Raw genomic sequence first — 42,621 nt, forward strand, 5'->3', positions numbered from 1 at the left:
GCTTCACGTCGACACCATCCTTGGTCAACGTCAACGCACCCACCCGACCCACCGGCACACCCTGATACGTCACCTCGGCATTGGTGAAGATCCCCCCGGAATCCTTCATCGACGCGGTGACGGTGTACTGGCCGACACCGGCGAGCCGGTCGAGCCGTGCGTACTTGGCGCCGACGTAGACGAGTGCGACCAGGCCGACGACGGTGAAGACGATGAGCTGGATCTTGGCCAGCTTCGACAACATCAGTTCGCTCCGATCATGCTGAGCGGGCCGTCGATGAACCGCTGGCCGGGCTGCGCCGGCGGCATCAGTGTGTACTGGCCGTCGGAGTCACGCTGCGTCCTCGGCTTCGGCTTCGCCGACGACGACGCAGGTGCGCGCGCCGACCCGGACGCCGGGTTCATCGGGTAGGTGCCACCCGACGGCGGGGTGTTCGGTCCCGGCCGCCAGTTGGGCCCCGGCGGCAGCAGTGTGATGGTCGGCCAGCCGTAGCGCGGACCGTTGCCACCCACATACGGGTTCTGCGGATTGACCGGGACCTTCACCCGTGCCGGCGGCGAGTACTTCGGCGTCGGCTGTCCGACACCGAGCGCTTCGAGCTGGTTCAGCAGCCGCAGGTCGAGCGTCATGAAGAGGTTGGTCGAGTCGCCGTGCACACCGGGCAGCAGCCAGTCCGGGAACGGGTGGGTGAGCATCAGGGGCGCGGCGGTGATCAGATCCGGGGCGGCCTTCGAGAGCTGGGTGAGGACCGGACGCAACGCCTTCAGGTCGTTGATCAGCGCCGTGCGCGACTTGCCGAGGACGTCGGTTCCGACCTGACCCAGGACGTCGAGCTTCTTGAGCAGGTCGACGAACTGCGGGCGCTGCTCCTCCAGCACTGCGACGCCCGCCGGCAGCTCCTTGAGGATGCGATCGATCTGCGTCTTCTGGTCGGCGGCCCGAGTCGACAACCGGGCGAGGCCGTCGATGGCGGTGGTGATGTCGTCGCGCTGCCGGTTGAGGTTGGTGATCAGGCCCTCGGTCTGCTCGAGCAGGCTCCGGAACACCGGGCACGAGTTGCCCTTCGGGGCGACCTCGCACGGCTGACTCGTCGAACCGGCGAGGGCCTTGTTCAGCTCCGTGACGATCGGCTCGAGCTGGTTGATGCCACCCCCGTTGAGCAACATCGACAACGCACCGAGCACCTGCTCGATGTCGGTCGCGGTGCGCGTGCGGGCGAGGGGGATCGGCTGTGCCGGGTTCTGTCGCGGCAGCGACTCGCTGTCCTTGGGCTCGCTGAGGGCGATGAACTTCTCGCCGAGCAGCGAGGTCTGCTGGACCGCCGCGGTGGACTTGTCGGACAGGTCGATCTCGTTCTTCACCGAGATCTTGACCTGGGCGTACCACTGGTCGCCGGGTACCTCGACCGACTCCACGCGCCCGACCGGGATGCCGTCCTTCTTCACCATCGACTGGGGAACCAGGTCGAGGATGTCGTCGAACTGGATCTGGTAGGTGCGGGCGTTGTCGCCGGTGTCCACACCGCCGGGCAGCGGGATCGACTGGATGCCGTTGCTGCCACACCCGGCCAGGACCAGCACCGTCGAGGCCAACACCAGCCCGACGACTGCCCGGACCGAGCGTCGTGCACGAACCGATTTGCGGGACACGGTTTCTCGCTTCATCAGTTGCCACCCGTCCCAGGTCGGGCCGACGGCCGCGTGGTCGAGGGCTTGCTGGACGGACGCTGCTGCGACGAGTTCGGCGGCGACTGCAGCTGCGGATCCGGGTTGCCCTGGCTGGTTCCCGGCGACGGGTACCGCTGCAGCTTGTTGTTGCTCATGATGCCGAAGGGCAGAACCGGCAGCAGCGGTTCGAGGACGCCGCGCTGGATCTCGCCGCCGATCCGCTCGCACTGCGAGATGAGCGGACTCAGCGTGGTGCTGAACTGCTTCGCCGCGGGGTTGCCCGGCAGCAGCTGGCCCAGGTCGAGCAGGCGGCACTGCGCACCGATCAGATCCTGCAGGTCCGGAATGGTCAGCCGCATGGCGAGCGTGCCCGACTCGGCGTCGTAGGCGTTGATCAGGTTGCTGATCGTGATCGGGAGGACGGTGAGGATCTCCTTGAGGTGATCCTTCGTGTCGAACAGGGCCTGCGTGGTCGGTTGCAGGTCCTTGACGGTCTGCCCGAGCTGATCACGGTTGTCCTCGACGAACGTGGCGACGTCACCGAGCGCGATCGACAGCTTGTTCAGCGCGGCGGAGAGCTGGGTCCGTTCGCCGGCGAGGAACTGGTTGAACGACGCCATCTGCGTGTTGAACTGGCGCACCTGGGTGTCGTTCTCGCGGAGGGCACCGACGAAGACATCGAGGTTCTTGACGGTGTCGACGATGTTGCCGCGCGAATCGCTGAGGGTGGTCGTTGCCTTCGAGAGCTGCTCGATGGCCTCCCCCAGCTTGGCACCGTTGCCCCGCAGGTTGTCGGCGCCGGTCGTCACGAGGTCACTGACCGCGCCGTTCTTGTTGGCGCCCTCGGGGCCGAGGGCCTCCGACAGCTTCTGCACGCTCGAGTAGATCTCGTCGACCTCGACGGGGACCATCGTCTGCTTCTCGGTCAGCGTGATGTCGCGGGGCGCCTTCTCGCCACCGGTGTAGGCCGGGGTGAGCTGCACGTAGCGGTCAGCCACGACGGACGGGATGATCTGCACCGCACGGACATCCGCGGGCAGGTCGATACCCCGGTCCACCGTCATGGTGACCCGCACCGAGTTGCCCTCGGGCGTCACGTCGTCGACCTTGCCGACGGCGACACCGAGGACCCGGACATCCGAGCCCGGGTAGATGCCGACGCTGCGGGAGAACGTCGCGGTGATCTTGGTGGTGCCGATCAGCGAGAACGCCCACCACAGGACGCCTGCGGCGATCAGCGCCACAATCACACCGAGCACCAGCATCACGATGTGACGCGGCGTGAACCACCGACCCGGACCTGAGGTGCGGGTGAGGTCGGGAGCTGTCGTCATCAGCCGGCCTCCGTTCCACCGTTGTTCTGGAGCGTCTGCTTGTTGGGCGGACGCGTGGTGTTCTGCTGCGGCAGCGCGGGCGGCAGCAGGTTGGTCACCACGGACTCGAACCAGCGGCCGTTGCCCAGCACGTTGGCGTAGAGCCGATAGAACGGCGCCATGTAGGTGATGGTCTGGCGCAGGTTCTGGTTCTGCTCGGTCAGCAGCTGCTCGACCTGCTGCAGAGAACTCAGCGCCGGCCCGATCTGCGCCTGGTTGTCGCGGACGATGCCGGAGAGCGAGTCCGACAGCGACGTGGTGCTGGCGAGCAGGGTCGAGATCGCCTGCTGACGGTTGTTGAGCTCGTCGAGCAGCTGTCCGGCACCGGCGATCAGCCGCACGAACTCCTGGTTGCGGTCGGCGAGGATCTTCGATGTCGACTTGGTCGCCGACAGCAGCCGCTGCACCTCCTGGTCGCGGCTGGCGATCGTCGCCGAGAGCCGCGACAGTCCGTCGAGGGACGGTCCGATGTCACCGGCGGTGCCGGAGAAGGCGTTCGACAGCGTCTCCATCGACGACGCGAGCTGCGTGGTGTCGAGGTCCTCGATCTGATCGGCTGCATCGGAGAACGCCTCGACGACGTCGTACGGCGACACCGTGTCGGTGAGCGGGATGTTCGGGTCGGCCGGTTCGCTGCCGCGCGGGTTCAGCGCGAGGTACTTCTGGCCGAGGATCGTCTTGATCTGAATCGAGGCCTGCGTCTGGTTGCCGACCCACGTGTTGGTCACCCGGAACTTCACGTCGACGCGGTCCCCGGCGAGGGTGATGCCGTCGACCTCACCGACCTTCACACCCGCGACGCGGACCTCGGCACCGGGCTTGAGACCGGCCGCCTCGGTGAACTTCGCGGTGTAGCGGGCGCCCGCCCCGACCAGCGGCAGCGAGTTCAGATAGAACGCCGACACGGCCATCATCAGCAGCACCAGGATGCCGATGGCACCGATGCTGACCGGGCTGCGACGACCGCCGAATCGGCGGTGCGCGTGCTGCTTCGGCGCCTCGGTGGCCTCGTCGGACGAGTCCTTCGCGGCGGCGGCCCGCACCTGGTCGGTGGGGATCTCCTCGGTCCGGGCGTCGTCGGGCTCGCCCGGCGTCCGGTTCTGGTTCGTGTTCTCGTCAGCCACCGTCAGCCACCGGGCCTCTCGTCCTTCCAGCAGCGGGTGGCCGCACTGGTGTAGAGCACATGGTTGATGTCGGGCAACGGGATCAACGGCTGCGTCAGCAGCGTCGACTTACCGTTGCCGGCGACGACGTCGATACCGCACAGATAGAACTGGAACCACGAGCCGAAGGTCGCGGCCCGGCCGATCTTCTGCAGCTTCACCGGCAGATTCGTCAGGATCTGCTCGACGTCCTCGTCGCGGGCGTTGATCTGGTCCGACAACGACTTCAGGCCGGCGATGTCGCCCTGGATCGCCGGACGTGTCGGGCCGAGGATCGACGCCGTGACCGCGGTCAGGTTGGAGACCGAGCTGATCGCCGACCCGACCGAACCGCGCTGCGCGGCCAGACCGGTCACGAGCTTCTCGGTGTTGTCGAGCAAGGCGGTGAACTGATCGTCGTTGCGGTTGACCGTGTCGAGCACGGTGGTCAGGTTGGTGATCAGCTCGCCGATCACCTTGTCCTTGTCGGCGACGGCGTTGGTCAGTTCCGACGTGCTGCTGATGAGCTGGGAGATGGTCCCGCTCTCGCCCTGGAAGATCTTGATGATCTGCTCGGACAGCTTGTTGACGTCGGACGCCGACAACTCCCGGAACAGCGGCTTGAAGCCGTTGAACAGCTCGGTCAGGTTGACCGCGGGATGCGTGTCCGGGTTGGCCGGATCGGTGCCGAAGGTGTGGCCGGTGCCGACCGTCTGCTCCGGATCGCCCGCGCCCTTCTCCAGCGCCACATAGCGCAGACCGGTGAGGTTGCGGTAGCGGATGTAGATCTGGGTGCCCTCGGGCAGGCGGTCGCGGTTGACGTTGAACGAGACCATCGCCTTGTTGCGGTCGTACACGGCGACGTCGGTGACCTGCCCGACCCGGACGCCCGCGATCCGCACGTCGTCGCCCTTGTTGAGCAGCGCGGCGTCGGAGAAGACGGCCTTGAAATCGCTGTCGCCGTCGCCGCCGGCGTTGGCGATCGTCAGCGCCAGCAGGCTGGTCGCGATCACGGTGACCACCGCGAAGACGATCAACTTGATCAGTGGTCCGGTGAGAGACTTCATCGGATGGTGACCTGCGCTCCCTGAAGCGATGCGCCGCCGATCGTGGTGACCCAGGTCGGGACCTGCTCGGGGTCGGTGCCGTTGGCACCGCCGTAGATGACCTTCAGCTGCTTCACGTAGTCCGGATCGTCGAAGGGATTGGCCCGGATGGTTCCCACCGGGGTGGCGGAGAACTGGGGCTGCGGAAGTGAGGGCATGGTGCGCGGTCCCGGGTTACGCGACGGCGGCTGGTACGAGCCGTCGGCGAGTCCGCCACCCGGGTACTGCGGGAACGGGCGTCCGTTCTTGGCCGGCTCGTAGCAGACGGCCGGCGGATCGGTGTCGAGCAGACGCGGTTCGTCCTGGTTCGGCAGGTACCGGCCACGCGGGTTCACGAACTGCAGGTTCACGCGCACACCGGGATTGGCGGTGCCCTGCCCGACGATCTTGCGTGACTCCGGGATCAGGCCGGCGAAATTGCGGAACGTGCACACGAAGGTCGGCGACTGCTTGGCCAGCCCCACCAGGAACGGCTCCGAGTCGACGGCGAGGTCGATCAGGTCGGCGCGGTTCTGCTGCAGGAACTTCGTCGTGTCGGTCGCGGCCACGCCGACGGTCGCGATCAACGTCCGCAGGTCGCCCTGCCGCTCGACGATGGTCTTGTTCGTCGTCCGCAGGTTGTCGAGGGCGTCGATGACGTCGGGCAGCGCCTCGGAGTAGGTCTGCGAGAAGCTCGCCAGCCCGCGCAGGGTGCCCTGCAGCTCCGGCATGTTGTCGTTGAAGCGACCGAAGATCGTGTTGAGCTCGTCGAAGGTCACGTTGAGCTGCTCACCCTTGCCGGCGAGCGCCTGGGACAGCGACGTCAGCGTGACGTTGAGGTCCTGCGGCGGGATCGCCTCGAGCACGGGCAGCAACTTGTCGAAGAGGTCCTGGACCTCCCGCGCGTTACCGCTCTGATCGGTGTAGATGGTGTTGCCGGAGGCCAGCGTCTGCGCCGACGGATCGTCGGTCGGGACCTGCAGCGCGACGTACCGCTCGCCGAAGAGGGTCTTCGGGAGGATGCGGGCCGTGGTGTTCTGCGGCAGTTGATCGGCCATCGACGGGGTCAGGCCGAGCGTGACGTCGACGGTGCCGTCGGGCGACGGTTCGACGTCACGGACCTCGCCGACGACGACGCCGCGCGCCTTGACGTCGGCATTGGTCGGCAGCGCATTGCCGGTCGAGTCGGTCTTGAGGGTGACGTTGGTGAACGTCGTGAAGTTGTCGTTGAACTTCATGATCGTGACCGTGAAGAACAGCGCGACCACGATGAAGAACACCAGCCCGAGCAGCCGGCGTCGCAGTGTCGACATCGATCAGCCTCCCACTCGCACCGTCGTCGTGGTGCCCCAGATCGCCAGTCCCAGGAAGAAGTCGAGGACCGCGATGAGCACCAGCGCGGCACGCACGGCGTGCCCCACCGCCACGCCGACACCGGCCGGACCGCCCGTGGCGTAATAGCCGTAGTAGCAGTGCACCAGGATGATCACGAACGCGAACACCAGCACCTTGCCGAACGACCAGAGGACGTCGGCCGGTGGCAGGAACAGATTGAAGTAGTGGTCGTAGGAGCCGCCGGACTGCCCGTTGAACACGGTGGTGATCACCCGCGACGCCAAATAGGCCGAGAGCAGACCGAGCACGTAGAGCGGGATGACCGCGATGAATCCCGCGATCACGCGGGTGCTGACCAGGAACGGGATCGACGGCACTGCCATCGACTCGAGTGCGTCGATCTCCTCCGAGATCCGCATGGCGCCGAGCTGCGCGGTGAAACCGCAACCCACCGTCGCCGACAGGGCGAGCCCGGCCACCAGCGGCGCGACCTCACGCGTGTTGACGTAGGCCGACAGGAAGCCGGTCAGCGCCTGCGAACCGATCTGGTCGAGGGCCGCATAACCCTGCAGGCCGACGACGACGCCGGTGAAACCCGACATCAGCACCATCACGCCGACGGTGCCGCCGATGACGGCCAGACCGCCGGAACCGAACGCCACCTCGGCGAGCAGGCGCAGCACCTCACGGGTGTAGTGCACCAACGTCTTCGGGATCCAGGCGAGAGTGCGTCCGTAGAACGACATCTGCTCGCCGGCGCCGTCGAGCACCTTGAGCGGTTTGCCCAGCTGTTTGCGGGCCTCGTACATGTAGTACTCGGGCCGCGACTTCGAGATCGTCACACCACCGGCCATCGCGCTAGCTTCCCTTCGGCGGAACGATCTGCAGGTAGACCGCAGTGATGATCAGGTTGGCGAGGAACAGCAGCAGGAACGTGATGACCACGCTCTGGTTGACGGCGTCACCGACACCCTTCGGGCCGCCCTTCGGGTTGAGCCCCTTGTAGGCGGCGATGACCCCGGCGAGCACACCGAAGATCGCGGCCTTCAGCGTCGAGACGTAGAGGTCCGGCAGCTGCGCGAGCGCACCGAACGACGCGAGATACGCGCCGGGCGTGCCGCCCTGCACGATCACGTTGAAGAAGTAGCCACCACCGATGCCGACGACGGCGACGAGTCCGTTGAGCAGCATGGCCACCAGCACCATCGCGAGCACACGGGGCACGACGAGGCGCTGGATCGGATTGATGCCCAGCACCTCCATCGCGTCGATCTCCTCGCGGATCGTGCGCGACCCGAGGTCGGCGGCGACGGCCGATCCGGCCGCACCGGCGATCAGCAGCGACGTCACCAGGGGTGAACCCTGCTGGATGACGACGAGCACGCTGGCCGCGCCGGTGTACGACTCGGCACCGAGCTGCTTGATCAGCGAACCGGTCTGCAACGACACGATCGCGCCGAACGGGATCGCGATCAACGCCGTCGGCAGGATCGTCACACTGGCGATGAACCAGGCCTGCTGGATGAACTCCCGCCACTGGAAGGGGCGCACGAACGACTGACGCGCGACATCGACGAAGAGCTGCACGATGTTGCCGGTCTGGGCGAGTGCGCCCGTCCCGGCCTGAGCTATCCGATCAACGCCACGCGTGGTGGCACTGCTCATCCTTACTGACTCCGACCGTCGGTGGGCTGCTGGACATGCCGGCCGGTGTCGATCGGCTGTGTGATGGTGTTGTCGGCGCCGCCGCCCGGGGGCGTCGACCAGCTCTGGGTCGGCGCGTCACTGCCTGCGTAGTCGGCGGAGGTCCACTCCCCCGACTGCTGGCCGGCGGCGACGGGCACGTTGCCGTTCTGCTCCTCGGCGTGCGCATCCATCTCCTCGCGGATGCGGTCCTCTTCCTCCTGGCTGCGGCGGATGGCCTCCTGCGCGTTCGGCGGCAGGGTGTGCAGCATCTCGTGGACACGCTCGCGGTGACGCTTGATCGCCTTGCGCTCCGGCATACCGGGATTGGGCTGCACCTGCGGGATGATCTCGGAGAAGTCGTCCTTGGTTCCGCCACCGCCGATACCGGCCGCCTGCATGGCCTCTTCCTGCTTCTGGACGGCCTCGTCCTTCTCCTCGGACATGCCGATCGGACCGAACCGGTCACCGGAGAGGAACTGCTTGACGACGGGCTGCTCGGAGGTGAGCAGCTGCTCGCGCGGACCGAACATGACCAGTTCCTTGCGGAAGAGCATGCCGATGTTGTCCGGGATGGTGCGGGCGATGTTGATGTTGTGCGTGACGATCAGGATGGTCGCGTCGATCTGCGCGTTGATGTCGATCAACAGCTGCGAGATGTAGGCGGTACGCACCGGATCCAGACCCGAGTCGGGCTCGTCGCACAGGATGATCTGCGGATCCAGCACCAGGGCACGGGCCAGACCGGCACGCTTGCGCATACCGCCGGAGATCTCACCGGGAAGCTTGTCCTCGGCACCGGTCAGACCGACCAGATCGATCTTCTCCATCACGATGTCGCGGATGTCGTCTTCCTTCTTCTTCGTGTGCTCACGAAGCGGGAAGGCGATGTTGTCGTACAGGCTCATCGACCCGAACAGCGCGCCGTCCTGGAACAGCACACCGAACAGCTTGCGGATCTCGTAGAGCTCCTTGGCCGAACACTGCGTGATGTCGGTGCCGTCGATGACGACAGACCCCTGCTCGGGATGCAGCAGACCGATCAGGGTCTTCAAGAACACCGACTTACCCGTACCCGACGGCCCGAGCAGCGCCGACACCTCACCGGTGGGCAACGTCAGCGAGACGTCCCGCCAGATGTTCTGCGATCCGAACGACTTGGTGAGCCCCTCGACACTGACCTCTACGCCCACTGCATCCTCCCAGACATTCGCTGCCCCCTTGCGGCGGTCGGTGTGACCACACACGAACCGGTGACATTTGTGGTTGGGGTCACTGTAGCGGACAGCCACACGTACCCATACCTACGAACCGCGCCGCGCAACCCCCTGCACGGCGCCGGTGTCCCACCAGTTGTCGCTACCCGTGGGTAACTTGCCTCGGATGAGCGTAGCGGATGCCACCCCGGTTCGGAAAGTGCGCCGCCCATCACAGTCCAGGCACGACGAAGGCCCGTGGGATATCTCACCCACGGGCCTTCGTTGAATCGCGTCCGTAGTACGAACCGGCGCTCGGCGCGGTTGTGTACTACGAGATCGGGAAGCGGTCTTACTTGACCGAAACCGAGGCGCCGGCCTCTTCGAGCTTGGCCTTGGCGGCGTCGGCGGCTTCCTTGTCGACCTTCTCCAGGATCGGCTTCGGAGCACCCTCGACGAGGTCCTTGGCTTCCTTCAGGCCCAGGCCGGAGACGATCTCGCGGACCACCTTGATGACCTGGATCTTCTTGTCGCCCGCGCCCTCGAGCACGACGTCGAACTCGTCCTGCTCGGCAGCGGCCTCGGCACCACCGGCAGCCGGAGCGCCGGCAGCGGCGACGGCGACCGGAGCGGCCGCGGTGACCTCGAAGACCTCTTCGAACTTCTTCACGAAATCGCTGAGCTCCAGCAGGGTCAGTTCCTTGAACTGATCGATGAGCTCGTCAGCGGTGAGCTTCGCCATGGTGGCGTCCTTCCTGTCAGTCCCCGGACGGGGGTTGGTTCATCCCTGTCGGGAGGACCCGTCGGGGATTGGTTTTGTGCGGCGCGAAATTACTCGCCGGCTTCGGTTTTCTTCTCCTGCAGGGCCGCGGCCAGGCGCGCCACCTGCGAAGCCGGCTGGTTGAACAGACCGGCGGCCTTTGCCAAGTTGCCCTTCATGGCACCGGCGAGCTTGGCCAACAGAACCTCACGGGTCTCCAGGTCGGCGATCTGTTCGATCTCCGCCACGGACAGCGCACGGCCGTCCATGGTGCCGCCCTTGATGACCAGAGCCTTGTTGTCCTTGGCGAACGTCTTGATCGCCTTCGCGGCCACGACCGGCTCACCTTCGATGAAGGCGATCGCGGTGGGACCGGTGAACAGCTCGTCGAGCCCTTCGACGCCCGCCTCTTCGGCGGCACGCTTCACCAGGGTGTTCTTGGCGACGGAGTAGGTTGCACCCTCACCGAGGGAACGTCGCAGTTCGGAGATCTGCTTGACGGACAGGCCACGGTATTCCGTGACGACCGTCGCCGTAGCTCCCTTGAACTGGTCAGCGATCTCCGCAACAGCGGCGACCTTGTCGGACTTGGCCATACTTCGCCTCCTCTCTCATCACTAGAGTTGGGTCGGGACCAACCGGAGAGCCGAGAAGGCGAGAACTGCCGCACGAACGACAAACGCCCCGGCACACAGGGCACGGGGCGTGAACAGGCACAGAAGGCGCCGATACATCCTCGTTCTCCCTGCGTGGGCCGCCGGCACGACGTCTCGCGACTCGGGCCGGACCTTCGGTCGGGATGACTCCCGACGACCGACGGTCTCTGGTTGAACCGATACGGCACACGGATGTGTGCCACACCGAGTCGATAGGCTACCGGACCGTGGCCGATGCGACCAAATCACCGACCGACGGACCTGCACCGACGACAGCCAACGACCGTGCCGCCGCTGCCGCGGCCGCGGTCAGCGACCGCCACCTGCGCCGCATGCTCTGGGTGCCCGGCACCCGTCTCGCGGCCGTCGCGTGGCCGATGTCCACGCTCGCGAGCCACTTCGGCATGTGGCACTACTGGTGGCATGCACACCTGATCGACTTGCTGACCGATGCGGCCATCCATCGACCCCCGGAGGATCGGAGCTTCGATCCCGACGTCGCCGACGACGTCGACCGTCTGTTGCGGGGCGTGCGGCTGCGCAACCTCGGGCGCTGGACCAACAACTATTACGACGACATGGCCTGGCTCGGGCTGGCGATCGAACGCGCCGACCGCCACCTCGGGCTCGACCACGACGCCGCACTGCGCACGCTGTCACAGCGGATGGTCGGCGCGTGGGTGCCCGACCTCGGCGGCGGTATCCCGTGGCGGACGATGGACCTCTTCTTCAACGCCCCGGCGAACGGTCCGGCCGCAATCCTCCTCGCTCGCACCGGTCGAGTCGAACGTGCGACGGCGATGGCCGACTGGATGGACGCGAACCTGATCGACGCGACGTCGGGGCTGGTCATCGATGGCGTGAAGCCCGGGCCTCGAGGCGGTGAGATGGAACGGGTCACCGCGATCTACACCTACTGTCAGGGCGTCGTCCTCGGGACCGAGCTGGAACTGCTGCGGCTGACCGGCAACCCGGTGCACGCCGAGCGCATCGACAGACTCCTGCACGCCGTCGAGACGCGCTTGTGCGTCGACGGGGTGATCCCGGGAGCGGGTGGTGGCGACGGCGGGCTCTTCGCCGGCGTCCTCGCGCGTTATCTGGCCTTGATCGCGACCGACCTGCCGTCGGCTCAGGTTTCCGACGATCTCCGACGACGCGCCGCCGCCCTCGTGACCGCCGGCGCCGACGCGGCGTGGGCCAACCGTGTGGAGACCGACCGCGGGCCGGTGTTCGGCCCCGACTGGCGTACTCCGGCCGTGCCGCCGCGCTCGGACGGCGGATCGGCCCGGTTCGTCGAGGGCGCGGTCAACTCATCGGAGATCGCCGAACGGGACCTGTCGGTCCAGCTCTCCGCGTGGATGGCGCTCGAGGCGGCCGCTGCGATCGAATTACATCTGCCGGAGCATGCCCAAAAAGACGCCCCCTAGTTAGCGATCCGATATACGCGCTGAGCTATCCTCGTCCGGCGAGGTGACGAACGACACATGTGTAACGTCCGTCACCTCCCGGCCGACACGACGGGTGTCGGGAGACGAGTTAGGCAGCGGTGCCCCTCGAGCGCACGGTGAGTGGGCATCACGCCTGGGCAGGGTGATGCACCATGACGTACCAGTTGGACGCAGCAGGACAGCCGCAGCCGCGACGTGGACGTTCCGCGGCACGGACACTCGGGACGGGGTCCGCCCCGCATTTCGGTTCACTCCCACTCGGCGATCCGACCGGCGGCGCCGACGGCCTCCGATGGCGCGAGCAGGTGGACGGCAAACCCCTGTACCCGCGCGTGGCGATCGACCGTGATGTCGTTCTGACGATGAGCGACGGAGTCCGCCTGCGCGCCACCGTCATCCGGCCCGCGAACCGATTCGGCCAGACGGTCCTGACCCCCTACCCCGCCGTCGTCAACATCAACCCGTACAACCGGGTGGCCATCGATGTCCTCGACCACACGCTGCACGCCCCCGTTCTGGGAAAGGCGCTGCACACCGCATCCGCCTCGATCGACGGCACCGGCAGCGGCCTCGAGGGGCTGACCACCCTCACCAAAACACTCGCCGGCGGCGTGTTCGACGTGTTCGGCATCAACCGGAACCTGGTGCGCAACGGCTATGTCCAGGTCATCGTCGACGTCCGTGGCACCGGCGCCAGCCAGGGCAAATGGCAGATCCTCGGTGCCCGCGAACAGCAGGACTCGGTGGAGATCATCGACTGGGTCGCCGAGCAGGAATGGTGCGACGGCGGTGTCGGTCTCGCCGGCTGGTCGTACTCGGCGATCAACTCGCTGCAGGCCGCCGACAAGCGTCCCGCCGCGCTGAAGGCCGTCTTCGCGGTCGAGGGCTGCGACGACATCGTCCGCGACATCTACATCACCGGCGGAATGCCGTCGGCGTTCATCCCCGCGTGGTTGTCGGCGGTCAATCTGCTCAAGTGGGTGCCGAATCCGGCCAGCCCGATCCGCGACGTCCTGCGCGGCGACACCGCGCGCTGGTTGCGCGACCGCGTCAAGTCCCCGGCCACCGAGATCGGTTCGCTTCTCTGGGGTTTCCTCACCGCCCGCGACGACCGGATCTTCGACGACCCGTACTTCGACGAGCGCGACCCGCAGGTGGACCGGATCGACGTACCCACGTTCACCGTCGGCGCGTGGCACGACCTGTTCGGCCGCAGCGCGACCGGCGTCTACGAACGCCTGAATCTGGAACCGGGTCGCAAGCAGATGCTCGTCGGCGACGGCTATCACATCGATGTCGGCTCCGGGTACGGCGGCAAGACCGCACCGCCACGCCTCGACGTGCTCGAACGCGCCTGGTTCGACCGGTGGCTCAAGGGTCATCGCAACGGCGTCGAGTACTACGGGCCGGTCACCATGCTGCAGCAGGGCGGCTCGTGGACATCGGGTCCCAGCTTTCCTCGTCCCGGCGTCCGGCCCCAGCGGCTCTATCTGTCCGACGGGTCGTCGGGGTCGGCCGAACACGCCGAACACGACGGTTCGCTCTCCCGCGAACCCGTCGACCATGTGTCGTCGCTGCACGTACGCGCCGACGTCAAGGGCATGATCTCGCGCGACATGACGCAGGTGACCGCGGGCGCCGCCCAGGCGTTCGGACGGTCGTTCACCGTCGACGCGCGGTATCAGGAGCAGGGCGGGCTGACCTTCACCACCGAGCCGGTGGCGGAGTCGACCACGATCAGCGGCGCCATGAACCTGCGGCTCAACGTGGCGACGACGGCCCACGAGGCGATCTGGGCCGTCACCGTCAACGACGTCGCCCCCGACGGCACGTCGACCGTGCTGACCAACGGAGCGTTGTCGGCGTCGAACCGGGCGCTGGACCCGTCGTCGTCGACCTACGCCTCCGACGGCAGCCTCTTGTCGGCGCATCACTACCTGTCGCGCAAGCGCAAACTACCCGTCCCCGCCGACGAACCGGTCCGCATCGACGTCGACCTCGTCCCGACCGACGCCGTCCTGGAGGCCGGCCATCGACTCCGGGTCGACGTCTACGCGGCCAGCTTCCCGCGGTACCTGACCGTGGTGCCCGACCTGATCAAGGCCCGCGGCCGTCGGCAACGGCTGGTGCTCGACCCGCACCATCCCAGCTACCTGACGTTCTGCTCGGCCGGGAACTGGTGACAGCCGGCCGCGTTGCCACACCCTCCGAGTCACCACCCCTTCCGACCGCGCCCCGTACTCGCCCTGAACTCGCCCTGAACTCGCCGACTGTGCCCTACTTTTCGCCGACTGTGCCCTTCTTTTCGCCGACTGTGCCCTGGATCTCGGCGAGCGTGCCCGCGGGTGCCATCCCGGGACACGCTCGGCAGGAATCTGGACACGCTCGGCAGGAATGTGGACACGCTCGGCGAAAAGCAGGGCACGGTCGGTGGGTGGACTGTCGCCCGCCGACTACCCGACGCCGCCGACTCCGCTGTCGCCCAGGATGACCCGGTAGACGAAGCCCGCCTCGGGACCCAGCACGAGGGACACCAGGTCGGTCAGCGCGACGACGAAACCGTGGCCGTGCGCAGCGTCATCCGATTCGTCGAGGTGGTGTGCCAGTTCGTGCAGCACGACGAGTTCGCGCAATGCCCAGCGCCCGTCCGCCGACGACGGGATCGCGATCTGCGGGGTCCCCGAACCCGTGCGCAGGTACTCGGCCGACCGGTGGCCGCGGCGCTCACGCACGATCACCGGACATCCGGCCCGCGCGAAACGCTGCCGCACCGACGTCATCGACAGCACCCGGCCGACGTGATCGCGCACGGCCTCCACCGTCGCGAACCGCGCCTCGGCAGGCAGCGTGAGCTGCGTGCCGGCGATCTCGACGGTCCGCGACGACCCGGCGTTGTCGAACATCCGGTGCACCAGCCGTTCGGCCTCGTACAGTCGCGCCCGCCCGACATCACGTGGCCTCATCGACGGACCGCCCGGCAGCACCGACCACCCACTACGATCTGACGGGCGGCCACTCGCGGCAGCGCGCCAGAAGGGAGTCGTGCGGGGTGAACAGATCGACGATGACCGCTCGCGCCCGGACCCGGGCACTGGCCCTCGCCGACCGCGCGCAGAAGGTCCCCGGCGCCCACCTGGTGGTGCGGATCGTCCGCGACATCGCGGTCAACGACCTGACCGACCGCTCGATGACACTCGCCGCCCAGGCCTTCACCTCGGTGCTGCCCATCGTCATCCTGCTGACCGCGCTGCCCAGCCACGACTTCATCGACACCGCACTGACCAACCTCGGGATCGACCCCAGCCGCGTCGACATCCCCTCGGCGACCTCGCCCGGCTCGGTCACCGCCTACGGAGTGATCGGTGCCCTGATGACGATTGCCGGCGCGACCTCGCTGTCCCGCGCGCTCGGCCGGATGTACGTGTCGATCTGGCAGGTCACGAAGCTCCCACTCTCCTCGTGGTGGCGGTGGGTGGTGGTCATCTTCGCGTTGCCGCTGGGCGTCGTGCTGCAAGGACTCTCGAGCGGGTTGCACTCGATCTCTATCACCGGCCTCACGATCGCCGGCTATGGCGCGGCAGGGGTGGTGCTCGAGGTCGTCGCCACCCTCCTCATCTGGGCCGGGATGTGGACGCTGATCCCCCGCCTGCTCGTGTCGTCGCAGGTCCCGATGCGTCTGCTCGCACTCAACGGAGCCGTGACCGGAGTCTTCGTCACCGTGCTGCTGGTGGGCAGCCGCCTCGCACTTCCCACCATCCTCGGTGAGACCACACGACATTTCGGCACGCTGGGCATCGTCTTCGTCGCGATCAGCTGGCTGTTCTTCTTCTGCGCGATCATCGTCACCTGCGTGATCGTCGTGCACTCGCTGACCTCCGACGACGGTGCTGTCGGCCAGTGGTTGCAGCGGCATCTCGGAACGCCCCGACCGTTCCCGGTCCGACGCAACGAAACCGTCGACGACCTCTTCGGAGTCGCGTCCGCGCCACCGGCCGGGCGGTAGGGCCTGCGCCTCAACCCTCCAATGACCCACGCGGACCACCGAATTCGCGGTCGGGCCCGATCTTGGCCCGGCGTCCCGCGCGATCTCCGGCCTGTCGCGCGGCCTCGGAATACCCGGCCGACGCGCTCGACGGCCGCCACGTTCCCCGCGCCTTGGACTCCGACCGATAGAAGTCGGTGACCTCGATCTCTTTGTCCCGCAACGCCACCGCTGTCGACGACGGTTGATGGGCCTCGTCCGGGTCGGCGCCGAGCGCATCGGCACGGGCCTGTTCCCGCGCCTCGTTGAGTCGCTTGCCGATCCGCTCGGCGAACGCCGACTGGAAGTTCAGTCGCGCCGTGATCGGCGACAGCGGCTTGGTCTCGACGACCCGTCGAGCGCGCCAGCCAGACCCACGTCGTACGACCCGCGAGAACTCCTCGCCCTTGTAGGCCCCCGACCGCAGGTAGGCATCGCTGGCGGCCACCATCTGCACCACCAGCGACGTGTAGAGCGTCTCGGTGGTGTCGATGTCGCCGGGGAACCCGTAGGCGAGCACGAACGTGGAGTTGCCGGCGACGTCGACCGTCAGATCGTTGGCCCGGGCGATCGCGACGAACAATTGGACGTAGGTCTTGAGTCCGCGCTTGCCCGCGGTGCCGATCGCGATCTGCCGCGACACCGGGGCGCTCGCGCGGCGCCCGGCCGGATCGTGGGATCGGGCGACGGCCAGATCGATCGATGCCGCGGTCGCCAGTCGCTGGGCGGCCTGCATGAACGTCTCCGCCTCGTGCGGGTTGTCGGTGCCCTCCGCCTGACGCAGGAGCGCCGAGATGCGGGTCAGCAGTTTGTCGTCGCGCATATCTATCAGACTATCCAGCGACCCGATCGGTTCCATCCGATCACGAACTCGCAGCTCAGAGGCGACTCAGGTGTCCTGCGTCGACCCCCGTGAGCAGCTGTCGGGGGACCATCGGGCGATGTCGTCGTCGGTGATCTCGCGGTCGTCGAGACGCTGCGTCATCCGCAGATGGTTGCCGAACGGATCGCGGAACGCGCAGTCGATGCCGTAGGGCTGTTCCTCGGGGTCTTGGGTGAACTCGACCCCTTTCGCCCGGAGATCGGCGTGGGTGGCGCGACAGTCATCGGTGGACAGGATCGTGGCCGGCATCGCACCCAGGGTCACGAGTTCACGGATGCGCGCCGCAGTGTCCTCCGACAGCGCCGGCGGGCCCGGCCGCTCCAACAGGATCAGTCGATCGGGCTGAGACGGCGGGGCGATCGTGAGCCATCGCATGAACCCCATGTCGACGTCGGTGTCGACGACGAATCCGAGGGTGCCGACGTAGAAGTCGAGCGCGACGTCCTGATCGAGGACGTAGATGGCATGGATGCTGATTCCGTTGATCATGCGCTCGACGTTACGACCGCCGGGTCCGACGACGCTTCTCCGAAACTGCTCGACCGCCCGAACCCCTCCGTCGGCGGGAGCGGGTCGCCGGTTTCCGCCGGCCTGGTCCATCGCCGCACGAAGCACGACGGCGCGTCGATCGGCGCGGTGCGCGCCCGATACACCGATGGGCTGCAACCGATGATCCCGGCGAACGTCCGGCTGAAGGTACCGAGGCTCTCGTAGCCCACCGCGCGCGCGATCTCGGTGATCGGCGTCGTCGTCGTGCGCAGCAGCGCGCAGGCGCGTTCGATCCGACGACGTTGCAGATAGCGGTGCGGTGTCTCGCCGAACACGGCTCGGAACCGGCGGGTGAAGTGCGCCGGCGAGGTCAGCGCGACACGTGCGAGCGTGGCGACGTCGAGCGGTTCGGCATACGCGCGGTCGATGGCGTCGCGGGCGCGCAACAGTCGACGGTTCTCGTCCTCGCGCGGGGTGAACACGTCACCCAGTGTGACCGATCGCGCTCAGTGCTGCTCGCAGGCGATGCCGTCCTTGTCTCGATCACGCCCGGACTCGTTCGCGTCGTAGACGGCCTGATCGACTGTGAAGTTCGTGACCGGGGTACCGGACGTGGAGTCAACCGCCCCGGGCTCGCCGACGCCGTGCGGATAGTCGACGTTCAGGGCGTCACAATTCTTGTACGCGGTCGCCGCATCCGCCGGCGCGACCACCATCGCGGGCGCGACGGCGAGGGTCCCTGCCGCGGCGATTCCGATGATCACCCTGCGCGAGCGTCCCATGACGTACCTCTTCTCACATACCGTGTCCCACATACCTTGCCGAACGGAATCACGGTAGTGCGGTCACGGCAGCTCAGGCACCTGTCCGAGCAGTAATCACCCGAACGGTCGACACCTAGAGGCCGAACTTGGCCTGCATCGCGCGCAGCGTTTCCGCGGACGACATCAGTCCGGAGAGCTCGTCGTCGGACATCGGCATCTCGAGTCGGGTCTGGGCGCCACCACGGTCGACGATGGTAGGCAGGGACAGGCAGACATCCTCGAGTCCCTCGTAGCCCTCGGCCACCGTGGAGACGGGCAGGACGCGATGCTCGTTGTTGAGGACCGCCTCGACGATGCGCGTCGCGGCCAGCCCGATCGCGTAGTTCGTGGCGCCCTTGCCCTCGATGATCTTGTAGGCCGCGTGTACGACCTCGTGATGAATCCGCTCGCGGGCGGCCGCGTCGATCGCCTGCTCACCGGGCAGCGGCTTCCAGTGCATCAGCGGCACCCCGCCGATGCTGGCCGAACTCCACAGCGGGATCTCTGTGTCGCCGTGTTCTCCGACGATGTAGGCGTGCACATTCTGCACCGCGACGTTGCAGTGCTGGGCGATGAGGAAGCGCAGACGCGAGGAGTCCAGGACGGTGCCCGACCCGAACACCTGATTGTTCGGCAGCCCACTGTATTTCAGCGCCGCGTAGGTGACGACGTCCACCGGGTTGGTCACCATGATGTACACCGCGTTCGGCGCCACCTCGAGGACGCCGGGCATGATCTTCTTCGTCAGACCGATGGTGGCCTCGGCCAATTCGAGCCGCGATTGACCCGGCTTCTGCTTCGCACCGGCCGTGAAGACCACCACGTCGGCGTCCGCGCAGACGGCCACATCGTCGTCGCCGATGATGTCGGCGCGCGGGACGAATTCGAGTCCGTGCGACATGTCGAGGACCTCGGCGGTCACCTTCGCGGTGTTGATGTCCATCAAGGCGATCGTCCGTGCGACCCCCCGGATCAGCGATGCGTAGGCGACAGCCGTGCCGACCGCTCCCGCTCCGATGATGGCCAGTTTGGTCGGTCGTGCATCCATCAGATCGCCGCCTTCGTCTCGTTGCACCGGATCGTCGCCGGTGTCGTGCCCCGATGTCGCTTCGGCCCCCGCTCGCGATTATTGCCGCTCGCTGCGTCGGGCGCAGGTCGATTCAACCCGTCATTGACTTTCCGACTTGGAAAGTCGACACTACTTTCCAGAACGGAAACTCATGACAGCCGATATCAGAGGAGGTCGCGTCATGGCCGACATCACCCCGGATCAGGCGCGCGAGGCACTGCACGCCGTCGAGGCCGCCCGCCGCGACGTCGCCGCGGAAGTCGGTCTCCCACGCGGCTATTGGTGGGTACTGGCCGCGGCATGGCTGGTGCTCGGCCTGCTCGCGGACCTCGCGCCCTCCTGGGTGACCACGGTCGCCACGGTCGCGTTCGGCGTCGGACATTCGATCGTCGCGCCGCGCATCCTCGACGGCCGGCACCGCACCGGCGGCCTACAGATCAGCCGCTCGGTCGCGAATCGTCGGATCCCGTTCGTCGTCGTCGGGATGCTGATCGTGCTCGTGCTGCTGACCATCGCGGTCGCGCTGGGCCTCGACGCCGACGGCGCCGCACATCCGTCGGTGTGGGCCGGCGGATTCGTCGCGGCCATCGTCGGGTTCGGCGGTCCGGAGATCTTCGCCGTGCTGCGTCGATGGGCACACGCGTGACCGAACCCCGGTTCGACGACGTGATCCACCCGAGCACGCGCCTCACGCTGGTCTCGACCCTGGCCGCGACGGACTGGGCCGAGTTCGCCTTCCTCCGCGAACGTCTCGGAATGTCGGACTCGGCGTTGTCCAAGCAGCTGTCCACACTCGAGGACGCCGGGTACGTGCTGACCGAACGCCGGCCGCAGGGCCGTCGTCGCACAGTCCGGGTGCGACTGACGACGCCGGGGCGTGAGGCGTTCGCCGGGCACGTCGCGGCCTTGCGGGCCATCGTCGACGCCGCACTGCCCGCCGGCGAGGACACGACACGTTCGGCGAACTGACCCACACACGACGGAACCCCCGCCCACAGAATGGACGGGGGTTCCGATGCGACAGTTCGCCACTCCCACAGGAGCGAGCGTTCTCCCGCCCCCTGAGGAGCGAGCTCGCGAGCGTTCTCCCGCCCCCTGAGGAGCGAGCTCGCGAGCGTCTCGAAGGGGAATCAGGCGGTCGGTGCCTCGGTGAAGTTGCGCGTCACCGACGGGTCGACCTGGATGCCCGGGCCGGTCGTCGTGGAGACGGTCACCTTCTTGACGTAGCGCCCCTTCGCGGCCGACGGCTTCGCCCGCATGATCTCGTCGTAGGCGGCGCCGTAGTTCTCGGCGAGCTTCTCGGCGTCGAACGATGCCTTGCCGATGACGAAGTGCAGGTTCGCAGCCTTGTCGACGCGGAAGTTGATCTTGCCGCCCTTGATGTCGTTGACGGCCTTGGTCACGTCGGGGGTGACGGTGCCGGTCTTCGGGTTCGGCATGAGGCCACGCGGGCCGAGCACACGCGCGATACGGCCGACCTTGGCCATCTGATCCGGGGTGGCGATCGCGGCGTCGAAGTCGAGCCAGCCGCCCTGGATCCGCTCGATCAGATCCTCGGCGCCCACCACGTCGGCGCCGGCGGCCTCGGCCTCGGCGGCCTTGTCGCCGGTGGCGAACACGATCACGCGCGCAGTCTTACCGGTGCCGTTCGGCAGGTTGACGGTGCCGCGGACCATCTGGTCGGCCTTGCGCGGGTCGACGCCCAGGCGGATGGCGACCTCGACGGTCGAGTCGGTGTTCTTCGACGACGTGTCCTTCGCGAGCTGCGCAGCTTCCAGCGGGCTGTACAGCTTGGTGCGATCGACCTTCTCCGCGGCTGCGCGGTAGGCCTTGCTCTTCTGTGCCATTGCTCTGTTCTTTCTCCGTGTGTGAAAAATCGGGTTGGTGGTTGATGGGCCGAGCCGGCCCTCCCACGCGGGGTGATCGATGACCCCGGTCGCGCTCGACCGCGGCTACTCGATCAACGAGAGTCAGCCCTCGACGTTGATGCCCATCGACCGTGCAGTACCGGCGATGATCTTCGCGGCCTGGTCGATGTCGTTCGCGTTGAGGTCTTCCTGCTTGGTCTTGGCGATCTCACGGACCTGGTCCATGCTGACCTTGCCGACCTTCTTGGTGTGCGGCTCGCCCGAGCCCTTCTGCAGGCCTGCGGCCTTCAGCAGGAGCTTCGCGGCCGGCGGCGTCTTCAACTTGAAGTCGAAGGACCGGTCTTCGTAGACGAAGATCTCGACCGGGATGACGTTGCCGCGCTGCGACTCGGTCGCCGCGTTGTACGCCTTGCAGAATTCCATGATGTTCACGCCGTGCTGACCGAGCGCCGGACCCACGGGCGGGGCGGGGTTGGCCGCGCCTGCCTGGATCTGGAGCTTGATGATCCCGGCGAGCTTCTTCTTCTTGGGAGGCATCTTGAGTTCCTTGTTTGTTCCTTGCAGATTCACGCCCGCTGGAGACGTGAAAGTTCAGTTGTCCCGCTCCCTGAGGAGCGAGCGTGCACACCCTGCCTGCTCCCTGAGGAGCGAGCGTGCGAGCGTCTCGAAGGGCCTAGATCTTCTCGACCTGGTTGAAGCCGAGTTCGACCGGCGTCTCGCGACCGAAGATCGACACCAACACCTTGACCTTGCGCTGCTCGGCGTTGACCTCGCTGATCGACGCGGGCAGTGTCGCGAACGGTCCGTCCATGACGGTGACCGACTCGCCGACCTCGAAGTCGACCTCGATGACCGCGGTGGCGGCGGCAGCGGCAGCCTCGACACCCTCGGCTCCGGCCTTGGCGGCGGCGGGCTTCTTGGCCTCGACCCGCGGCATCAGGAACTGCAGCACCTCGTCGAGCGAGAGCGGCGACGGCTTGGAGGTCATGCCGACGAACCCGGTGACGCCCGGGGTGTTGCGCACCGCGCCCCACGAATCGTCGTTGAGGTCCATGCGCACCAGGATGTAGCCCGGCAGCACCTTGCGGTTGACCTTCTTGGGCTGACCGTTCTTGATCTCGGTGACCTCTTCGGTCGGCACCTCGACCTGGAAGATGTAGTCACCGACGTCGAGGTTCTGGACGCGGGTCTCGAGGTTGGCCTTCACCTTGTTCTCGTAACCGGCGTAGCTGTGGATCACGTACCAGTCACCGGGTGCGCGACGCAGCTGCTTGCGCAGTTCCTCGACCGGGTCCGCGTCCTCGTCGGGCGCTTCCTCGGCAGCGACCTCGTCGGCCACGTCGACCTCGTCGGCGACGGCGTCTTCGATCGCCTCCTCGACGGCGGCCTCGCCACCCTCGACGGCTGCTTCGTCATCCTCGGCGGCCTCGATCTGTGCCTCGACACCGGGATCGTCGGTCTCGTCGGCGGCATCGAGCACTGCCGTGTCGGCAGCGTCGTCCGACTCGACCGTGTCGACGGCGTCGGCCGACTCGGTGGTCGGATCGATCTCGTTCTCCGGGGTGCTCACTGCAGCCCACGCTCCTCTGTCGGTTCGGGTCGTCCAGGGCTCGGCCTCTGCCCCACTCACGTGGGCGGCATCAGCCGAACAGCCAGAGGACTCCCTTGGCGAAGACCAGGTCGAGACCGGAGATGAAGGCGGTCATGATGACCACGAAGATCAGCACGACAATCGTGTAGGTGATCATCTCCCGGCGGGTGGGCCAGATGACCTTCTTCAGTTCGGCGACGACCTGCTGCAGGAAAACCCAGATCCGAACGAACGGATTGCGGCTCTGCCCGGCAGCGGCCTTCTTCTTGCGTTCTTTGACCGCGACGGCGGTTCCCGTACCGGAATCCGTCTCGCTGTCGGTGCTGGAGGCACTCGTCGACGATCGGCGACGCGACGACCGTTTGCCCGACGGACGGAGTTCGTCGGAACTCGTGCCGGTGCCCTCGACGTCGTCGCGACCCTCGAGCTCCTCCACCGAGTCGGTGGTGGTGTCGTCCGCGGCGTCTTTGGCGCGGGCAGCTCGATCTCGCTTGCTCACTTTCGAGGTCCTCTCGTCAACGTGTGCCCTCACCAGGGCAGGGGCGACAGGACTTGAACCTGCAACCTGCGGTTTTGGAGACCGCTGCTCTGCCAGTTGAGCTACGCCCCTCTGCGACTGCGCCGCGGCTCTCGCCACGCTACAGCTGCCTTCTGGGCCGACCCTGAGAAGAAGCTCCTCACAAAACCAACGCGCCACCCTATGGGCAGCGCGCAAGTCTCAAGTCAATCCAGACACTTCAGTGTAGAACACCGGGTGCCCTGAACCCAAAACGGGTTCGACAGGCCTGCGACGGCCCCGTGCGCGGATCACAACGATCCGTCCCGTAGGGCCCCGACCAGGATCGACACCGCCTCGTCGTAGCGATCCGGCGAGGCCGCGGCGTAATTGAGCCGGATGAACGGTCCCGTCGGCTCGGTCGGGAACCACTCGCGCCCCGGGGAGATCGACAGCCCACGGGCCAGTGTACGGGCCGCGACGAGGTCGGCGTCGATCGGCGATCCGTCGGCGCGATGAGTCGGCAGCGACACCCACAGGTTGAGGCCTCCCGGCGGACGTGCCACGTCGAGCTCCGGCGCACCGGCGGCGAGCGCTCCGAGCAGGCTGTCGCGACGTGCGGCGAGTGTCCGCTGTAGCCGCTGCAGGTGCGTACGCCACGCGGGTCTCGACACGACGTCGAGCGCGACTGCCTGTAGCACCGGCGCAACGTACAGGTCGGAGACGGTGAGCGCGTTCTCGATCCGCGCACGAGCCGGCCCCCGCGCGAGAAGTGCCGCCACCCGGACGGTCAGCGAGAGGCTCTTGGTCAGCGAGCGGATGTAGATCACGTGCCCGTCGGTGTCGGAGCACGCCAGGGGCCGCGGCGCGACGTCGAGGGCGAAGTCGTGCGCCCAGTCGTCCTCGACGACGAATGCGCGATGCTCGCCGACGACGGCGAGCACATCGTCTCGCTGGGCGGCGCTCCACACGTCTCCGGTCGGGTTGGCGAAGTTGGGCTGGGCATACAGCAACCGCGCACCCGACGTCGCGAACGCCTCGTCGAGGTCCGCGGCGGCCGGCGCACCGTCGGTGCGCGGGACCGGCACGATGACCAGTCCCGCCTGCCGCGCCGCCGCGATCGCACCCCAGTAAGTCGGCGACTCCATCACGATCGGGTCGCCGGGTGCCGCCAGCGCCCGGAACGTCGCGGCGAGTGCCGCCTGACCACCCGAGGCGATCACCGCATCCGAGTCGCGCCACCCGTCGACATCGAGTTCGTCGACGAACCATCGTCGCAGGTCGGGAAGGCCGGCAGTCGGTGGTCGAGCGAAGACCTGGTCCCGGTCCCGACCGGCCGCACCGCCACGCGTGATCCGGCCGAACGCGCTGCGTACCTCACGCATCGGCATCAGATCGAGGTCGGGATATCCGGAGTGCATGGCGATGGTGTCGTGCGGGATCTGGCGCATCGTCGAACCGACCGCCGACGACCCGGCTCGCTCGGGCCCGAGAGCTGCGGTCTGCCACGACATGTCGAGTCGGACGGGCGGCGCACCACGCCGGCGGACGAAGGTACCCGCACCTGCTCGCGTCTCGACGACACCTTCGGCGACCAGCTGGGCCAGCGCACGCTGGACGGTGACCGGCCCCGCCCCGAAGCGAGCGGCCAGCGCACGCGTCGACGGCAGCCGACTACCCGGCCCCGCCTCGGCCGCCACCGAACGGAGATGACGGGCGATCCGGTCACTGCTATCGTCGGACATGAGTCACAATAGTAGCGCTATCGTGCGCACGCCTGCGGTGCTACCGCCGGCCGGCCGCCTCGGATCCCCTACCGCGGGCCTGGTCTGGGGGCTGATCGGGGTCGTCGCGTTCTCCTTCACGGTGCCGTTCACGCGGATCGCCGTCGGCGGACTCGATCCGCTGTTCATCGGATGCGCCCGCGCGGTCGTCGCCGCCGGACTCGCTGTCGTCGCCCTCGTCGTCGGCGGCGCGATCCGTCCGACGACGAGACAATGGCTACGACTGGTGCCCGTGTCGGTCGGCGTCGTCGCCGGCTTCCCGATCCTGACCTCACTGGCCCTGCGCGACACCGCTGCCGGGCACTCGGCGGTGGTGATCGGACTGCTGCCGGCGGCCACGGCCGTCGTCGCGGTGAGCCGCACGCATGAACGTCCCGCCCGACGATTCTGGGTGGGCGCGGCGCTGGGGGTGATCGCGACGGTCGCATTCACCGTCGCCGGCCACGGCGCGCTGAGCGCACCCGGCGTCGCCGATCTGTATCTGCTGGGGGCCGTGGTCCTCGCGGCGGTCGGCTACGCGCAGGGCGGTGTGATGGCGCGCGAACTGGGCTCGTGGCAGACCATCTGCTGGGCTCTGATCCTCGCGTCACCGGCGATGATCGTCACGACTCTCGTCGTCACCGGCGGTCACGTCCCGGACGCCACCGCCGGCCAATGGGCGGCCTTCGGCTATCTCGCGGCGATCAGCATGTTCCTGGGATTCTTTGCCTGGTACCGCGGTCTGGCGATCGGCCCGATGACGACGGTCAGCCAGGTCCAGCTGATCCAGCCGGTCCTGACGGTCGTATGGGCGATCCTGCTGCTCGGCGAGCGACCGACGCCTGAGCTGGTCGTCGGCGGTGCCGCGGTCATCGGATGCGCCGCGTTCACGGTCCGTAGTCGCGTGTCGACGGGCCCCGGTCGAGCGCCCCGATCAGGCGCGCCCGAGCCGGGTCGGTGAGTCGGTTCAGTTGAACTGGACGTGCGCCTGTGCGCGGCCGAAGATCTTGCGGTCGCCCTGCTTGGCGACCATCGCGATGACGCCGCGACGGGTCTCCGGATCGAGCGACTTGATCTTGCCGGTGAAGTCCACCTGCGCGTAGCCCTCGGCGGGCACGTACACCGGGCTGGTGAAGCGCACGTTGTACTCGAAGATCGCGGCCGGGTCGCCGACGAAGCTGCTGATGAAGCTGGCACCCAGACCCATCGACTGCATACCGTGCGCGACGACGGTCTCCAGGCCGATGACCTTCGCGACACCATCCGAGAAGTGGATCGGGTTCGGGTCGCCGGCGACGCCCGCGTAGTTGACCAGGTTGCCGCGGGTCAGCGTCTTGGTGACCGGCGGGAGCTCCTGACCGACGCTCAGGTCGTCGAAGTTGATCGCCGAGTAGGCCTTCGGCTCGACGACCGGGTCCGGCTGCTCGTAGCGGTCGAACGGCCCGTGCACGGTGTGCGGCATCTCCGGCTCGCGGTCGACCTTCATCATCACGTGCTCGAGCTTGTCGAGGACCTCGGGATCGGCCTCGACGGCGGGCCGCGCGACCAGACTCGTCCACGTCGTCATCACCGGTTCATCGCGCTGGTTCCAGATGATGTTCTTGGTGATCAGCACATCGGTGCCGGCCATCTGCCGGAACGAGTCGAGCGAGACGTCGCAGATGAGCTGGTCGCCGACCTTGATCGGCTGATGGAACACCAGACGCTGATCGGTCTGCATGATCTGCCACAGGTCGTAACCGGTGACGACGTCCTCGAACAGACGACGCTGGGCGATGATGCCGAGCACCGAGACGAACGTCGGCGCCGCGATCAGGGTGTCGTGACCCATTTCCAGGGCGGCGGCCTCGTTCCAGTGCACCGGGTGGTCGTCCTGCACGGCGCGGGCGTGCTTGCGGACCTCTTCACGGCCGACCTCGTAGTAGTCGTCGACCGTGTAGTTGAACCCGACCATCTCCTGGGTGTGGGCGGCGATCTCCTCCGGAGTGAGTTTCACACCGCTCTTCAACGCATCGATCCGCTGTTGAATCTCGGTTTCGGTCACTGTCATCGGTTCTCGCTCCTTCACTCAGCCAACCCCACTGGCTCGTCTCCCGCCGTGTTCGGTCGTCGTCGACTCGTCCGCGGACCGTCGTCGGCCCGTCCCCGCAGACCGTTTCACCCTACCTACGGGTGCGGGCCGCCTCTCCCATGAAGAGGCAGCCCGCAGAAAATTCCGTTGTGTCGCCGGAAGTGCCGTCAGCACCCTCCGGCGACCGAGTCGTCAGCGTGACTCCGACGATCGAGTCGTCAGTGTGACTCCGACGACGAAGTCGTCAGCGCGACTCTTTGTGCGCCTGGTGCTTGCCGCAGTTCGGGCAGAACTTCTTGATCTCGAGACGGTCGGGATCGTTGCGACGGTTCTTCTTGGTGATGTAGTTACGGTGCTTGCACACCTCGCACGCCAAGGTGATCTTGGGGCGAACATCTGTTGAGGAGGCCACTTCGTTGCCTTCTTTCGGGTGGTACGTGGCGGGCGCGGAGCCGATGGGCTCGGCCCTGGGTCGGTCGGCACCCGGCTGGTCGGCACCGATGTGTAGCGGTGGAGGGACTCGATCCCTCGACCTCACGATTATGAGTCGTGCGCTCTAACCAGCTGAGCTACACCGCCATGTGGACTGGGGTCCAGCGAGCCCCCTGACGGAATCGAACCGTCGACCTTTTCCTTACCATGGAAACGCTCTGCCGACTGAGCTAAGGGGGCGTGCCCGAACACGTCCGCAGACCTGCTCGAGAGCCTTAACGAGGTTACACACGAACCAGGGCGCTCACCAAATCGCTGGTAGCGACCGGTGGCGAGCGCCGAGAAGTCAGCGTGGACCACGTTGTGGCAGGTATAGGATTCGAACCTATGTAGCTTGCGCGACGGATTTACAGTCCGCTCCCTTTGGCCGCTCGGGCAACCTGCCGTGCCGTCCGTTCCGGCCGCGTGAACGGCCGCAAGAACAACGCCGTGAAGAATACAACGACGATCCCATATCCGCGCAAACCGGCTGCTCAGCGATGCCTCACGAACTCCCAGCGGTGACCTGACTCACGTTCGGCCCGCACCGGGAAGCAACGCCACCTACGACGACGCTGCACCTTTCATGACCGACTCCGCGACGCCTTCAACCACCAGTCCCGACGACGCACGGAACGTTCCCCGCGATCGGGACTTTCGATTCGGTGTGAACCTGCTCGGTATGGGCGACGGTCCGGGATTCCTGTCACAGGTCCGCGCGGTCGCCGAGGCCGGCGTCGACGTTGTCATGGTCCCCGACCATCTCGGACTGATCGGCCCGGCACCGGCGCTCGTCGCCGCGGCGGCGGCCGCCCCCGATCTGCGGGTCGGGACATTCGTGCTCAACACCGCCTTCTATCGGCCCGCGCTGCTCACCCGTGACCTCGCCACCGTCGACCAACTCACCGGCGGACGACTCGAGATCGGGCTGGGTGCCGGCTATGTCGAGACAGAGTTCGTACAGGCCGGTCTGCCGTTCGAGCGCCCGGGCGCTCGCATCACCCACATGATGGAGACGGTCGAGCACATCCGGTCGGCCGCCGCGGGTGATCACGTTCCCGCCTTCGTCCAGTCCCCGCCGCCGATCATGATCGCCGGCGTCGGCGATCGCGTGTTGTCGGCGGCCGCGCGCCATGCCGACATCGTCGCGCTGTCGAACCTCCCCGACCTCGACGTCGCACGTGAACGGGTCGACCACATTCGCGCCGCCGCCGGTGATCGATTCGGCGAACTCGAACTCAACGTGATCATCTTCGACATCGCCGTCGGCCGGGACGTCGACGTCACACCGCTGCGGAGTCACAATGACGGCGTCGACGACGCGACGCTCCGCCGCTCGGTGAACCTCCTGCACGGCTCGGTCGACGAGGTCGCCGACCGTATCCGCACGATCCGCGATCAGACCGGAATCTCCTACTTCACCTTCATCGAACCGAGCGCCGACGACCTGACGAGCATCGCCGACGTCGTTTCCCGACTGCGCTGACGGACCCCGTCCCCCGCCGACTACCCTGTCCGGCATGGCAGATTCATCGTTCGACGTGGTGAGCAAGGTCGACCGCCAAGAGGTCGACAACGCCCTCAATCAGGCGGCCAAGGAGCTGTCGCAGCGCTACGACTTCCGCGGTACCAACACCGGCATCGAGTGGTCCGGCGAGGAGAACATCGTCATCACCTCCGACGCCGAGGAGCGCGCCCAGGCCGGGCTCGAGGTGTTCAAGGAGAAGCTGATACGCCGCGACATCTCGCTGAAGGCGTTCGACGCGGGCGAGCCGTCGGCGTCGGGCAAGACCTTCAAGATCGCCGGCAAGATCGTCGAGGGGATCGACTCCGAGCACGCGAAGAAGATCTCGAAGAAGATCCGCGACGAGGGCCCGAAGGGCGTGAAGGCCCAGATCCAGGGCGAGGAACTGCGGGTGTCGAGCAAGAAGCGCGACGACCTGCAGGCGGTCATCGCCTTGCTCAAGGGCGAGGACTTCGGGATCGCCCTGCAGTTCGTGAACTATCGCTAGGTGACCTCACCCCGCTGATCGTGTGACGACCGAGGCGCACCCCACCGCGTATCGAGTTCGTCCGCCACTCGTCACACGATCCCCAACTCCCGCGCACGCACGCCGGCCTGGAACCTCGACCGCGCACCGAGCGCGTCCATCAGCTCGGCAACCCGCCGACGATACGTGCGGACGCCGAGGCCCAGACTGCGTGCGGCGGTCTCGTCCTTGACCCCCTGCCCGAGCAGGTCGATCACCTGCGGGGCGAGCTGACGGATGTCAGCGATACGGGTGTCGTAGACGGCGAGGTCGGTGGCCGACCGCCACGCGGTCTCGAACAGCGACGACACCCCGTGCACCGCGTCGGGCTGGGTGATGACGCTGTAGCTGCGTTGCCCGGCGATGCGTTCGCCGGCGAGGATCACCAGCCGACGGTCCAGGATGATCGTCTCGTTGATCTCGTCGGTGGTCACCCGGATGTCGGCACCGAACCGATCGCGCCGCACGGCCAGATGATGAGCCGCCACCGGGTCGAGCAAGGTGCCTGCCCGATAGATCTTCCGAACTCGCACGTCGTTGCGATGCGGCTTGCCGACCGCCTCCTCCGGGACCTTCGCCGTGCCGTGCTGCCACGCGAACGTCCACAGGTCGTTCGCCGCGCACGACACATCGGTCGCGGTGGCGAAGAGATGCTCGGTGCGCCGGAACAGCTCTTCTTCGCTCCGCACCACGGTGACCGAATCGGTGTCGCCCATGTCACCAAGTGTGCGCCTCCCCCGGGTTCGATGACCCGGATGGCAGCTTGTTGCCAGAGCACCTCGTACCCGCCGACGACTCGCGACAGTGGGGTCATGACTTTCGAATCGAACACCACTGGACCGAACACCGCCCTCACCGCCGACGCCGCAGGCACCTGGCAGCTCGGTGATCGGGTCGTCAACCGGATCGGGCTCGGCGCGATGCGCCTGGGCGGCATGCCCTGGGAGACACCGAAGAGCCGCGACGACGCGATCGCAGTCCTGCGCCGCGCCGTCGAACTCGGGGTGAATCACATCGACACCGCCGCGTTCTACTTCACACCGAGCCGGTCGTCGAACGAGCTGATCAGCACCGCGCTGCAGCCGTATCCCGACGAGCTGGTCCTGGTCACCAAAGTCGGGCCGAGCCGATCGCGCGACGGTGAGTTCGAGCCGATGGCCCGACCGGATCAGCTGCGGGCCCAGGTCGAGGAGAACCTACGCCAGCTCGGCATCGACACCATCGACGTCGTCAACCTCCGCTGGGGAACGGGCATGGACAAGGACGCCGGATCCTTGGCCGACCATCTCGGTGCGCTCACCGAACTCCGGACCGCCGGATTGCTGCGGGCCATCGGCGTCTCGAACGTGACGTCGGACCAGGTGACCGAGGCGATGGCGGTCACCCCGATCGTCGAGGTGCAGAACCGCTACGGCGTCACCGACCGTGCCGACGACGACATCCTCGACCTGTGCCGACGCCACGACATCGCGTTCGTCCCGTTCTTCGCGGTAGCCACCGCGAGCGGTGCGTCATCCGAGGCCGCAGACGACACCGGTCAGACCGTCATCGACACGATCGCGCGCAAGCACGACGCCACACCGGCCCAGATCCGGATCTCGTGGACGCTGCATCGCGGACCGCACGTGCTCGCCATCCCCGGCACCGGCAATCCGGCGCACCTCGATCAGAATGTCGCGAGCGGCGCCATCCGTCTCGACGACGACGACCTCACCGCGCTCGATGGGCTGGTCGGGTAGCCCATCACGGTCAGACCAGCGTGAGCACGACTCACTGGTCACCCAGGCTCTTGTTGTGCCTCGCGCTGATCCGGGCCCCGGGCAGCGGCCGACTCCCGAGCGTCGATGTCCAGGGTGGTCCTCATCTCAAACAATGCACCACGCATCACCGGCCCGAATGCGGCCCCCGCCTCGCCATCTCCTGCAGCCGCGCGATGCGATCCGCGGTCGGCGGGTGGGTGGAGAACAGCTTCGCGACCCCGCCACCGCGGAACGGGTTGGCGATCATCAGGTGCGACTGCGACTCGATCTTCGGGTCGGGTGCCAGGGGTGCGCGGTCGATGCCACCGCTGATCTTGGCGAGCGCGGACGCGAGCGCCAACGGGTCTCCGGTCAGCTCGGCGCCCGACTCGTCGGCCTGATATTCGCGCGACCGCGACACCGACATCTTGATGACCGTCGCGGCGAGCGGCCCGAGGAAAGTGATCAGCAGGACGCCGAGCAGGCCCGGGCCGTTGCCGTCGCGGTTGCCGCCGAAGAAGAACGCGAAGTTGGCGAGACCGGTGATGATCGACGCCATCGCGCCGGCGATCGACGAGATGAGGATGTCGCGGTTGTAGACGTGCGACAGCTCGTGGCCCAGCACGGCACGCAACTCGCGCTCGTCGAGCAGACGCATGATCCCGGCGGTGCAGCACACCGCGGCGTTCTTCGGGTTGCGGCCGGTCGCGAACGCATTGGGCGACTCGGTGGGACTGATGTAGAGCGCCGGCATCGGCTGACGCGCGGACGTCGCGAGCTCACGCACGATGCGATACAGGACCGGCGCCTCGACCTCGGTGACCGGCTGCGCGTGCATCGAGCGCAAGGCCAGCTTCGCCGAGTTGAAGTAGACGTAGGCGTTCATGCCGACGGCGGCGACGACCGCGATCAGCAAGATGGTCGGACTGCGGAAGAGCGCACCGATGCCGACGATGATCGCCGACATCAGCCCCATCATGGCTGCGGTCTTCAGGCCGTTGAAGTGCATCTGTCCCTCGTCTGTCGAGCGGGTCGACCCGGCGTCCGGCGCCTGGGTCCCAATCACTCTGTCAAACGATCCGACCGGGGGCAGAAGTTCCGGACCGTGGTCCGGCGTTATCCGGTGGTTATCCGGTGCGGTCGATCGTGTACCGCACCAGCGACGACAACGCCTGGTGAGCAGGACCGTCGGGAAGCTCGGCGAGCACGGCCTGCGCCTCGTCGGCGTAGGCCCGCAGCCGATCGTGCGCGGCGACCATGCCCGACGACGCGTTGAGCACCTCGATCGCCTCGGCGACCACGGCATCGTCGGTCACCGGCACGGCAGCACCCGTCCGGGGGTCGACGAGGAGTTCGCGCAACCGTCTCGACGCGGCATCGTCGCCGCGCAGTGCGTACAGGACCGGCAGCGTGTGCACACCCTCACGCAGATCGGTGCCCGGCGTCTTGCCCGAGTCGCCGCTGGCCGAGCTGATGTCGATGATGTCGTCGGACACCTGGAACGCGGTGCCGATGATGTCGCCGAGCTTCGAGAGCCGCTCGATGTCGTCGGGTGTCGCGTCCGACGCCATCGCGCCGAATCGACCGGACGCCGCGATCAGCGAGCCCGTCTTCTCCCACACCACCCGCAGATAGTGCTCGATCGGGTCGCCACCCTCGCGCACGCCGACGGTCTCGCGCATCTGCCCGGTGACCAGTTCGGCGAACGTCTCCGCGATGATCCGGACGGCGTCTGGACCCAGGGTCGACACCAGCCGCGACGCCCGCGCGAACAGGAAGTCGCCGGACAGGATGGCGACCGAGTTGGTCCACCGGGCGTTCGCGCTGGGTGCGCCACGACGCAGCTGGGCCTCGTCCATGACGTCGTCGTGATAGAGCGTGGCCAGATGGATCATCTCGACCACCGTCGCCGAGGTGATCACCTCCGACGCCTGCGGACGCGCACCGAACTGGGCGGCCAGGATCGCGAACATCGGCCGGAACCGCTTGCCGCCGGCTTTCGCCAGATGTGTGGCGGCCTCGGTCATGATCTCGTCGCCCGACGACAACTCCGTCAACAACAGGTCCTCGACCTGCGCCAACGACACCCGGACGGTTTCGGCGAACTCATCGGTGCCCAGGTCCAACCCGGCGAATGTGGACTTCACGCGCTTTGCCGCTCCATCTCGACGTCGGTGCAACCGGCCATCGGGCACGGCTGCCATGATGCCGAGCGTAGTCGTTGACCCGCGCCGACAGGGTGGTCGGGTGAGGGCCGACATACTGGTCGGGTGAGTAGCGACATCGACCGGCGCCCGATCCCCGAGCACGCGGAGGTCCTCGTCGTCGGCGCGGGACCCGGCGGGTCCGCGGCCGCCGCCCATGCCGCAACCGCCGGACACGACGTGGTGCTGCTCGACGCGGCCACCTTCCCCCGCGACAAGACGTGCGGCGACGGTCTGACACCGCGGGCCGTCGCCGAGCTCGATCACCTCGGCCTCGGCACCTACCTCGACGACCGCCCCCGGATCGACGGCCTGCACCTGCACGGCTGGGGCGCGCAGCAGCGCGTCCGATGGCCGTCGGGCCACTTTCCCGGTCATGGCAGCGCGGTCTCCCGCATGGAGCTCGACGACGCGATCCGCGAGCTGGCTGTCGCCCGGGGTGCACGAATGGTGCAGGGCCACAAGGCGGTCGACGTCACGATGTCAGGCGGGCGGATCGCCGAGGTCGTCGTCGAGGGACCCGACGGCCGTCGGCCGATCACGGTCCGCGACGTCATCGTCGCCGACGGCGTGCGGTCCGGGCTGGGCAAGGCGCTCGGGCGGGAGTGGCACCGCGACACCGCCTATGGCGTGGCCGCACGCGCCTATGTCCCGTCCGGGCGCGCCGACGACCCGTGGATGGGATCGCACCTCGAACTCCGCGGACCCGACGGCGCATTGCTGCCCGGCTACGGGTGGGTGTTCCCGCTCGGCGACGTCGCACCCGGCCCGCTCGGCGAGCTGTCCGGCGGCGTACTCAACGTCGGTGTCGGCGCACTCGCCACGTCGAAACGTCCGGCGCACATGGCCTTACGGCCCATCCTCGAGCACTACGCACGGATGGTCGGCGACGAATGGGCCATCACCGGCACCCCGTTCCGGCTGACGTCGGCGTTGCTGCCGATGGGCGGCGCTGTCTCCGGCGTCGCCGGACCGAACTGGATGCTGATCGGCGACGCGGCCGCCTGCGTGAACCCGCTCAACGGCGAGGGCATCGACTACGCCCTCGAGACCGGCCGCCTCGCCGTCGAACTCCTCGACGACACGCGCCGCTCCCCCGACCACACCGGTCGCTGGCGCGACATCCTCGTCGAGCACTACGGACTCGCCTTCTCCGCCGCCCGCCGCCTCGCTGGTGTGCTGACCGTTCCGCAGGCAGTCCCCACGCTCGGCCGCCCCGGCATCCGGTCGGCGTCGCTGATGTCGCTGGTCGTGCGGGTGATGGGCAATCTCATCACGCCCGACGACGCCGACCTGGTCGCCCGGGCCTGGCGCACGGCGGGTCGAGTCTCCAGTCGCGTCGACCACCGCCCACCGTTTCAATGACACAAACTCGGTGATATGTTCCTTCCATGCCGAACGCCGCCTCTCTCGCCGCCCGCGCACGACGGGCCCTGGCCGACCGTCACCTCGCGCGGTACCGCCTGCGCGCCGAGATCGCACGGATCGACGCCGACGACGACGCCGTGGCGATCGCACGGCTTCTCGGCACCCAGGAGTTCCCGTGGGGCATCACCCAAGCGCTGAGTTTCGCCCTCTTCCGCACCTACGCCGTCCCGTCGATCGGCGAACTCCTCTATGACACCGGACAGTTCACCGGGCAGACGCAGAAGCGCTACGACGACACGGTCCTGCTGCTCGACGCCCCGATCGAGCACGGCTTCGACAGCCCCGGCGGCCGGGCGGGTATCCGGCGGATCAATCAGATGCATGCGATGTACGACATCTCCAACGACGACATGCTCTACGTCCTGTCGACGTTCGTCGTGTGTCCGGTCGAATGGGTGAACGCCTACGAGTGGCGCAGACTCACCCGACACGAGATCACCGGACTCACCAACTACTACCGCCGCCTCGGTAAACACATGGCCATCAAAGACATTCCCGAGACGTACGAGGAGTTCGAGCGGTTCTACGCCGACTACGAGACGAAACACTTCGCCTATCACGAGAAGTCGCTCGCCGTCGCCGACGCCACCCTCGACCTGCTCGGCACCTTCCTGCCCTACCGACTCCTGCCGCGGAGCATCGTGCGGCGGATGTCGTTCTCGCTCATGGACGATCGCCTACTCGACGCGTTCGACTTCCCGAGACCGACCGCCGTCGAGCGTGCGCTCGTCCGCAGCGGACTCAAGGCACGCGGCCTGGCGATCCGCCACCTCGGTTCACCGCGTCCCGAACCGATCTACGGGCGACAGATGTCCCAGGTGCGCGGATATCCCACCGGCTACCAGCTGGGCGAGTTGGGCACCTTCGCCCCGGGATGCCCTGTCCCCCACCAGAACCGCTCCGACGACGCGGCTACCGGCGCGCAGACCGCAGGCTGAGCTTTCCCGAAACCTCGCCGACGGCAACCCAAATCGCGCCGACGGCAACCTACCGCCCGCCGCTCAGCGCACTGCGGAGTGAATCGCCGCGATCCCGCCGGTGAGGTTCTGCCAGTCGACCTTCGTGAATCCTGCATCTCGCAGCAGCGCGGCGAGCCGGGTCTGATCAGGCCACGCCCGGATCGACTCGGCGAGATAGACATACGCCGCCGGATTGCTCGACACCTTCGTCGCGACGACAGGCAGCGCCTTCATCAGGTACTCCATGTACACGGTGCGGAAGGCACGGAACGTCGGGGTCGAGAACTCGCAGATGACCAGCCGGCCACCGGGTTTCAACACACGCCGCAGCTCCGACAACGCCTTCGGGGCGTCGTGCACGTTGCGCAGACCGAAGGAGATCGTCGCGGCGTCGAACGACTCGTCGGCGAACGGGAGGGCCAGGGCATCGGCCGCCACCTTCGGCACATCCCGGTGCGCACCGGCCTTGAGCATGCCGAGGGAGAAGTCGGCGGCGATGCAGTGTGCACCCGACGTCGCCAGCTCCACCGTCGACACCGCGGTACCGGCCGCAAGGTCGAGGACGATGTCGCCACGCCGCAGCGCGAGTGCCTTGCGCGTCTTACGCCGCCAGCCCCGATCCTGCCCGAACGACAGCACTGTGTTGGTCAGGTCGTAGCGCTTGGCCACGCCGTCGAACATGGCCGCGACCTCGGACGGATCCTTGTCGAGGGTTGCGCGATCCTGCGAGCCGGTTCCCATGCCCACAACCTACCGCCTCCCGCCCCCGCCGACGACGGCCGCGTCGTCGTTCGCCGACGTCATCCGGCGAGTGAGGCCACCGCCTGATCGCCGCCGATGACGGCCCGGTAGTGACCGAGCAGTTCGTCGCAGACCGCAGGCCAGGTTCGTGCGCGCACCGCACCGAGTCCGGCGCGGCCGAACTCGGTTCGCAGCGTGTCGTCGCGCAGCACGTCGATGACCGCGGGCAGCCGTTCGGCGAACTCGTGCGGTGGCAGCAGATAGCCGGTGCGACAGTGGCCGATGAGGTCGCGCGGGCCACCGGCGTCGGGACCGACGACCGGCAGTCCGCTGGCCATCGCCTCCTGGACCGTCTGGCAGAACGTCTCGTGTTCGCCGGCGTGGACGAACACGTCGAAACTCGCGTAAGCACGCGCCAGCTCCGCGCCACGCAGTTCACCGGTGAAGTCAGCTCGTGGCATCAATGCCTGCAGCCGTTCACGTTCGGGTCCGTCGCCGACGATCACGAGCTGAACCGACGGATCGTCCCCGATTCCCGCGAGGCGGTCGATCTGCTTCTCCGGCGCCAGCCGGCCGACGAACCCGACGACCAGTCGACGACGCCCCTCCCGCGAACTCCCCCACCGTGCGCGGAGGACCGGATCGGCGTGACGCGGATCGAACTGCTCGACGTCGACGCCACGCCCCCATCGATAGAGTCGTGGAACACCGTGCGCCGACAGAGTTTTCATCGTCTCGGTGGACGGGGCCAAGGTACGGTCACACATCTCGTGCAGGCGTCGGGTGTATCGCCATGCAAGGCGCGACGTGACCGCCAGCCCGTAGGTGGCGGCGAATCCGGCGACATCGGTCTGGAACACCGCCACCGACGGCAGGTCCAGCCGGCGTGCGGCCACCGCACCGGCCGCACCGACGACGAACGGTGACGCGAGATGCACGACATCGGGATCGACGTCGCGCAGGGCGCGGTAGAGCGTGGGCGTCGGCACACCGATCGGCAACGACGTCACCTTCGGCACCATCACCGACGGCAGTAGGTGGACCGGCGTGCGTCGGCCGATGAGCCGGGGTGCTCCGTCCTCCCCGCGCGGGGTGTCCGGCGCGATCACCACGGCCTCGTGCCCGGTGCGCTCGATATGGTCGACCACCCGCAGTACGGAGTTGACCACTCCGTTCATCTGCGGCAGGAAACTCTCGGCAACGATCGCTACCCGCATGCCGCCATCGTCCTCCCGCCGCCTGTCGGGCACACCCGAGACACGTGGCCTCCGCGCGAAGTTCCGGTGAACTCGGACGCACCGGGCACGATGGTGACGTGGCCGACCTCCTGCTCCTCAGTCGCTGGTTGGGTGCGATTCCCGCATTCCTGGCAAACCGGACTCCCGTGGCGTCGCAGCCGGCTGTTCACGTCGCATTCGTCCCGACCGCGTCGTCGATCTATCCCGATCAGGCCTGGGTCGACCTCGACCGCCAGAGCCTGCGCGATCTCGGTTATCGGGTGAGCGACCTCGACATCAAGAGCCATCCGGATCCCGTCGGCCTTCTCGACGCCTCCGACGCCGTGTTCGTGTCCGGCGGGAACGTCTTCCACTTGCTCGAGGTCATGCGCCGCACCGGATTCGACCGGCTGCTCACCGACCGCGTGCAGAGTGGTCTGCCCTATCTCGGCGCCAGTGCCGGTGCCTGCGTCGTCGGCGCCGACATCGAACCGCTCGGCCTGCTCGACGATCCATCGGAGGCCGGTGCACTGGAATCCACCGCGGGACTCGGGTGGATCGACGAGGTGATCGTCCCGCACGCCGACGGCATCGTGTCCGGGCGGGCCGTCGTCGACGACCTGCGCGCACGGTATGCGGACCGCTTCACCCTGCGCATGCTCGCCGACGACCAGGCGTTGCTCGTCTCGGGCGACCATCGATCAGTCATCCCCTCGTGACACCGTTGACTGACCGCCACCCGCGCGTGTCACCCACCACCCCCTTCGATCCCTGAGGAGCCCGCGACGAAGGAGCGAGCGTCACGAAGGGCCGCATGAAAGTCACCACAGCGCGTCGATAAGTGGATAATCCACTCATCGGCGCTGTCAGGTGACCCTGATGCGGACGGCAGGCGACGACTACCGGACGACCGCCCCATCTTCCTGGTCGGCGGCGACATCGTCATCCGTCGAGTCATCCGCGGACTCACCCACGGCCCGCGCGAGCATCCGCCGATTGATCTCCGCCAACAACACCATCAGCGCGCCGACGACCAGCCATCCGACGACCATGATCGACAGCGCCGGCAAGATCGCCAGCGTCCAGTTGCGGCCGGCCGGACGCGCGAGGTCGGGATTGGTGACGTCGTATTCGACGCTGATCCGTTGTCCCTGCGTCAGCTCGGTCGGATAGAGCAATCCGAGTCGCGGGCTGTGGAAATCACCGTCGACGGTCTGGAAGTTGACCGCCGCGTGCAGCCGGTCCGCCGAGACGACATCGGCCATGACCGTCGCCATGTTGTCTTCGATCTGGCTGTCGTTGCGGTGACACCCCGCGACCAGCACCAGCCCCATCGTCGTCACGACCATACCGAGCACCAACAGCACGATCTGTGCACGGCGCAGAATGGTCGGGTTCATGACTGACAGGGTAATGGGCCGTCGAGCCGACTCCGTAGGCTGTGCTCGGTCGCATGTCCGGGGGGAGCAGGTCACGATGACGTCGACGACGAGAGCCGACGGGTCACCGGTGCCCAGCGGCGCTTCCGCGGGCCGATCGCGACGATGGATGACCCTCGGGATACTGGCAGCGGCACTGGCCGTGGTCGCCCCGGTGGTCCTGCGGGTTCGACAAGACCGGTGGACCGCCCATGCTGTGCAGACATCCTGCAAAGACCTGCCTGCAATACCGTCCCCGGTCCTGTTCGGCGGACTGCAGGCTGCGCTCGCGCTGATCGCAGTCGCCTCGTTCGCGATCTCGATCCGTCAGCTCGCCCGACGCCGAACCGGTGGGGTGGCGGTGATCGCAGCGTCCACACTTCTCGTCGGTGCGGTCATCGTCGGCGCAACAGGGGCCCTGACCATGGTGGACGCACCGACATCGCCCACCCAGGGCGTCGACGGCTCGGGCATTCCGTGCGGCAGCGGTTGAGATCGCACTGAGCGGGCCCTACCCCACCCCACGCCCGATCGCCGCGTGCACCTCACGCAGACCCTGCCGGTCGGTGATCACCTCGATGACCTCGAGTCCGCCGTCCGGTGCGTCCTCAGCCAGCACCGCCGACAACTCGCCCAGCGAGACACGACGATGCGGCACACGGAAACCCGCGCACAGCGATGCGAGATCCGCACTGTGCGGCGTACCGAAGACCCGCTCGTAGGCACCCGCGTACGGGCCGCTGTTGAACCGCGGATCGCCCTGTTCGAGCAGCCCGAAGATCCCGCCGCCGTCGTCGTTGGCGACGACGATCCGCAAGGACCGCGGCCGCGGTTCACCGGGCCCGATGACCAGCCCGGTGGCGTCGTGGATGAACGTCAGGTCGCCCATCAGCGCGATGGTGCGGGCGTCCGCCGACGCCCGGTCGAGTGCGAGAGCAGCCCCGATGGCCGTCGAATTGGTGCCGTCGATACCGGCCACACCGCGGTTCGACAACACGCGCACGCCGTCGGTCACCCGCCCGGCGAGTGCGATGTCGCGAATCGGATTGCTCGCCCCGACAACGAGCTGGTCACCCGGCCGCACCGCCGCGCTGACAACCCGCGCCACATGCAGTCCGGTGGTCGACTCGATCGCGTCGAGCTCGGTGTCGACGGCGGCGAGCACCCGCTGCTGCACCTCCGCGCACTCCTTGAGCCACTCCTCGCGCGGCTCTCCGGCCGGTTCCACCCGCGTGCCCGTCGCCCAGACGTTCCCGGACACATCCGGCCAGCGCGGTCCGGTCGTGAGCGCGTAGACGGTGACCTCGGGATCGGCGAGCAGCCGCGACACTCCGCGATGCAGGGTGGGACGCCCGCAGATGATCGCCTGCTTCGGCCGGATCGATCCCAAAGCGAGGGGATGCAGCGGCGTATGTGCCCGTGGCGCAGTCGGTTCCGCGACGGTGGGGATGCCGGCGAGGGCCGGGTGCACACCGGCACCGTGCCCCGACACGACGACGGTGTCGAGCGAGAGATCGATGGGCAGCGGGACGTCGAGTTTGCCGACCGGGGCCTGCGTCCACGGCACGCCGTTAGACCGTCCAGCGAACGCACCGAGGTCGTCGTCGGGTCCGACGACCGGATCGGGCACGAGCGGCTCCCGCAGCGGGATGTCGAACTGGACCGGACCCGCGTTGCCGGTCCGAGCGCCCCGAGCGGCGGCGAGCACGCGCCCGACCGCGGACCGCCACTGACTGTTGGTGTCGAGATCCTGTTCGGCGAGTCCCAGGCTGATCGCCGCCCGGACCTGCGTGCCGAAGATGCCGAACTGCTCGACGGTCTGATTCGCACCCGAGCCGAGGAGTTCGTACGGACGATTCGCGCTGACCACGACCAGTGGCACCCGCGCGTAGTTGGCCTCGAACACCGCCGGACTCATGTTCGCGACGGCGGTGCCGCTGGTCATCACGATCGGGACCGGCTGCCCCGACGACACGGCCAGGCCGAGCGCGAGATAACCGGCCGACCGCTCGTCGATACGGACGTGCAACCGCAAACGGCCGGCGACGTCGGCGGCGTGCAGCGCGAAGGCGAGTGGGGCGTTGCGCGAACCGGGGCACAGCACCGCCTCGGTCACACCGCAGCGGATCATCTCGTCGACGATGACCCGTGCCTGCAGAGTCGAGGGGTTCATGGAGTCCAGCGTAGGACTGCGTTCGGATGACATCCGCAGGGAGTAACGACAGTGGTGCTCGTCACGCACCTGCGGCACCATCGATGAATGGGCTTCTACGACGACCGCGTCCTCCCGCATCTGATCAACCTGACCTGCGGGATGTCGGCGCTCACGCCCCTGCGACGACGCACGTGTGACGGCCTCACCGGCGACGTCGTCGAACTCGGATTCGGCTCCGGTCTCAACGTCGAGGTCTACCCCGACACCGTCAGCCGCATCGCCGCGATCGAACCGTCCGACGGCGGCTGGCGACTGGCCGCCGACCGTCTCGCCTCCTCGCGCGTGCCGATCGACCGCGCAGGCCTCGACGGCCAGCGCCTCCCCTTCGACGACGACTCCTTCGACGCCGCGCTCACCACGTTCACCATGTGCACGATCCCCGATCTGCCCGCGGCGCTAGCGGAGGTCCGACGGGTGGTCCGCGACGGCGGCACCGTCCACTTCCTCGAGCACGGGACCGCCCCCGACGAGTCGGTCCGCACCTGGCAGCGACGCCTCGAGCCGATCCAGCGTCGGGTGGCCGGCGGCTGCCATCTCACCCGCGACATCCCCGCGTCCTTCGCCGACGCCGGCCTCACCGTCACCAGCATCGACCGCTTCTATCAGCCGGGTACCCCGAAGGCGTTCGGCGCGATGAACCTCGGCGTCGCACGCGTCGGCGGATAGGGTCCCTCACCGAACCCCACCCGTTTCCCCGCCGGTCGTGCACCCACGCCGGGTTTCCGCCGGTCGAGTAGCGGCGCGCAAGCGCAGCGAGCCCGACGCGTATCGAGACCCCCTCACCCCGCCACACCCCGCT

The 42,621-nt window shown here is 67.6% G+C and carries 45 protein-coding genes and 4 tRNA genes; 14 read left to right on the forward strand and 35 right to left on the reverse strand.

Annotation, left to right across the window (positions count from 1 at the left end; all coding sequences use genetic code 11):
- The 11 genes from EEB19_RS24335 to rplJ form a co-directional block, all read right to left on the reverse strand.
- Positions 1 to 244 (reverse strand): MlaD family protein (locus tag EEB19_RS24335; protein ID WP_187589902.1); only part of this gene is annotated, 244 nt, incomplete at its 3' end.
- The gene (locus EEB19_RS24340; protein WP_187589903.1) at positions 244 to 1,665 is read right to left on the reverse strand and encodes an MCE family protein; all 1,422 of its coding nucleotides are present in this window, start codon (positions 1,663 to 1,665) and stop codon (positions 244 to 246) included. The genes EEB19_RS24335 and EEB19_RS24340, both read right to left, overlap by 1 nt.
- A complete protein-coding gene (locus tag EEB19_RS24345) occupies positions 1,665 to 3,002 on the reverse strand; it encodes an MCE family protein (RefSeq protein ID WP_187589904.1) in 1,338 nt (445 codons plus the stop codon). The genes EEB19_RS24340 and EEB19_RS24345 overlap by 1 nt, the downstream gene beginning before the upstream one ends.
- The gene (locus EEB19_RS24350) at positions 3,002 to 4,084 is read right to left on the reverse strand and encodes an MCE family protein (protein WP_187589941.1); all 1,083 of its coding nucleotides are present in this window, start codon (positions 4,082 to 4,084) and stop codon (positions 3,002 to 3,004) included. Before EEB19_RS24350 ends, EEB19_RS24345 begins: the two co-directional genes overlap by 1 nt.
- 83 nt (positions 4,085 to 4,167) lie before the next feature.
- Positions 4,168 to 5,250: an MCE family protein gene (locus EEB19_RS24355; protein ID WP_187589905.1), complete on the reverse strand. Its 1,083-nt coding sequence runs from the start codon at positions 5,248 to 5,250 to the stop codon at positions 4,168 to 4,170.
- The gene (locus tag EEB19_RS24360) at positions 5,247 to 6,581 is read right to left on the reverse strand and encodes an MCE family protein (protein WP_187589906.1); all 1,335 of its coding nucleotides are present in this window, start codon (positions 6,579 to 6,581) and stop codon (positions 5,247 to 5,249) included. Before EEB19_RS24360 ends, EEB19_RS24355 begins: the two co-directional genes overlap by 4 nt.
- A 3-nt stretch (positions 6,582 to 6,584) precedes the next feature.
- Positions 6,585 to 7,457, reverse strand: coding sequence for an ABC transporter permease (locus tag EEB19_RS24365; RefSeq protein WP_187589907.1), 873 nt, complete (start codon positions 7,455 to 7,457; stop codon positions 6,585 to 6,587).
- A 4-nt stretch (positions 7,458 to 7,461) separates the two neighbouring features.
- Entirely contained in the window at positions 7,462 to 8,268 is an 807-nt protein-coding gene (locus EEB19_RS24370; RefSeq protein WP_187589908.1) for an ABC transporter permease, read from the reverse strand.
- A gap of 2 nt (positions 8,269 to 8,270) precedes the next feature.
- Entirely contained in the window at positions 8,271 to 9,479 is a 1,209-nt protein-coding gene (locus EEB19_RS24375) for an ABC transporter ATP-binding protein (protein ID WP_187589909.1), read from the reverse strand.
- Between the two features lie 355 nt (positions 9,480 to 9,834).
- Complete coding sequence (rplL, locus tag EEB19_RS24380) at positions 9,835 to 10,224, reverse strand: 50S ribosomal protein L7/L12 (RefSeq protein ID WP_164310988.1); 390 nt, start codon at positions 10,222 to 10,224, stop codon at positions 9,835 to 9,837.
- A gap of 89 nt (positions 10,225 to 10,313) precedes the next feature.
- Positions 10,314 to 10,838: a 50S ribosomal protein L10 gene (rplJ, locus tag EEB19_RS24385; RefSeq protein ID WP_187589910.1), complete on the reverse strand. Its 525-nt coding sequence runs from the start codon at positions 10,836 to 10,838 to the stop codon at positions 10,314 to 10,316.
- 287 nt (positions 10,839 to 11,125) lie between these two features.
- Here rplJ and EEB19_RS24390 point away from each other — a divergent pair, with 287 nt between their 5' ends.
- Positions 11,126 to 12,325 (forward strand): glycoside hydrolase family 76 protein, encoded by a 1,200-nt coding sequence (locus EEB19_RS24390; protein ID WP_262365897.1) that lies wholly within the window; start codon positions 11,126 to 11,128, stop codon positions 12,323 to 12,325.
- 173 nt (positions 12,326 to 12,498) lie between these two features.
- Entirely contained in the window at positions 12,499 to 14,529 is a 2,031-nt protein-coding gene (locus EEB19_RS24395; protein ID WP_187589912.1) for a CocE/NonD family hydrolase, read from the forward strand.
- A 270-nt stretch (positions 14,530 to 14,799) separates the two neighbouring features.
- Here the strand turns inward: EEB19_RS24395 and EEB19_RS24400 are convergent, their stop codons facing one another.
- Positions 14,800 to 15,309 carry a TIGR04338 family metallohydrolase gene (locus tag EEB19_RS24400; RefSeq protein ID WP_187589913.1) on the reverse strand — a complete coding sequence of 170 codons (510 nt, stop codon included), beginning with the start codon at positions 15,307 to 15,309 and terminating at the stop codon, positions 14,800 to 14,802.
- Positions 15,310 to 15,410: 101 nt separating this feature from the next.
- On the opposite strand from EEB19_RS24400, the gene EEB19_RS24405 reads away from it, so the two are divergent.
- The gene (locus tag EEB19_RS24405) at positions 15,411 to 16,349 is read left to right on the forward strand and encodes a hypothetical protein (protein WP_187589914.1); all 939 of its coding nucleotides are present in this window, start codon (positions 15,411 to 15,413) and stop codon (positions 16,347 to 16,349) included.
- Positions 16,350 to 16,359: 10 nt separating this feature from the next.
- On the opposite strand, the gene EEB19_RS24410 is transcribed toward EEB19_RS24405, so the two are convergent.
- The 5 genes from EEB19_RS24410 to EEB19_RS24430 form a co-directional block, all read right to left on the reverse strand.
- Positions 16,360 to 17,190 (reverse strand): DUF2786 domain-containing protein, encoded by an 831-nt coding sequence (locus tag EEB19_RS24410; protein ID WP_187589915.1) that lies wholly within the window; start codon positions 17,188 to 17,190, stop codon positions 16,360 to 16,362.
- A gap of 66 nt (positions 17,191 to 17,256) precedes the next feature.
- On the reverse strand, positions 17,257 to 17,739 hold the full coding sequence (locus EEB19_RS24415) for a VOC family protein (RefSeq protein ID WP_187589916.1): 483 nt from the start codon (positions 17,737 to 17,739) through the stop codon (positions 17,257 to 17,259).
- The gene (locus EEB19_RS24420; protein ID WP_187589917.1) at positions 17,736 to 18,221 is read right to left on the reverse strand and encodes a helix-turn-helix domain-containing protein; all 486 of its coding nucleotides are present in this window, start codon (positions 18,219 to 18,221) and stop codon (positions 17,736 to 17,738) included. The genes EEB19_RS24415 and EEB19_RS24420 overlap by 4 nt, the downstream gene beginning before the upstream one ends.
- A 24-nt stretch (positions 18,222 to 18,245) precedes the next feature.
- Positions 18,246 to 18,521, reverse strand: a complete 276-nt coding sequence (locus EEB19_RS24425) for an excalibur calcium-binding domain-containing protein (RefSeq protein ID WP_187589918.1) — start codon at positions 18,519 to 18,521, stop codon at positions 18,246 to 18,248.
- Between the two features lie 115 nt (positions 18,522 to 18,636).
- Positions 18,637 to 19,590: an L-lactate dehydrogenase gene (locus EEB19_RS24430; RefSeq protein ID WP_187589919.1), complete on the reverse strand. Its 954-nt coding sequence runs from the start codon at positions 19,588 to 19,590 to the stop codon at positions 18,637 to 18,639.
- Between the two features lie 202 nt (positions 19,591 to 19,792).
- On the opposite strand from EEB19_RS24430, the gene EEB19_RS24435 reads away from it, so the two are divergent.
- Complete coding sequence (locus EEB19_RS24435) at positions 19,793 to 20,257, forward strand: hypothetical protein (RefSeq protein WP_187589920.1); 465 nt, start codon at positions 19,793 to 19,795, stop codon at positions 20,255 to 20,257.
- Positions 20,254 to 20,580, forward strand: coding sequence for a transcriptional regulator (locus EEB19_RS24440; protein WP_187589942.1), 327 nt, complete (start codon positions 20,254 to 20,256; stop codon positions 20,578 to 20,580). Before EEB19_RS24435 ends, EEB19_RS24440 begins: the two co-directional genes overlap by 4 nt.
- Before the next feature lie 161 nt (positions 20,581 to 20,741).
- On the opposite strand, the gene rplA is transcribed toward EEB19_RS24440, so the two are convergent.
- From rplA to EEB19_RS24470, 6 genes are all read right to left on the reverse strand, one after another.
- Entirely contained in the window at positions 20,742 to 21,458 is a 717-nt protein-coding gene (rplA, locus tag EEB19_RS24445) for a 50S ribosomal protein L1 (protein ID WP_187589921.1), read from the reverse strand.
- A 123-nt stretch (positions 21,459 to 21,581) separates the two neighbouring features.
- A complete protein-coding gene (gene rplK / locus EEB19_RS24450) occupies positions 21,582 to 22,016 on the reverse strand; it encodes a 50S ribosomal protein L11 (RefSeq protein WP_187589922.1) in 435 nt (144 codons plus the stop codon).
- Between the two features lie 136 nt (positions 22,017 to 22,152).
- Positions 22,153 to 23,049 (reverse strand): transcription termination/antitermination protein NusG, encoded by an 897-nt coding sequence (nusG, locus tag EEB19_RS24455; RefSeq protein WP_187589923.1) that lies wholly within the window; start codon positions 23,047 to 23,049, stop codon positions 22,153 to 22,155.
- Between the two features lie 70 nt (positions 23,050 to 23,119).
- The gene (gene secE / locus EEB19_RS24460) at positions 23,120 to 23,569 is read right to left on the reverse strand and encodes a preprotein translocase subunit SecE (RefSeq protein WP_187589924.1); all 450 of its coding nucleotides are present in this window, start codon (positions 23,567 to 23,569) and stop codon (positions 23,120 to 23,122) included.
- A gap of 38 nt (positions 23,570 to 23,607) precedes the next feature.
- Positions 23,608 to 23,680 (reverse strand) — tRNA-Trp (locus tag EEB19_RS24465).
- A 197-nt stretch (positions 23,681 to 23,877) separates the two neighbouring features.
- Entirely contained in the window at positions 23,878 to 25,311 is a 1,434-nt protein-coding gene (locus tag EEB19_RS24470) for a PLP-dependent aminotransferase family protein (RefSeq protein ID WP_187589925.1), read from the reverse strand.
- Here EEB19_RS24470 and EEB19_RS24475 point away from each other — a divergent pair.
- On the forward strand, positions 25,310 to 26,290 hold the full coding sequence (locus tag EEB19_RS24475) for a DMT family transporter (RefSeq protein ID WP_187589926.1): 981 nt from the start codon (positions 25,310 to 25,312) through the stop codon (positions 26,288 to 26,290). The two genes, EEB19_RS24470 and EEB19_RS24475, sit on opposite strands and share 2 nt — an antisense overlap.
- 6 nt (positions 26,291 to 26,296) lie before the next feature.
- Here EEB19_RS24475 and EEB19_RS24480 read toward each other — a convergent pair whose 3' ends face one another.
- From EEB19_RS24480 to EEB19_RS24500, 5 genes are all read right to left on the reverse strand, one after another.
- Positions 26,297 to 27,379 (reverse strand): fused (3R)-hydroxyacyl-ACP dehydratase subunits HadA/HadB, encoded by a 1,083-nt coding sequence (locus tag EEB19_RS24480; protein ID WP_187589927.1) that lies wholly within the window; start codon positions 27,377 to 27,379, stop codon positions 26,297 to 26,299.
- Positions 27,380 to 27,644: 265 nt separating this feature from the next.
- Positions 27,645 to 27,812: a 50S ribosomal protein L33 gene (gene rpmG, locus EEB19_RS24485; RefSeq protein WP_003929651.1), complete on the reverse strand. Its 168-nt coding sequence runs from the start codon at positions 27,810 to 27,812 to the stop codon at positions 27,645 to 27,647.
- A 93-nt stretch (positions 27,813 to 27,905) separates the two neighbouring features.
- A tRNA-Met gene (locus EEB19_RS24490) sits at positions 27,906 to 27,979 on the reverse strand.
- 20 nt (positions 27,980 to 27,999) lie between these two features.
- Positions 28,000 to 28,072: transfer RNA gene (locus EEB19_RS24495), tRNA-Thr, on the reverse strand.
- 124 nt (positions 28,073 to 28,196) lie between these two features.
- Positions 28,197 to 28,277: transfer RNA gene (locus EEB19_RS24500), tRNA-Tyr, on the reverse strand.
- 180 nt (positions 28,278 to 28,457) lie between these two features.
- On the opposite strand from EEB19_RS24500, the gene EEB19_RS24505 reads away from it, so the two are divergent.
- Complete coding sequence (locus EEB19_RS24505) at positions 28,458 to 29,357, forward strand: TIGR03621 family F420-dependent LLM class oxidoreductase (protein WP_187589928.1); 900 nt, start codon at positions 28,458 to 28,460, stop codon at positions 29,355 to 29,357.
- A 34-nt stretch (positions 29,358 to 29,391) separates the two neighbouring features.
- Positions 29,392 to 29,883, forward strand: a complete 492-nt coding sequence (locus tag EEB19_RS24510; RefSeq protein ID WP_187589929.1) for a YajQ family cyclic di-GMP-binding protein — start codon at positions 29,392 to 29,394, stop codon at positions 29,881 to 29,883.
- A gap of 71 nt (positions 29,884 to 29,954) precedes the next feature.
- Here the strand turns inward: EEB19_RS24510 and EEB19_RS24515 are convergent, their stop codons facing one another.
- Positions 29,955 to 30,617, reverse strand: a complete 663-nt coding sequence (locus EEB19_RS24515) for a response regulator transcription factor (protein WP_187589930.1) — start codon at positions 30,615 to 30,617, stop codon at positions 29,955 to 29,957.
- Between the two features lie 96 nt (positions 30,618 to 30,713).
- Here EEB19_RS24515 and EEB19_RS24520 point away from each other — a divergent pair, with 96 nt between their 5' ends.
- Complete coding sequence (locus EEB19_RS24520; protein ID WP_187589931.1) at positions 30,714 to 31,640, forward strand: aldo/keto reductase; 927 nt, start codon at positions 30,714 to 30,716, stop codon at positions 31,638 to 31,640.
- Positions 31,641 to 31,785: 145 nt separating this feature from the next.
- Here the strand turns inward: EEB19_RS24520 and htpX are convergent, their stop codons facing one another.
- Together htpX and EEB19_RS24530 are read right to left on the reverse strand one after the other, a co-directional pair.
- Complete coding sequence (gene htpX / locus EEB19_RS24525) at positions 31,786 to 32,649, reverse strand: zinc metalloprotease HtpX (protein ID WP_187589943.1); 864 nt, start codon at positions 32,647 to 32,649, stop codon at positions 31,786 to 31,788.
- Positions 32,650 to 32,767: 118 nt separating this feature from the next.
- A complete protein-coding gene (locus EEB19_RS24530) occupies positions 32,768 to 33,787 on the reverse strand; it encodes a polyprenyl synthetase family protein (RefSeq protein ID WP_262365899.1) in 1,020 nt (339 codons plus the stop codon).
- Between the two features lie 123 nt (positions 33,788 to 33,910).
- Between EEB19_RS24530 and EEB19_RS24535 the strand changes: the two genes are divergently transcribed.
- Both EEB19_RS24535 and EEB19_RS24540 read left to right on the forward strand, forming a co-directional pair.
- Positions 33,911 to 35,209 carry a geranylgeranyl reductase family protein gene (locus EEB19_RS24535; protein ID WP_187589933.1) on the forward strand — a complete coding sequence of 433 codons (1,299 nt, stop codon included), beginning with the start codon at positions 33,911 to 33,913 and terminating at the stop codon, positions 35,207 to 35,209.
- Between the two features lie 26 nt (positions 35,210 to 35,235).
- Positions 35,236 to 36,210 carry an oxygenase MpaB family protein gene (locus EEB19_RS24540; RefSeq protein WP_187589934.1) on the forward strand — a complete coding sequence of 325 codons (975 nt, stop codon included), beginning with the start codon at positions 35,236 to 35,238 and terminating at the stop codon, positions 36,208 to 36,210.
- Positions 36,211 to 36,273: 63 nt separating this feature from the next.
- Here the strand turns inward: EEB19_RS24540 and EEB19_RS24545 are convergent, their stop codons facing one another.
- Positions 36,274 to 36,972, reverse strand: a complete 699-nt coding sequence (locus tag EEB19_RS24545) for a demethylmenaquinone methyltransferase (RefSeq protein WP_187589935.1) — start codon at positions 36,970 to 36,972, stop codon at positions 36,274 to 36,276.
- Positions 36,973 to 37,031: 59 nt separating this feature from the next.
- Positions 37,032 to 38,189, reverse strand: a complete 1,158-nt coding sequence (locus tag EEB19_RS24550; RefSeq protein ID WP_187589936.1) for a glycosyltransferase family 1 protein — start codon at positions 38,187 to 38,189, stop codon at positions 37,032 to 37,034.
- Between the two features lie 98 nt (positions 38,190 to 38,287).
- On the opposite strand from EEB19_RS24550, the gene EEB19_RS24555 reads away from it, so the two are divergent.
- Positions 38,288 to 38,908: a Type 1 glutamine amidotransferase-like domain-containing protein gene (locus EEB19_RS24555; RefSeq protein WP_187589937.1), complete on the forward strand. Its 621-nt coding sequence runs from the start codon at positions 38,288 to 38,290 to the stop codon at positions 38,906 to 38,908.
- Between the two features lie 180 nt (positions 38,909 to 39,088).
- Here EEB19_RS24555 and EEB19_RS24560 read toward each other — a convergent pair whose 3' ends face one another.
- The gene (locus EEB19_RS24560) at positions 39,089 to 39,589 is read right to left on the reverse strand and encodes a DUF3592 domain-containing protein (protein WP_262365898.1); all 501 of its coding nucleotides are present in this window, start codon (positions 39,587 to 39,589) and stop codon (positions 39,089 to 39,091) included.
- A gap of 76 nt (positions 39,590 to 39,665) precedes the next feature.
- Between EEB19_RS24560 and EEB19_RS24565 the strand changes: the two genes are divergently transcribed.
- Positions 39,666 to 40,100 carry a hypothetical protein gene (locus EEB19_RS24565; RefSeq protein ID WP_187589938.1) on the forward strand — a complete coding sequence of 145 codons (435 nt, stop codon included), beginning with the start codon at positions 39,666 to 39,668 and terminating at the stop codon, positions 40,098 to 40,100.
- Between the two features lie 18 nt (positions 40,101 to 40,118).
- Here EEB19_RS24565 and menD read toward each other — a convergent pair whose 3' ends face one another.
- Positions 40,119 to 41,780, reverse strand: a complete 1,662-nt coding sequence (gene menD / locus EEB19_RS24570; RefSeq protein ID WP_187589939.1) for a 2-succinyl-5-enolpyruvyl-6-hydroxy-3-cyclohexene-1-carboxylic-acid synthase — start codon at positions 41,778 to 41,780, stop codon at positions 40,119 to 40,121.
- A gap of 87 nt (positions 41,781 to 41,867) precedes the next feature.
- Between menD and EEB19_RS24575 the strand changes: the two genes are divergently transcribed.
- Entirely contained in the window at positions 41,868 to 42,488 is a 621-nt protein-coding gene (locus tag EEB19_RS24575) for a class I SAM-dependent methyltransferase (protein ID WP_187589940.1), read from the forward strand.
- The last annotated feature ends 133 nt before the right edge of the window (positions 42,489 to 42,621 follow it).

The sequence above is a fragment of the Gordonia sp. OPL2 genome, assembly GCF_003797825.1.
In the GTDB taxonomy this organism is placed as follows: domain Bacteria; phylum Actinomycetota; class Actinomycetes; order Mycobacteriales; family Mycobacteriaceae; genus Gordonia.

Coding starts and splice junctions, on each gene's coding strand:
- EEB19_RS24355 (WP_187589905.1), bottom strand. CDS start 5,250: ATGAAGTCTCTCACCGGACCACTGATCAAGTTGATCGTCTTCGCGGTG.
- EEB19_RS24515 (WP_187589930.1), bottom strand. CDS start 30,617: ATGGGCGACACCGATTCGGTCACCGTGGTGCGGAGCGAAGAAGAGCTG.
- EEB19_RS24345 (WP_187589904.1), bottom strand. CDS start 3,002: ATGACGACAGCTCCCGACCTCACCCGCACCTCAGGTCCGGGTCGGTGG.
- EEB19_RS24560 (WP_262365898.1), bottom strand. CDS start 39,589: ATGAACCCGACCATTCTGCGCCGTGCACAGATCGTGCTGTTGGTGCTC.
- rplA (WP_187589921.1), bottom strand. CDS start 21,458: ATGGCACAGAAGAGCAAGGCCTACCGCGCAGCCGCGGAGAAGGTCGAT.
- EEB19_RS24510 (WP_187589929.1), top strand. CDS start 29,392: ATGGCAGATTCATCGTTCGACGTGGTGAGCAAGGTCGACCGCCAAGAG.
- EEB19_RS24480 (WP_187589927.1), bottom strand. CDS start 27,379: ATGACAGTGACCGAAACCGAGATTCAACAGCGGATCGATGCGTTGAAG.
- EEB19_RS24505 (WP_187589928.1), top strand. CDS start 28,458: ATGACCGACTCCGCGACGCCTTCAACCACCAGTCCCGACGACGCACGG.
- EEB19_RS24550 (WP_187589936.1), bottom strand. CDS start 38,189: ATGCGGGTAGCGATCGTTGCCGAGAGTTTCCTGCCGCAGATGAACGGA.
- htpX (WP_187589943.1), bottom strand. CDS start 32,649: ATGCACTTCAACGGCCTGAAGACCGCAGCCATGATGGGGCTGATGTCG.
- EEB19_RS24435 (WP_187589920.1), top strand. CDS start 19,793: ATGGCCGACATCACCCCGGATCAGGCGCGCGAGGCACTGCACGCCGTC.
- EEB19_RS24395 (WP_187589912.1), top strand. CDS start 12,499: ATGACGTACCAGTTGGACGCAGCAGGACAGCCGCAGCCGCGACGTGGA.
- rplK (WP_187589922.1), bottom strand. CDS start 22,016: ATGCCTCCCAAGAAGAAGAAGCTCGCCGGGATCATCAAGCTCCAGATC.
- EEB19_RS24410 (WP_187589915.1), bottom strand. CDS start 17,190: ATGCGCGACGACAAACTGCTGACCCGCATCTCGGCGCTCCTGCGTCAG.
- EEB19_RS24565 (WP_187589938.1), top strand. CDS start 39,666: ATGACGTCGACGACGAGAGCCGACGGGTCACCGGTGCCCAGCGGCGCT.
- menD (WP_187589939.1), bottom strand. CDS start 41,780: ATGAACCCCTCGACTCTGCAGGCACGGGTCATCGTCGACGAGATGATC.
- rplJ (WP_187589910.1), bottom strand. CDS start 10,838: ATGGCCAAGTCCGACAAGGTCGCCGCTGTTGCGGAGATCGCTGACCAG.
- rplL (WP_164310988.1), bottom strand. CDS start 10,224: ATGGCGAAGCTCACCGCTGACGAGCTCATCGATCAGTTCAAGGAACTG.
- EEB19_RS24545 (WP_187589935.1), bottom strand. CDS start 36,972: ATGGGAACCGGCTCGCAGGATCGCGCAACCCTCGACAAGGATCCGTCC.
- EEB19_RS24340 (WP_187589903.1), bottom strand. CDS start 1,665: ATGAAGCGAGAAACCGTGTCCCGCAAATCGGTTCGTGCACGACGCTCG.
- EEB19_RS24470 (WP_187589925.1), bottom strand. CDS start 25,311: ATGTCCGACGATAGCAGTGACCGGATCGCCCGTCATCTCCGTTCGGTG.
- EEB19_RS24575 (WP_187589940.1), top strand. CDS start 41,868: ATGGGCTTCTACGACGACCGCGTCCTCCCGCATCTGATCAACCTGACC.
- EEB19_RS24360 (WP_187589906.1), bottom strand. CDS start 6,581: ATGTCGACACTGCGACGCCGGCTGCTCGGGCTGGTGTTCTTCATCGTG.
- EEB19_RS24425 (WP_187589918.1), bottom strand. CDS start 18,521: ATGGGACGCTCGCGCAGGGTGATCATCGGAATCGCCGCGGCAGGGACC.
- EEB19_RS24405 (WP_187589914.1), top strand. CDS start 15,411: ATGACCGCTCGCGCCCGGACCCGGGCACTGGCCCTCGCCGACCGCGCG.
- EEB19_RS24400 (WP_187589913.1), bottom strand. CDS start 15,309: ATGAGGCCACGTGATGTCGGGCGGGCGCGACTGTACGAGGCCGAACGG.
- EEB19_RS24365 (WP_187589907.1), bottom strand. CDS start 7,457: ATGGCCGGTGGTGTGACGATCTCGAAGTCGCGGCCCGAGTACTACATG.
- EEB19_RS24520 (WP_187589931.1), top strand. CDS start 30,714: ATGACTTTCGAATCGAACACCACTGGACCGAACACCGCCCTCACCGCC.
- EEB19_RS24370 (WP_187589908.1), bottom strand. CDS start 8,268: ATGAGCAGTGCCACCACGCGTGGCGTTGATCGGATAGCTCAGGCCGGG.
- EEB19_RS24430 (WP_187589919.1), bottom strand. CDS start 19,590: ATGGATGCACGACCGACCAAACTGGCCATCATCGGAGCGGGAGCGGTC.
- EEB19_RS24540 (WP_187589934.1), top strand. CDS start 35,236: ATGCCGAACGCCGCCTCTCTCGCCGCCCGCGCACGACGGGCCCTGGCC.
- EEB19_RS24415 (WP_187589916.1), bottom strand. CDS start 17,739: ATGATCAACGGAATCAGCATCCATGCCATCTACGTCCTCGATCAGGAC.
- EEB19_RS24475 (WP_187589926.1), top strand. CDS start 25,310: ATGAGTCACAATAGTAGCGCTATCGTGCGCACGCCTGCGGTGCTACCG.